We start from the raw sequence: 57,671 nt of genomic DNA, 5'->3' as shown, positions 1-57,671 counted from the left end.
CTTCGCCATCTGCGCAAAGCCGACCGAAAATATCAGCAGAATCAAGGTCGTAGCCGCATAGGTCAGCGCCGTAGCCATTCCGGCTCCAGCGCCTATCGAGACAGGGATGTAGGTCGACGCAACGACCAGCGGCGCCGCAGCGGCAGTCACCATGAGAACGATGTGCAAGAAGTTGATCGAGTTGCCGAATAGGCGCGTCGACGCGGCGCCGGCTGACGGGGCACCAGCTTCGGACTCGGATCCGCGGATTTTACCCATGTAAATTCGTCTCCTCGGACAGTCAGGCACGTCACTCGATGAGACGAGCACTGTTGGGGACCACACCGAATCTATGACGGGCGGCTCGCGACACTCACGGCCGTGGGCCATATCGAGTGCGCGATGTGTTCGCAGTTCCGATCGTCGGAGCGGTCAGGTCTTCAATTGCCAACCGCGTGGTCAGCGTGCTGGCAGGATGTGGCGTCATGGCAAGACTCGTCAGGGATTGCGCCGCCGCACGAGGACCGTTCGGGTGATCGGCCAGCGGCGCTGTCCTCGAGTTCGCCTCTGGCCTGTCGCGCGAGTCGCGTGGCAAGGCCTGCCAGGATCCAGTCCTCGAACGTCTCGGGTGAGTGCCCGATCAGTTCCTCGATCCGCTGAATCCGCTGGCGCAGAGTGTTGCGGTGGATGAACAGTGTCTCGGATGCACGGGCAACGGATCCGCCCTGGGCGAAGAACACCTCCAGAGTCTGTGCCAAGTCGGTGCGGTTCGCGAGGTCGTAGTCCACGACCGGCTCCAACAGACCCAGGTAAGACCGCAACGAACTCGACATCGCCAGTGCCGTTCCCGGCAACATCCGAAGGTGAGCCACTTCCTCGAACCTGACGACGCCGTTGGACTCAATAAGAGTGGCCCAGTGTGCAGAAGTCGCGGAATGCCGCAACGAGCGATGAACCTCTGGGAGAGTTCGTGCCAGCTCGCCCACCCCGACAGACACGATGACGCCTGGGCGAACCCGCACCTCAGCCAAACGGTGGGCGAGGACATCGCGGGCAGCCTGGTCAGGGGTCTCTGCCAGAAGTACGAACTGCCCGGCATCGCCCAGAATCTCAACGCGCCTACCGGGCTGGCGCACGGTCTCGGCGATGAGGTCTCGGACCCGGTCGGTCCCCGCGGCCTGGTCGGCGGTCGCAGTCGTCCGGACTCGCAGCACCGCCGTCGTGGTCGTACGCCGTTTCCAGCCCATGCCGAGCAGCATCGCCTCGGTGGTTTCCGGCGTTCCGGCCTCGAGCAGTTGATCCCGGAGGGGGCGCAGACCGGCAGCACCGATCAGAGAGAGTGCACCATAGGCGACCTGGGCTCCGATCGCCTCCAAGAGGATCACGTCCCGATCGGTGAACCGGCGAAAGCGGTAGACCGTGACCACCCCGATCGGAGCCGGTGCCCCGAGCGGGATCCGCAACCGAGACAGGTCCGAGCCGCGCAGCAGTGCCGTCAGCGCCGCCTTGTCCTGCTCGGCCACTGCCGATATTCCCGGATGAGTGGAAGATAGCCGCCTGCTGACGTACACGGCGTCGACCGTCCCTTTGGCGACGGTGCGGTCCGCCATCACCTCGAGCAGGCAAAGATCGGCGTCGAGATCGGCTGCGCACAGTTCGGCCATGATGCGCAGACATTGCGGTAACGAATCCCACGCGTTATGAGGAAGGTCGTGAAGAAACCGCGCCGCAGTCGACTGGACTTGCAGCTGAGTGAGGGTCTCGGCCTGGATCAGCCCGCTGGCCAGCAATGAGCCCACCTCGGTGGCCAGGCTGACGTCAGACGACCGGAATGCGGCCTCTGTCAGAGCGTAGAGCGAGAAGACACCGAGGACCTCTTCGCCCGGCGCGACGATCGGTACGGCAACCATCGACTTGAAAGCTGACTCTCGCAGTTCGGGGAAAGGCTTGGATCGAGGGTCCTGCGCAGGGTCGTTGTCCACGACGACCGGTTGGCGCATCAGCGCGGACCAACCGGTCAGCCCCTCACCGATTCGGAGCCGGATCTGCCCGATGTGACCTTGCTGCCATCCTTCGGTTGCCGCACGCAGAACCAGCCGTTCCTCGTCGCGGTCCCACAGGTACACGTAGGCTCCGGCGGCTTTGGTCGCCCGCGCTGTCAGTTCGACGGCGCGCTGTGCGAGTGCTAGTGCATCGCGGCCTTGGCTCATCAGAACGGCGAGTTCGGCGAGGGTCGCCGCGCGGCGCTCCGCAGCGGCCAATGCGTGCCGCAGCGCCTTGACGTCCTCTGCGAACGGCCTGTCTTGATGTGTCACATCGTCCCTTTCCGTCAGGGTCCCAGAGACTGGCCCACCAACCGACGTTATGGCCCGGAGAATCCGGTCACACGTGCTCGAGGTAACGCGCGATCTCCCAGTCCGTGACCGCTCCCATGAACTGCTGGAGCTCCCACTTGCGGGTTTCAACGAAGTGGTCGACAAAACCCGCGCCCAAGAGAGCCCGGACGGTGTTGCTGGCCGCGAGGGCCCGCGTTGCTTCGTCGAGTGTGTGGGGCAGCTTCGTCTCTGCAGTGACCTGCGCGTACCCGTTTCCCACGATCGGTGGCGGCGGAGTGAGTCCCTTCGCGATGCCGTGGAGTCCGGCCGCCAGGCTGGCTGCGATCACCAGGTGTGGGTTCGCGTCCGCCCCGGCGATCCGGTTCTCGATACGTGCCGATGCTCCAGCCCCGGGGATCGCTCGCAGCGCAACCGTGCGGTTGTCGAACCCCCACGTCGCACTGGAACCCGCCCAGGCCGTACCCGCAATCCGCTTGTAGGAGTTCACGGTCGGCAGATACAGAGCGGTCATCTCCTTGGCCAGGTCGATCACACCGGCCATGTAAGCGTTCCCGACCGCACTCAGACTGACCTCATCTTCAGCATTGGCGAACGCGACGGAGCCGTCAGCCGTCGTCACCAGGCTCTGATGCAAATGTCCCGAGGAGCCGTCCCAGTCCTGGTTGAGTTTCGCGATGAAGGACGCCGTGTACCCGTGCTGGGCGGCGATCTCCTTGACCGAGTGCTTGAGCAGCATCGCGCTGTCTGCGGCATGGAGTGCGTCGCAGTAACGCATGTTGATCTCGAACTGCCCGGGGCCGTGTTCGCTGTTACTGGCTTCGATGTAGATACCGTAGGCCGCCAACTGCTCCCGGATCTCACGCAGAACGTGTTCTGAGGCTGTATCGCGGAAGATGCTGTAGGTGTGATTGCCCCGACTGAATGGCTCGAGGTCTCGGAATCGGCGGGCAGCCAGCTCGTCGGCAGTGCCCTTGAGCAGATAGAACTCGAGTTCGTATCCGCACTGGGCGGTGAATCCGGCCTGCTCGGCCTGGGCCAGAACCCGGCGAAGGAGTTGGCGAGGCGACAACTCGAGGGGCGATCCATCAACGGAATGGATGTCACAGATAACCGATGCAGTCCCCGGCTCCCAGGGAACCAACTTGAGGGTCGACAGGTCGGGCACAAGTGTCACGTCCGGGTAACCGGACTGGTAGCCGGTGTACGTCAACCCCGAGATCGGCTCGTCCTGCAGGTCCCATCCGAAGAGGATGTTGCAGATGTTGGTGCCCTTGCTGGCGACGCTCTCGAGGAAGTAGGGAGCCGCGATCCGTTTTCCGCGCCAGAGCCCGTCGATGTCGACGGCACCTACTTTGAAAGTGGTGATGCCATGTTCCTCAACGAAGGCCCTAGGGTCCACATTGCTCAGGGTTTCAGAATCGTTCAGGAACACTGTTCTACCTCGTTTTCTGCTGGAGTTTCGTCGATGTTAGGTCCAACCCGGGCGGCCGGGGATGGACCAGGAGTACACGCTTGGCGCGTGCCCTGTGCCACACGCACGGCATGATGCAGATCACTCCCGGCGGGATGCCGCGAGGAGTTCGGCGATTGTGACGAGTTTCTGTCGCGGTCTCCGCGCCTTGCGGCCGGCCTTCCGTTCAGCCCGGTCGATACGCTGCCATCCCTCGCCGTCAACGAGGTCGGGCTTGCGTTCATGAAGCAAGGCCGCAAGTATGTCCTGGCCTCCGACAGGTGTGGGCAGTCGTCCGGCGGCGAAGTCGCTGAGGAGCGAACCGATCGTTTCTGCCGAGTCCACCTTGTTCGTGCCGATGACGCCAGTCGCCCCGCGCTTGATCCAACCGGTGCAATACACCCCCACCACGGGCTCGCCGGTCTCAGGGTCGTGTACGCTACCTGCGACGTTCGGGACGACCCCAGCTCGCTCGTCGAACGGAAGCCCGTCGACGCGACGCCCCCGGAAGCCGATCGCCCGGATGACCAGTCCCGTCTCGATTTCTTCATTCGTTCCGTCCGGACGCCGAAAAGTCACGGATCGGACGCGCTCGTCGCCGTTAATCGCGCATGGAGTCAACCCGTACCGGAACGTGATCGTCCGATCCTGTCCAGACGTCGCGGGTTGGAAGATCCTGCCGACAGTCCGCGCGACCAGGGGGCTACTGGCGACTGCATCGTTGACCTCGTCCTCATGGACGGCGAGCTGGACACCGTCGACGTGGCGCAGTCCGACCATCTCTCCTGTGGTGTAGGCGGCGGACTCCGGCCCTCGTCGCGCCGTGACGACAACTTCTTCGACCGCACTCGCCCGGAAGGCTTCGATGGCGTGATCGGCAGCATCCGTGCGGGCGAGGGAGCCAACCGGTCTGGCGAGCAGGCGAGCGACATCGACGGCGACGTTGCCGTTGCCGATCACCACCACGCGTTTGCTCTCGAGATCGTAGCGGTGGTCGACAGCATCGGGGTGGCCGTTGTACCAGGCGACGAACTCGCGTGCGGAGACGCAGCCGGGGAGGTCCTCGCCGGTGATTCCCAGCTTGCGGTCATCCGACGCGCCGACGGCCCAGATCACCGCGTGGTGATGCTCGAGCAGTTCACTCACGTTGATGTCACGCCCGACCTCCACATTCAGGTAGGCCTGCACATTCGGCCGGGAGAACAGTCCGTTGAACCGCTTCGTGATCTGCTTGGTGGCCGCGTGATCGGGCGCAACTCCGGAGCGAACGAGCCCGAAGGGCGTAGGGAGCCGGTCGAATATCGAAACCGTCACGCCGTTGATATCGCTGAGCTCGGTCGCGGCGTAGCATCCGGCAGGCCCGGTGCCCACCACCGCGACGGACAGCGACGGCCGTTCGGCGGGGAGGCTACGGGTCGGTGACTGAGGCGGAGAACACACCGCGTTCGGGTTCATGGCGAAGTAGTCCGAATTGATCTCGAGGAACTCGGAATGCTGGTCGGGCAGGTCCCATTCTGGGTAGATGGCGTTGACCGGACATTCGTCCATACAGGCCCCACAGTCGATACAGGTCGCTGGATCGATGTAGAGCTGCTCGGTCGTCTTGAAGTCCGGGTCGCCGGGCCGTGGGCGGATGCACTGCACCGGACAGACCGAGACACAAGATGCGTCATCGCAGCACCCTTGCGTGATGACGAATGTCATACCTACGTCACCTTCCTCGATCCGGCGACGGCGCCACGAAGTGCCAGCGCGAATTCGCGGGGTCGATTGATCGAAATCCAGGCGACGGTATCGCCGTCGTGCTCCAGGGTGTAGAAGGCTGCGGCCTCTTCCGGATCCTGGACGTGGGTGACCAGCGTCGCCTCGCGCACTGGTTTGCCCAGGACCTGGATACGACGACCGAATTGGCGACTCCAGAAGTAGGGACGCTCGGCGGAGGGGTTGACCAACGGTGTCAGGCCGCTCAGCCGCCGCGCGAGGTGCCGCCCCTGAAGTTGGGCAGAGGTCCAGTCTTCCCTGCGATATTCGGCACCGGTCCAGCGCGCGGCATCGCCGATCGCATGGAGCCCGGGAACGATGTCGCCGCCGTTGGTGAGTGCCGCTCCGCTCGCGTCGCACGCGACCCCGTCGCGGGTGTCGAGGTCCAGACCATCGAGCCAGGCGAGGGCGGGCCTGGTCCCCACCGCACAGACGACCAGGTCAGCCTCGGTGAGTGTGGGGCCGTCTGTCTCGATCACCCATCCGGTGGAGCGGCGGTGTATCTCGCCGACTCGGGTGCTCAGATGAAGTTGCACTCCGCCAGAGCGGATCCACTCGGCCGCCTCGTCTCCGAGGTGGCCTGCGAAGAACCGATCGAGGGGACGGTCGGCAAGATCGACGAGCGCCACGTCGGTGCCGCTCGCGGACAGGCTTGATGCCAGTTCGGTACCCACCGTTCCCGCACCGAGCACCACAGCCCGCCGACCGGGACGGGCATTTTCGCGTACCGCCCGCGCGTCCGCCGCGGTACGGAGCGACATGACACCATCGGGCTGGCCAGGGAGCCTGACCGGATCCGAACCAGTCGCAACGACCAGATGGTCGGCCATCAATTCGTCGATCTGACCGCTTGACTTTCGCACGGTAAGCGCCCTGTTCGCGGGATCGACGCGTTCCGCGACACCGCGGACGATATCGCATCCGCCTGTCCACCATGGCGCTTCGGGGCGTGCCTCCGAGGCGGTCAGGAACTCCTTCGACAATGGCGGCCTGTCGTAGGGCATGTCCGGATCACGCTCGACGACCACCACGCTGCCGTCGTAGCCGTCGGCACGCAACTGCCCAATGAAGGCTGCGGCCGCCACCGAGGCCCCCACCACCATGATCTGACGGGTGGTACTCATGATGCAGTGTCGCCTAGGATCGCGATGGCTCTCTCGGGGCAACCTGCCGCAGCCTGCCGGACACTATCGGGTATCTCGACGTAGCTGTCCCGATCCTCCGGTACGGAGGCGTACCCCTCGTCATCGAAGTCGAAGGTGTCCGGTGCGAACGCCAAGCAGCGAGCATGGCCCTGGCAACGATCGCTGTCAACTCTCACAACAGGCATGATCAGGCTCCGATCTCAAGCATGAGAGGCCCGACGCCGTGCCACGGTTGGTCCGGCTCGGCGAGGCTGAAGTCCTCGACAGCGGCAAGGAACTCCTCCAGCGCAATCACGACTTCCTGGCGACCGAGATTGGATCCCAGGCAGCGGTGAATGCCACCCCCGAAGGCGAGGTGGCGGTTGTCTTCGCGGTCGATCATGATGCGGTCCGGATCCTGATATGCCTCCGGGTCGCGGTTGCCGGCACCGAAGACCAGCACGACCCTTTCGCCAGCTTTGATCTGCTGTCCTGAGACGACAGCGTCCTTCATACAGGTGCGGGCCATCCCCTGAACCGGGGACAGCGTCCGCAAGAACTCCTCGACCGCCGCCGGGATGAGATCGGGATCCTCGCGCAAGCGGTCCTGTGCCTCATGGTCCTGAGCTAGATGCCAGAGGCTGGAACGTATCGCCCACGCAGTGGTATCCAGTCCAGCGAGAAAGAGTAGGTAGCAGTAGGAGAGCAGCTCGTCGTGGCTGAGCTTGCGGCCGTGAATCTCAGCCTCGAGCAGCACGTCGATAAGGTCGCCCTGCGACGGTTTGCCCTTGCGCGACTCAAGCAGTGCACCGAAGTAGTCCATGACCTCCGCCCCGGCCTTGTAGGCGCGCTCGGGGTTGTCTGTCCGCTCGTAGATGATGTCGTCGATCCATCGGTCGAACTTCGGCCAGTCCGCTTCTGGAAAGCCGGCAAGACGGCTGAAGACGATCGTGGGCATCGGCCTGGCGAACATGGCCGAGACATCCACGATTTCCCGCTTGGCGATTTCCTCGGCCAGCTCGCGCGCCGTGTCGTGCATGCCGTCGTCAAGCTTCGCTATCGACTTCGGTGTGAAGAACGGCAGAAGCAGACGCCGGTAGTCGGTGTGCTCGGGCGGGTCGATGTCAATCGGGATGAGCGGCATGTCGGTGCCGAACGCTGGCATCAGCATCGACGGCGATACCGCGAACGTGGAGGGGTCCTGTTCAGCAGCGAAGATGTCCTCGTTCTTCATGATGTACCAGAAGCCGCCATGCTTGTCACTGCGGCCCACTGGGCACTTCTTCCGCAGGTCGTCGTAAGTCTCGAAGATGTTGTCGAGAGAGGCGCCGTGGAAGTCGAAGTCCTTCGGATCGACCAGATTGTCCGACATCAATTCATCTCCTGCTTCGTGTTGTTCCGGTACTCAGCCGCGGTACTAACGAACGCCGCGAAGAGCGAACGCTGGAGCTGGTCTGTGGCAGCCATCTGCTCCGGGTGCCACTGGACGGCGAGCACGGGTGCGTCCTCGGCCTCGATGGCCTCGATAACCGCGCCACAGCGTGCCGCGACGCGCAGGCCGAGACCCAGGTCTTTGAGCGCTTGGTGGTGATAGCTGTTGACCCTGGCTACGGCCTGTCCAAGGACTCCCGCCAGTCGGGTGTCCGGGCTGATCTCGATCTTGTGTGCCGCCTCGTGCGAGGCGATGGTCTGCCAGTGGTCGGTGTCGTCCTCGATCTGCTGAATGAGGGAACCCCTGTGCACGACGTTGACCAGTTGCATGCCGCGGCAGATGGCGAGCACCGGGAGTTCACGGGCAACCGCGTCGTGATATAGAGCAACTTCGAACGTGTCACGGTCAGGCCGGATGCCGTAGACGCTGGAGTCCGGCTCCTCGCCATACAGCCGCGGATCCAGATCTCCCCCGCCGGACAGCACGAGCCCGTCGAACCGTGCCAGCAGATCTGGCGGGGGATCTGCAGTAACCGGGACAATCGCTGGCTGGCCGCCTGCAGCGTAGATGGCATCGGTGTAGGCCGTGGCAAGCTTGGTACAGTCCCGATCGCCAAATGGAGTGGAAAGTGTCTCGATAGGGGTCGAAACAGCGATCAGCGGTCGGGGCATCTCAGTACACCGTCCATCCACCGTCGACGAACAGGGTCGAGCCGGTTACCCAGCTCGCCTTGTCGCTAGCCAGGAATGAGACCGCGTCGGCCACGTCCTGCGGCTGCCCGACCCGCCCCAACGGGGTGCGCTCCAATAGCCAGGCAAGGACCTCGGGATTACCCAGCACCGGGCGGGTGAACGGGGTCTCGATGAAACCAGGCGCGACCGCATTCACACGTATACGGCTCGCGGCACACTCGACGGCCAGGGCCCGTGTCAACTGGTGAAGGGCGCCCTTCGATGCGTTGTAGTGAATCTGCGGATGGCCGCTGCTGGAAATGACGATGTGGGCCTCGACCGAGGTGATATTGACGATCGCCGACGTCGCCCGGGCCCCGCGCGCAGCGGCGCCCGCCTCCAGAAGTGGCGCCGCAGCCTGACTGACCAGGAATGGGCCGGTCGAGTTGACCGCGAACACCTCGTTCCACTCCTCGACGCTGAGTTCCCCGAAGTTCGTCCCTCGGACGATGCCCGCATTGTTGACGAGGATGTCCACGTGCCCGAACTCGCTTCGGAGACGGTCTGCAGCGGCCCGGACCGACTCGACGTCTGCGACGTCGACCTCCACCGCCACCGCGTTGGCGTGGTCATGAGCGAGCTGAGCGATCGAATCGCCTGCGATGTCGAGCAGCGCGACTTGCGCCCCCTCCTCCAGGAGCATCTCGGCAATGGCTTTGCCGTTTCCGGACCCCGCCCCGGTCACCGCGGCGACCCTGCCGATGTGCTGAGCCATGAAATCCTCCTCGTTACGGACGGTGCAGACTGGATGCCTCTGGATCACGAACCTAGGTACTCGACGTAGCTCTGGTCGTGGCCGTCATGCACACCATTGGCGGGACGGGAGGGCATCCCGTACGTTGTTGTCGAACGCTAGGGCCCGCCAGGTTCGTGAACTGCACCGCAGAAGGTGACAGCCGAACACTGGAAGCCGGCCCAAATGCAGCGAAGCCCGCGCCGACCTCCAGCCAGACCCGCGGCGGTGCAGGAGCAGGTCCAATGCGATGCCACCAGTGAACTCGGCGGGCAAATTTGATCGAGACGTTGTCAGGATCGGCGTCGGCACCCCGCCACTACACTTCTGCAAGTACCGATGAAATCGACCACCACACCGCACCTGCTCACGCACAAACTGCCTCGTAGGCCCATTCGGGCCGCGAAGGGCATTGTGGTGGGGCCATGCCATGAACATGGACCCACCACAATGCCACCAGGATTGCCCCACCAGGAGCATCTCTGGGCTCAACCAGCAGATGCATCCTCGTGATCGGCACGGTAACAGCGACTGGATGCCATACCCAGGACCGGTATCTGGCCCGGTCTCGTCGTGCTTTCCAGCCGCTCAACGGGCGAGGTAAGCACCCAGCGGGAACGGCCGGTATCGCAAGGGCGGGAGTTGATCGACGGTCACGAACCCGGGTGCCGCATTGATGACGTCAGGGATCCGGTTGACCAACTGAGTGCAGGTAGTGACCTGGGTGGGTACAGCCGGATTGACGACCCGAAGATCCGGCTCACCATGGATCTCCCAGTCATTAATGTCGCCCTGTCCTTCCTTGTAGACAGAACCGGTCATTTCCAGGGCGAACACCGGACCCTCCACGGTCCTGATGGTGTCGATGTCGGTGAAGCCAACGACGTGCCCGGTAGGGATCTTGATGTCCAGAGTGCTGGAATACATCTCGCTCTCCGCTACCGCTGCCCTGGTGGTGTTCTCGATCGAAGCCACGCGCAGGCCGCTACCAGCAACGAGAGCATCCAGGGTGTTGCGCCCGAACGTCGGGGGACGGTCGGCTCCGGCGGCGAACCGCGCGAACGTCTCGACCGATTCCCCGACGTGTTGGTCCCGCGCCACTTCCGGGCCGTAGTCATCGACGTTCCAACTGACTCGGCCCACGACTTCATCGACGCGATGGGCTGTACCCATCATGAGGGCCACCAGATTGACCCAGTACACGTCTTGCTGGCCCGTCCCGGTGATCGTCACACCGCGCTCCCTGGCCAACGCGTCCAGTTGAGCAGTCAATACCGGAGAAGTCCGCCAAGGGTACAGCGCCTCCTCAGCCAATGTGACGGCATTGACCCGGTTATCGGCACAGAGCCGAAGATGCTCGTACATTTCGGCCAAATAGCTACTCACAGTCACGACCGCAATGTCGGGAGCTCGGGCCCCAAGGACGGCGGCAGCGTCGCTCTCCACAAGGACATTCGTCTTGACACCGAGGCCCGCCACATCGCCGAGGTCGCGGCCCACCTTGCTCGGACTCTGGGAGATGGCTCCGACAATCTCGACTCCCTGCTCGAGCATGAGACGGGTGGCGATCGCCCCCATTCGACCAACACCGTAGATAATTGCCCTGATGTTCCTCATCGGTCACTGCCCTCCGGTGCGCGCTGGTTCGCCGTCATTTCGACAATGCGGTCGGGAGATTCCGAACCGCTTCTTCCACTGCAGGCCCGAGCACATCCAGTAGGACCGCGGGCTCGATTTCGACGCTGTAGACGACAAGCGTTGAGCCGTCGCTCACCTCGATCACGTCGACGGTGGACAGATGGCTCTGTACCGGGATGCCACCCCCGCTGATCGAGTACTGGAAACGCCGCCGCACTGAGTCGATGGTGATGATGTCCTCCACGACCGGAGTCCCATCCTGCAGAGTCAGGTGACGTCGCGGTCCCTCCGCCTGCGATGACTTGACCAGGGGGAACCAGGAGCTCACATTGCCAGCGTCAGCGATCAGATTCCACACTGCTTCGGCGGGGTGATCGAACTGGAGGTGGGAACGGAATGTAACCAAGGGAAGAACTCCTTAATGAGCTTGGCAGGGAGAACGGGATGCACCGCACACCCTGCTGGAAAACCGAGTTGAGAGCCGCTACTGGCCCGTGTATTTCTTGACGAACTCACCGATTTGCCCGACCGCCTCCTTCGCTTCGGGCAGGAAAGAGTTCATGACAGGCCAGATGTGGAACATGCCCTCGCCGATATGCAGGTCCACCGCCACACCGCTGGCCTCCGCACGCTGGGCGAGCTTGATTGCCTCGTCGTACAGACACTCCGCAGTCCCGATGAAGATCGACAGTGGCGGCAGGCCACTGAGATCCCCGAAGATCGGCGAAGCTTTGATGTCACGGGGATCCTGATCGCCCAACCAGAGCGACGCCATGGTCCCCAGCAGGTCACGCGAGATGATCGGATCGACATCGGCACGAGTCTCGTAGGACTTGCCCGAGAATGTCATGTCAACCCAGGGCGATATGGGCACACCGCCCGCCGGAAGCGGCTCGCCCTGATCTCGGAGCGCGACCAGCAAAGCAGTCGTCAAGCCGCCCCCGGCCGAATCACCAGACACCACGATGTCGCCGGGCCGAATCCCCTGGCCGACCAACCAGTGGTAAGCTGCGGTAAAGTCTTGCAGTGCCGCCGGGTGCGGGCACTCCGGGGCCCGCCGGTAGTCGACCACCAGGACCTGAGCGTCCGCGGCCCGGGACAGCGCCGCGCCGAAGCCCCGATAGGACGACGCCGATCCCAAGACGTAGCCACCGCCATGGGAGTAGAGAATCGTCCGCTTGTCGGATGTGCCCGGCATCCGGACTAGAATGCATGAAGCACCGTCGGCGTCGACTTCCTCGTAGACCCCATCTTCCGGCGCCGGCATAGACCCGGTCGCCCACGCATCGAAGCCCGCACGCAACTCATCGACAGTCAACTCCGTATCACCGACCGGAGTCAGAGATGCGACCAACCCTTCCCACAGCGCCTTTGCGTGCGCATTCTCTTTGCTCACCATATTCGACTCCTCTTCATAACCTCATTGCCATGGTTTGTTTTTCCACCAGGCCCCCATTGATCCCGGATCCGTAGCCAGACAACTCTCGGTCGCGACCGGCCGCGTTTAACGGTTGATCGGGCACAGATGGCCGACCGGACACTGCGAAGACCTCAGTTGTCGGCAAATTCGCTCACGCCGAAAGGTTTTCAGAGATCGAAATCGCTGATGCAGGGCAGATCTCCGCAGCGGCACGCACTGCCTCGAGATCTTCTGCCCGCGCGAGCACACCACGCACCGTCTTCGCCCGCGCACCTGCGAACTCGAAGTGGTCTGCCGCCACGGACAGACACAGACCCGAGCCGATGCAGCCGCGTGAGACCTCGACACGCCATCCTTGTTCACTCATCCCCGGCGGCTCCCCTCGTGGACAAGGCACTTGGCGCGCTCGGCCAGTGGACGCCAACGCTCTTCATGCCCTTCATTACATCCATGTCCGGGTTGGCCTGGACGACCTCCCGGAACGTCGGACTGCCGACGATTGCAGGCTTGAACGAGCGCAGGAATGTGTCCACCTCCGCGATGAGCTCCGGAGTGAGACCGAACTCGACGTAGCATTCATCGATGATCACGAACAGCGCGTCCCAGTACTCTTCGGTGATCCCCATGCCGCGGTGCACTGTCGCCATATCCGGGCCGTGATATGACCTCGGACCACCCCAGTACTCGCAGAGCCAGTCCACGAAGCCGCTGATCTCCTTTTGCACCACATCCTCGGTCAAGTGATCCCAGATGTGCCCGATCGTGTCGTCGAGCATCGCTCGCTTCACAACTACCTGCGCGAACGTCTCGAGAGCCTCGAGACCACCCAATCGGTCAAAAAGGCTGGCTTGTTCGGTCATGCTTCCTCCAAGGTGCTGAGATCCGGCCCACAACTCCTGCGGCCGTGCTGTGATACGCCTCACGAATATGCCGAATACCAAGCCCGACAAGGATGTGCGAGCCTTACATCGTCACCGTTATCGGTGTGCACGCGGCACAGACGCCAGCTGTAACCCCGAGGCAGCAGAACACGGCGATGGGCCGGATCGTGAGACTGCGCGTGTGCGGGCCGGCCGCGATCACGGCCTGCAGGTACGGTCGGCGTCCTCCGTCGTGACTACCGGCCTAAGACGCCTTTGGCGGGTGGACTGATTCCCGTTTCGATCCACGATGATCAACGCACTCGAACCGTAAACATCGTCGGACCCGGCCACTTTTCACTCGGTGCCAGAAGCGTCGCCAGGGTCGGCTCCTGGGTGAACCGCAGATTCCAGTAGCGGTCAGCGCAGATCAAGTAGGGGTCGGTAGCGAAATCCTCAGTGACAATATCGAATTGCGTCTCGACATTCGCGGCGAAATATCGCTGTGCGTACTGGGTGCAGTCACAATCAAATTCACGTGATGCGGTGATTACCGTGAGGGTAGAGGTTGCCACGGCGGGTACACGCCGCGTACGCCCACTTCCTCCGCTCAGCCTGGCAGTCCTTGCGCGAGTAGACCTTTCGCGACAGGTGCTGGCTGATCCAGGCCGACGGACCCGTCAGCAACGTTCAAGGCTCGCTCATCGCCTGCGGAGCCGCGGATGATCCCCGAGTGTCGCTGGCGGCGAACGGCATCCGTGTCGGCACTGCCGTCACGCGCAATATCGCACTGGGCCGGGCCGCAGCGCCACTGATCCAAAACCTGGCTGCCGGGGAAGAACTCGAACCCACCGCACTCCACACCTTCGTGGTTCTCACTCATGAGTGAGTGGCCATTTCGAAATATTTATTCGGACACTCTGACGCGTGCGTTGTCAATTCGCCCGCTGGGTTGGATGAGTATGGGCTTGCCCGACTCCTGCCACCCGCCAGTAGGTGATCGCGATCGCCCAGACGAGCACGAACAGGCCGACGATGACGAAGCCCATGTTGTCGAGGCTGATGTTCGAGATCCAGGTGGTCACCGGGTCGTCGAGGTCCCATTGGTGGTGGATCAGTCCGATGAGTTCGATGCTTCCGATCAGGAACGCTACCGCGATGGACAGACCCGTGATCGTGAAGTTGTAGTAGACCTTCCGAACCGGGTTCGAGAAGGCCCAGTGATAGGCGACGTTCATGAAGGTGCCGTCCAAGGTGTCGAACAGGCTCATGCCGGACGCGAACAGCAGTGGCAGACATATGACGGCGTACCAGGGTAGACCGGCCGCGGCACCTGATCCGGCCATTACCATGAGGGTGACCTCGGTCGCGGTGTCGAATCCGACGCCGAAGAGGAAGCCGACGACATACATCTGTCCTGGGCGGCGGATCGATCGGGTGAGCCGCCCGAGAATGCGGTTCATGAAGCCTCGGCTGTCGAGGTGCCGCTCGAGTTCGGATTCATCGAAATGTCCCGCCTGCATGGCGCGGAACACGCGCCAGATGCCGGCCAGCGAAACCAGATTCACCGCGGCGATGACATACAGGAAACCTCCCGAGGCCAGCGTCGAGGTGATCTCCAGCCGCTGGCGCGCCGAGGAACCATCGCTGGTCAGCGTCGTGGCGAACCTGATGCCCGAGGCTATGCCCGCGGCCAGCAGTATCACGATCGTGGAATGCCCGAGGGCGAACCAGAACCCGACCGAGACCGCCCGCTTGCCTTGTGCCATGAACTTGCGGGTGGTGTTATCGATAGCGGCGATGTGATCCGCGTCGAAGGCGTGCCGAGCTCCGAGAGTGTATGCGGTGATGCCCAGGCCGAGCCCGAAGACCTGGGTGCCGACCCGGAAGTGGTGCGGCGCAACGAGTATCGCCAGGATTCCGAATGCGATCAGATGCAAAGCTGTGATCAGGGCGATGAGACCGGCTGTACGCCAGGCGTTCTCGTGACGCCGCCGCCGGGTCTCAGGTGCCGCGGTCACGACATCGATCGTGGGAAGGATTGTTTCGGTCATGGGGTCAGCGCTCGATGAAGTCGTCGTCACGAAATTCCCCGGCCGGTCGGTGCCCGGCGAACTCGTCCTCGCGCCGACGTAACTCGACGCGCCGGATTTTGCCGGAAATGGTCTTCGGTAGCTCGAAGAATTCGAGGCGGCGCACGCGTAGGTACGGTGCGAGGTGCTCGCGGGCGTACAGCAGGATCGCTCGCGCGGTATCGGGGTCGGGTTCGTACCCGTCGACGAGGGCGATGTAGGCCTTGGGCACCGCGAGTCGGACGGGGTCGGGCGCCGGGACGACGGCGGCCTCGGCGACCGCGGGGTGCTCGATCAGCACCGACTCGAGTTCGAATGGGCTGACCTTGTAGTCCGAGGCTTTGAAGACGTCGTCGGTGCGGCCGATGTAGGTGATGTAGCCGGCATCGTCGCGGGCAGCGACATCACCGGTGTGGTAGACGCCATCTGCCATGGCGGCGGCGTTGCGGTCGGGGTCGCCCTGGTAGCCGGTCATCAGGCTCAGCGGAGCTGCCTGTAGGTCGATACAGATTTCGCCCTCGCCCGGGCCGTGAACGGTTGCTCCGTCCGGGTCGATGAGTACTACCGGCACTCCGGGCAGCGGGCGTCCCATGGACCCGGGCTTGACGGGTTGTCCCGGTGTGTTCGCGATGCCGGCGGTCATTTCGGTTTGCCCGAACCCATCGCGGATGGTCAGGCCCCAGCGCTGCTGGACCTGATTGATCACTTCGGGGTTGAGTGGTTCGCCGGCGGCGATCGCCTCGCGCAAGGCGCCCGGACCGGCGCCGAGGTCGGCGTTGATCAGCATTCGCCACACTGTGGGAGGTGCGCAGAAGGTGGTCACACTTTCGGTGCGGATCTGTTCGAGCAGTGCGCGGGCATCGAACCGGGTGTAGTTGTAGACGAACACCGTCGCTTCGGCCAGCCAGGGTGCGAAGAAGTTCGACCAGGCATGCTTCGCCCATCCGGGACTCGAGATGTTCAGGTGCACATCACCCGGTCGCAGTCCCAGCCAGTACATCGTCGAAAGATGTCCGACGGGGTAGGACAGGTGCGTGTGCTCGACGAGTTTCGGTCGGCTCGTGGTGCCGGAGGTGAAATAGAGCAGCAGCCGATCGGAACTCGAGTTTGCCGGATGGGGGGTCGCGATGCGGGCTGCCGTGGGTGAGATGTCGTACGCGGCAACATAGTCGAGCCAGCCCTGAGGTGTCGCGGCATTGCCCACTGCGAAGCGCAGGTAGCCGCCCGGGACACCGTCGAGCTTGGGCGCATCGGTGGCGTTGCAGATCACCGCCTTGGCCGAGCCTCGCTCGAGCCGGTCGATCAACTCTGCGGTTCCGACCGCTGTGGTGGTGGGCATCAGTACCGCACCGAGCCGGATGAGCGCGAGCATGCTCTCCCACAGCTCGACCTGGTTACCGAGCATGACCACGACGCTGTCGCCACGCCCGATTCCGTGCGCGGCCAGGTGGGCGGCGACCTGCTCGGAGCGAGTCACCATCTCATCGAAGGTGTGGCAGCTGCGGCCTCCGTCTTCTTCGACGATGACCAGCGCGGGCCGGTTGTTGCCGCGGGCGAACGAGTCGAACCAGTCGTGCGCGAAGTTGAACGTTGCCCCGACTTCGGGCCACGCGAACGTAGCCAGCGCCTCTTCGTACGACGTGCGCGTGGACTGCAGGTGGTCGCGCGCGGCCCGCAAGGCCGCTGTGGGGGCACTCATCGTGAGCTTTCTCCGAAAGGTCGAAATGGGTTGGTGTCATTGGTTTCTGCCGGGCCGAGAGGCTGAAGGGAATCTCGACCCGGCAGGTCTTCAGCAGCGCGTCCGCTCGCGCAGTTCGGATCAGACCGGTGAGGAAACTCGCGCGTCGCGCATCATCCCGGTGTGCTGGTGGCAGTTGATGTACTCGAAGATCTGGTGCTTGCTGTCGGACACGGAGACCTCGTGATAGAGCCGCAGCTTCTCGAGCCCGGTGACGACGCGGAAGAAGGTGACGAAGATCCGCAGGTGGGTCGGGTGCGATTCGGCCCATCGTTCGAGCAGGTCGAGCGAGCGCCAGTGCCCGATGTCGTAACTCTCGTCGAGTTCGTTGCCGTCCAGGTCGATGCTGCGGACGAAACGATTGCTGTAGCAACCGACGGACTCGCCGTTGTCACGCAGGAAGTCCATACCTGCTTGCAGAGTCGGCAGGATCTCCTCGAAGTACAGTGCGCGCTCGGTGGCCTCGGCTGCGCGCCAGTCCTGACCGGATCGGATCAGCGCGATGTTGTCGTGGCCACGGATGATCACGCGACCGCCCTGGGCCGGATCGCCCGAGACGACGGTCAGTTCGTCGGCGGGTTTGAGCCAGTCGGTTTGCGACAGGGGGGATGCGGTCGCGCATGGACCCCCAGTAGCCGTGTTCACTGATCTCGCCGCTGCTTTCCCGCATGATGCCGCCCACACCGGGAAAGTCTTCGGTGAATGCGTACAGCGTCTCGAGCTGCTCGGCCCTCGGGGCGAGGATTTCCCGGAAGTAGCCGAGGCCCTCGGTGAGGCGATCCTCGGATTCCCACCAGCCGGTGACCGCGTCCGAGCGCAGCCAGCGGCAGAACGCGGCCGCGTCGGCCCAGTAGGCGACCACCATGAGGTTGTGGTGGTCCTGGTTGTCGATGTGGTGGGTCAGGTCGTGCTGGATCGGGCCGTCCGGGCTCTCGAAACTGCCCACGATGTCACGCAGAGCCGCGAGTGCGGCAGGACGTTGCGACTGCTGGGCGTGTTGGACGCCGAGATAGGCCATGACGACCTGCTCCAGAGATTCGTCGGCGCGGGCCACGAACATCGGGAACGGTGGCTCGTAGTCGTCCGGGACGCGGCGGGACAGAGTGCGCGGGCACTGTAGGTGGGTATCGATGGCAGATTCCATAGGGTTCCTTCTCAGCGTGATCCGGGTTCAGGCGCGGGCCCGATCGATCGCGATCGGCTCGGTGTGCGCCTGGTGGTGGTTGCGATTCGGCGGGAGGGCGAGCACGTCCCGGGTCTGCCGGTCCACCGCCTCTCCGCTCAGCACGCCGTGGTCGGTCAGGACAGCCTCGAGCGCCGCGACCCAGTGCTGGTAGTAGGACCACGGTGTATCGTCGACGCTCTCCCACTGCTGAATGGACGCGATGAGCGCGGCCTGGAATCGGGACCAGTCGAACCCCAGGTGGTTGTGTGCCGTGACCGCCATCGCGAATGCCCGGATCTCCCAGGGGTGTTCGAATCCCAGCTGAGCGGGATCAGCCCCAGGCATGCCACAGACCAATTCCTCGACCTCACGACGGGCCCGAGCGAGGTCTGACGGGCTGGTATAGGGGGCTGGGAGCACGATCGAGCCGGTCATGACGCGACGCTCCCGACCGTCCCGACGCCGATCATCGAGTCGCGGGTGATCAGTCCGACGAGTTGCTCCTGCGACCAACCCTCGGTACCGGCCGGACGCTGCGGGAGCACCCAGTACCGCATTTCGCTGCTGGAGTCCCATACGCGGACCTCGACGGTCTCGGGCACGGTGAAGCCGAAGGCCTCGCGCAGAACCCTGCGCGGTTCCCGGGTGATGGCGGCGCGATATTGCGGGTCCTTGTACCAGTTCGGTGGGAGGCCGAGCACGGGCCACGGGTAGCAAGAGCACAGTGTGCACACGATGATGTTGTGCACGGTGTCGGTGTTCTCCACGACCACCATGTCCTCGCCCTGCAAACCGCTGATTCCCAGCTCTTTGCAGGCCGCGCTCGCATTTTCGACCAGGCGAGCCTTGAATTCCGGGTCGCTCCAGGCCTTGGCGACAACCTTTGCGCCGAGCTGCGGCCCGACTTCATGCTCGTAGATTTCCACCATGCGGTCGATGGCCTGGGTGGTCATGACGCCCTGCTCGATGAGCATGGACTCCAGGGCCTTGACTCTGGCGGCGATTTCTTCCTGGGTGCGGATTTTCGCGCTCACGCGGGGGCTCCTTCGGTGGTGGCGGTGGGGGTGACGAGCTCGATGTAGGGGTCCCAGACGTCGAAATAGACGGATTGGTTGGGTTCGGCGTAGTCCGCACCCCACAGTTCGGTGCTGGTGAAACGGACGGTGTAGACGTGTTCGGGGTTCTCGCCCAGGCCGTTGCCGGCCGTGTCGGGATAGATGAAAGTGCCGTGGGCCAGCACGATTTCCCCGACCGCGCCCCGGATGTACCGCGCGCGGCGGGTATGGCCCTTCGGGGCCGAGCGGTCAACGCGCACGATGTCCCCGACGCCGAAGCGGGCCGCCTTGCTGGACTCTCGTTCGGCGGTGGCGCCGGCCGGGACGACGGCCTCAACGAAGGCGAGCAGTTCGGGGTCGGTCTCGTGCTGCGGCAGCGGGGCCTCGGGGTTGGCCAGGTAGAACTCGGTGCGCCGGTCGAGTTCGGCCATGTCGAGTTTGCCCAGCTTCGCACCGTAGTGCTCGACCGTGTGGACCCAATGCTCGTAATACGGTGATCTGAGGTAGACGGCCGGGTCGATCAGTTCGATGCCGTGGCGGAATTCGTCGATACCGAAGAAGCCTGCCCGGAAGCACATGGCGAACATCGGGAATACCGCCTTCTCCCACTCGGCGCGGAAGACCGGCTCCTGGTCCGGGACGATGACCGGGCCGACACCATCGGTACCGGCGAGATCGAACACTCCGTTCATGCGGTGAGCTCCTTGTTGTAGTCGGGTGCGGTGAGCGTTCCGAGCGTCTGCTCGAAAACATGGGCGGCGCGCAATACCGCCGCGTCGTCGAACCTCTTGCCGATGACCATCAGCCCGACGGGCAGGCCCATGGTGAGGCCGGCCGGGATCGTGCAGGCAGGGTGGCCGGTGACATCGAAGGGCGATGTATTGGACAGCATCTCCAGGGCGCGGCCCAGGATCTCCTCGACCGGAGCGTCCGCAGGTGGGATCTTGCTGGCAGTGATCGGCAGTGTGGGCATCACCAGGACGTCGTAGGAGTCCAGCACGTTGTCGTACGCGGCAGCCAGAACGCCCTCCAGATTGCGCGCCTTGGCATAACCGGCGCCGAACCCCTCACGCAGAGCATAGGTTCCGCCGATGGCGACCAGCTTCACGGTTTCGGGGAACGCCGAGGGGTCGCGCCGCCACTGCCGCCCGTAGAACGCCATCTGCTGCGGATCGTAAGCGCCCTTCCAATTCAGGCCGTACGCGTTGCCGTGCACCATTTGCCAGGTCGCGCCCTCCACCGAGATGACGTCCCACAGCGCGGCACCGTGCTTGTGCCACGGGACGGAGACTTCCTCGGCGTGGTGTCCCGCAGCGGTCAGCTTCTCGATCGCTTGGCGCACAACGGAGTTCACGCCCGCATCCGAGTTGGACTGCTCGAACCCCTCGGAGACCACAGCAATCCGCAGACCGCGATCGACCTGCTCGAGTGCGGCGATGTAGTCCGTGCCGGCGATGCCGGCGGGCTGGCGAGGGTCCTTACCATCCGCGCCCGCGATCACCGTCAGCATCGCCGCGGCATCGGCGACGGTCGATGCGATCGGTCCGAGGTGATCCAGCGACTGTTCGATGGGAAACGCTCCCGTATACGGCACCAAGCCGAAGGTGGGCTTGAACCCGACGACGCCACAGAACGAGGCCGGGATTCGAATGGATCCCCCTTGGTCACCACCGATCGCGAAGTCGACAGAACCCGAGGCGACGAGGGCGGCGCTGCCGCTCGAGGATCCGCCCGTCGTGCGCTCGCGATCCCACGGATTCCGGACCGGACCCGTCTTGGAGGTGTGGGAGGCACCGGAAAAGCAGAGGTCTTCACAGACCGCCTTGCCCGCAATGGTCGCTCCCGCGTCCAGGAGGCGAGCCACAACTGTGGCATCCGCGCTGGGAACGAAGCCGCGGACGGTCTCCGAACCGTTCATCATCGGAATGCCGGCGACCGCGACATTGTCCTTGATCGCGACGCGGCGGCCCGAGAGCGGCCCGTCGACACCGGCGGACAGATCGGTGGTCACGTACCAAGCACCGAGCGGATTGTCCGACGGCTCGGACCACCGCCGCACGGGCGCTGTCGGAGCCGCGTCACGCGCATACAGCTCGTCGACCACCTTCCAGGAGCCGAGCAGTCCCGATGCCGCCGAGTGGTACGCGTCCAGGTCTTCCGCGGGAATGCCGAGCCGCAACTCGTCGGCGATGTCCTCGACGGCCCGCCGCGAGGGTTGCACCATGTCAATCCTCCAATATGTCATTCAGTGTTGGCGTATTGAAGGATGGACCGGTGGCGCGGATCACGTCAAGAGGTGAGCCGAAATCGACTCGGACGCGTAACGGTGCGCAATATCGGCGAAACACGGAGCGACACCTCATGGACGACCACTTCCAGAGCCCGCATGCGGCAAGCCAGCGTGTTAACATGTCAAGAATCGGTGACACATTCGGCGACGTGGAGGGCAGGGAATGAGCAGAAGCGCCGCCCAGTCGGCATTCGAAGCGCTCTCGGATCCCACCCGTCGGCGAATCCTGCATCTGCTGTCCGAGTGCGAGGAAACCACTGCCGGCGCCCTCGCCGATGCGATCGCCGAGGTCGGGCGCACCGCGGTCTCCAGTCATCTCCGGGTGTTGCGTAACGCGGATCTCGTCATCGAGCGGCGCGAAGGGCGATTCCGGTACTATTCGCTGCACCCGGACGGCCCGATGCAGGATGCGCTCGGTTTCCTCCAGTCGATCCTCGCTCAGGGGCTGGTTCGCAGTGACGCAGGCGAGCCGGATCGTGATCGCGTCACCGAGGTACCAACTCCGGGACGGGCGGACGAAGCCCCCCGTGATCGATCGCACCGCGCCTCGTAAACCTCACCACCCGCGACGTCGCGTAAATCCGTCGGAAGTACTACGCAATGCAGACTGTGGTTCTCATAGCAGGCGAGCACTACCCCATCCCCGCCGAGGAACTCTTCGCCTCCTTCGGTTGCGGCACCACCGGTGGCTGGCTACTGGGAGCCACCTGCGATGCCGTACGCCCGGGTGCCACGGTCTCCGCAAGCATCCCACTCGGATCCGACAGCGCCGATGTGGTGCTGCTCGGGCGAATCAGCAGCTGCGTGCCCGGCTCCAAGATCACCATCACCCACGACCAGCCGTGGCGAGGCCGTATCCATCTGCGCTTCACCAACGAACCAGGCGGTTCCCGGCTACGCGTCAGCGCAGAGCTGGACGACGCCGGATTGGCCTGGTGGATGGAGCAACGCGGCTGGAACACCACCGCGGTCGCGGACCCCGGGACTCACCGGGTCGGACTGCTGACCAGCAAGACCGGCCCGGGCGCCATCTTCGCCGTCACCTGCGAATACCTCGCTCGCCTGGCCGTCGAACAAATCAACGCCGACGGCGGAATCACCGGTTGTCGCGTCGAATTGGTCATCCACGACGATGCCACCGACAGTGGGCGCGCCGCGCTCGAAGCCCGGCGAATGGTCCAATCCGGCTGCCGCGCAATCATTGCCAGCGTCACGAGCGCCAGCTTCGAGGCCGTCCGACGCACGGTCGCCACGGCCGGTCTTCCGCTGATCCACCCCGTACTCAACGAAGGCGGGCGCGGCGAGCCCAACGTCTTCCGCTGGGGCGAGCGCCCATTCGCCCAGATGCGCGCCGCCGCACCATCGCTGACACGCGAAGGCACGGGACCGAATTGGTTCCACATCGGAAACGACTACTCCTGGTCGCACGGCGCGCACCGAGCAGCCACCCAGGTGATCGAGGAGGATGGCGGCAGCCTCCTGCGGTACGCCTTCACCCCGCTCGGCACAACCGACTTCGCACCACTCATCGACAAGATCCGGGCCAGCGACGCCAGCCGGGTCCTGTCCTCCCTGGTCGGCGCGGACGAGGTGTCCTTCGAACGCCAACTGTGGCAATCAGGACTGCGTGAACGTTGCTCGGTTCTGTCTCTCGTCCTGGAAGATTCCACCCGCGAACGCATAGGCGCACCGGCCGCCAACGGCATCTGGACCGCATTCGGCTACTTCAACACCCTCGATTCACAGTCCAACCACGACCTCACCCGCCGGTATCGAGATACCTACGGCCGCTGGGCACCGCCGATATCGTCGTTCTCCGAAGCCGTCTACGAAGCGATCCTCCTATACGCCTCGGCCGCACGTGCCGAGGACGACATCCTTCGCAGCCTCCGGCGAGTCACCGCAGACCTCCCACGCGGTCACGTATCAGTGAACGGTCCCCAAGTCATGCGTCAGCGAATCCACGTGGGCCAGGCAGCCGGAGACGGCTATCACCTCGCAGAGCAGTGATTGGCTCATCGACCGGACTTGCCGACAGACAGAGTCCTTCCGCTACGGCCCAGTGAATGAACCACCAAAGACGGTGAGACTCTCCAAATTCCCGAAAGTCGTGGCCGGATTCGAATATCTGCCATGACGGGGCGAGTGGGCCCGGCTTCGAGATTCGGGTGCAACTCAACCGATCCGGCCTTCGCGACCGGGTTCGGTGCTCAGATGAACCGAACAGAAGCACCTCGCCGCAGCTCGCGCGGCGACGCACCGAACCGGCTGCGGACCATCCGGCTGAAGCTCGCAGGATCGACAATGCCGCAGGCGGCCCCGATCTTGGCGACCGAGTCGCGCCGGTGAGCCGGGGAGGTGAGGAGCTCCACCGCCGTGCGCAGTCGCTGTTCGCGGATGAACGCTGCCACGGTCTGTGGTTCGGTATCGAAGAGTCGATGCAGGTAACTCGGAGAAATCCCGCAGGCAGCGGCGACCGCCCGGGGAGAAAGGTCCGGATCGGCCAGACGTTGCTGGATGTAGGCGCGCGCCATCACGCGGAACATGGATGCATCGATGGACGGCTCGTCGACGGCGATCAGGGGCCGGACGGTGGCCAGCAGCGAATCCTGGATCGCGCTCGCTTGACTCGGCCCCAGTGCCTCACGACCGGGCACTGCGAAGGAGCTGATCAGTCGTCGAGCGACGCGGCCGACACCGGTGCGGGCCGACCGTGGCCTGATGGTGCAGCCGCGGAGGGTGGCCTCCGGAAGATCCAGCCGGTTCTTCGGCAGCAGCGCGATCGTGTAGTCGAAGTTCTCGCGCGTGCGGAAGTCGAAGGGGCGGCTGCTGTCGTAGAAGGCGAAGCTGCCGGCGTGCAGCGCCGCGCTCCGACCGTCCTGCTCGACCACCGTGCTCCCGTGGGTGACGAAGACGATGTTGAGCTGTTCGGGATCGCCGCCTCGCCGGATGTCCTGCTCCCGGCGCTGGAATCGGTGTTCGGTGCCGGCGATGCGACGCACGTGGGTATCGGCGAACTCGACGGCCTGGATGCGCCCCTGCAGGTTGCGGCTCGCGGGCGTGACGAGCAGCGGCACGAAGTGATCACACACGCTCTCGTGCCAGTAGTCGTATCGCTCGTTGGCCGGGACGACACGCGTGTCAACGTCCATATAAAGAGTCAACCATGTGACCTCCGTCGCGGTGTTTCTTCGAGGTTGCCTTTCTTGTCATTGCGTCTACAGACATTGACGCATCGCGCCGGCTCCCTGACAGTCGGAAGCGTCAGTTCTCGATGGGAAAGGCCAGGAAGATCACTGAGGTTCAGGACCGGAGCGTGTTCAAGCCGGAGTACGTCCGGCTTTACGAGCAGCTGTGCTCGGCCATTCTCAACGGCCAACTGTCGCCGGGCTGCAGGCTGCCGTCGAGTCGACAGTTGGCCGAGGACCGGGGCGTATCGCGCAACACCGCCCTGGCCGCCTACGACCAGCTGATCGCTGAGGGATACGTCGAGACAAGGCAGGGATCGGGAACCTACGTCGCCCGGTCCATCCCGGACCACATCACCAGGCCCCGCAGGATCGCCCCCACCCTCTGGCCGACCCACGCCGAACTCTCCCGGCTCTCCGCACCCCCACCCCGAGCCGCCCCGGTCCCGACCGGCCTTTCGGAGAGGGGACGGCTCCTGACCAACCTGCCGCGGATGCCGATCGCCGAGCTGCCGGTCGAGGTCGCCGGGGGAACCGCCTTTCGGGTCCGATTGCCGGCCTTGGATGAGTTCCCCGTCGTCGGATGGACCGACATCCATGCCGCCGCTGCGCGGTACCCGACGGTCCGGATGATGCGCTACCACGATCCGCTGGGCGATCGCCGTTTGCGTGAGGAGATCGCCGCACATTTGGCCATCGGCCGAGGGATCGACTGTTCACCGGATCAGGTGATGGTCGTGAGCGGCTCCCAGCACGGCGTCGACTTGGCTGCACGCGTCCTGCTCGACCCGGGCGATGCGGTGTGGTTGGAGGACCCCGGCGACCTCGGCGCCCGTGCCGCTCTCGCAGCAGCCGGCGCCGAGATCATCCCCGTTCCGGTGGACGCCGACGGGATCGACGTGGCGAGCGGAGTGGCACGCAGGCCGAGCGCGCGGATGGCGTTCGTGACGCCGTCCCACCAGTTCCCGATGGGTGTCACCATGTCGCTGGAGCGTCGGCTGGCGCTGCACGAGTGGGCGGCGCGGACCGGAGCCTGGATCGTCGAGGACGATCAGGACTGCGAGTTCCGCTACGAGGGCCGCCCGTTGGCCGCGTTGAAGTCCGTCGACGAGAACCATCGCGTCATCTACGTGGGGACGTTCAGCAGGACGATGTTTCCCGGCCTACGGCTCGGCTACCTCGTGCTGCCGCCGGAGTTGATGAACGCGTTCGTCGCAGTGCGGCTCAGTACGGACGTCCACCGCAGCACTGTGGATCAGGTCGCCATGGCCGAGTTCATGGCGCGCAGGGGTTTCGCCCGTCACCTACGGCGATTGCGCAAGGTCCACGGCGAGCGGAGAGGACTCCTGCTCTCCGAGCTCGCACGGCTTCTCCCGGAGCTCACCGTCCTGCCCTCGCACGGCGGGCTTCATCTGGTGGCCCGGCTCCCGAATGACCATGACGACGTTGCGGCATCACACGCGGCTGCGGCACGCGGCATCCACGCCTGGGCACTGTCGACCCATGCGATCGAGAACCGGCAGGCTCCCGCGTTGCTGTTGGGCTACGCCGGCGTCAGACCGTCCCACATGGCCGGAGCAGTGGGCGTACTCGCGGAAGTTCTGCGGGGTCCGAAGAAGAGAGATGACTGAAGAAGGACAGACATGACTGAAACCGAATCTGCCCAGGATTCCCCCAAGTGGCGTGTGGAGGTGTCGAAGGCTTGCATCTCGTCAGGGATCTGTCTGAGGGTGGCGCCCGGCCACTTCGAATTCGTCGGCGTCCGCGCGCGTCCGACGGCCGGCCTGGTCCACGACGCCGAGCACGCCGAGCTCCTCACGGACGCCGCAGATGACTGCCCGGTCGGAGCGATCTCAGTGAAGGAGGAATAGGCCCGACAGCGAACGGCCCGGCAGCCCACAGCGTTTGCGGGCTGCCGGACCCAGCTAGCGAGGCAGCCCTCGAGGATCCGCCAGGTTATTGTCGCCCGTCGTTGACGGAGACGACCTCGCCCGGCCGGATCTCCGCCACGGCTCCGTCGAGGTACCCGACCTCGACGGAGCCAAGGATCAGATAGAGCGTCTGACCACTCTCGAACGTGTAGGAGAAGGTCTCGGCTTCGACCGCCCGAAGGCTACGACGAGTGGGCTCCCATCGGACCCCGACTGAACGAACCGAGATCCCCGCCGGCGACGTCGGTCATCAGGCTCACCCGGCTGCGCCGGCGCTCTTGGGAGCCGGCCAGTGGACCCCGACGCTCTCCATGCCCGCCATCACATCCATCTCGGGGTTGGCCTTCAGAACGTCCTTGAACGAGGGGCTCCCGACGACCACCGACTTGAACGAGCGGAGGAACTCGTCGATCTCCTTCGCCTCCCGCGCAGGGAGGTTGAACTCGGTATAGGCCGGCGTCACGATCTCGTCGAAGAGCGCATCCCAGTACTCCTCAGTGATGCCCATGCCACGGTGCGCTGTGGCCATATCCGGTCCGGTGTATGTATGCGGGCCACCCCAGTGCTCACCGAGGAACTCCACGAAGCCTGCGATCTCCTCCTGCACCTCGGCCTGCGTTTTGTGGTTCCAAATGTGGCCGATCGTCGGATTCAGCATGGCCCGCTGCACCAAGGTCCGTGCCAGGAACTTGACGGTGTCCAGGCCGCCCAGCCGGTAGTAGAGGCTCGTCTCGTCTGTCATCTGCCTACCTTCACTATCAAGAGTGGATGTGTGGTGATGACGCTATTGCCCCGCCCAGCGAGCCGTAAGTTCCACTTGGCGTGCGAGTGAAGGTGCCAGTCCGCAACGGACCACGATCAACCGCGTGCCCGCGTATCAGGTTTTAGAAGTCCAGGTCGACAGATACGTGTAGGAGTCGGACCGGAGCGCGGTATCGATGTTGCCATCGGTCCGGCCCGCCCTCTGAACCTGCCGTGCGCCTCCCCTGCGCGACAGGCTCTCCGCGGGTTATGCCATTGTGACAGTGACTGTTTCCGGTTCGCGCCAACGCCAGGGTGTTGCGATGTTGTAGCTGCAGAAGCGGTAGCGGGTGACTTTTACTTCCCCAGGGCCGGAACATCGCGGTTCGTCCGTCGCGGATCTGCCAGCCGGGCAGGAACCGAGGGTCTGGACTCAACCACGCACCCCGCCCCGCAGACAGTCGATCGGAATGCAGGCCCACAGCTTCAAAACCCAACCATCGGGCGGTGGTGACCTGTCGTGGATACTGGCAACGCAATACTCGTGGCTGCTGCTCTACACCACCGGAGCCGTCTGGTACGCCAGTGATCGAGATGACCCAGTAGCGAACAACCACAGGGAAGTCACCGTACGCCAATGGGTCCCAGCCGACGCCGTCAGACTACCCACCGCCGAAGAACTCGAACATTGGCGATCACGATCCACAGGGTAATGCCCCAGGAGATGCCACACGAACACCTCCCGAGACACGCCGGGCAAGCGGCAGCACCCAAAGAAACCACGTACGCCCAGCAACACGTCCGTGTACGGACTAATAGCATCAAAACGGCTCGGGTATCCCCACCAACCCGCCGCGAACCACCGCCCTATAACTGATAATCGGCCTGGATTATCAGTTGCCTCCGCCGAAACCCCAGGTCGTCCCCGTTCCCATGTTCGATGTGCCCCGCCGGGGGCGCTCCTGGGACCACCGTTCGCCGAGGTCAGGCAGTGGTTCCGGTTCGCAGACAGACCTACACGACCAAGAAACCGCAGGTCGCGTGTCGCAGGTTCGCGCCCTAGGGGGTTGCTGTCAGCTAGCACCCCAGCTCAGAGCGTCTTTTCAGAGGGTTCAGCGTGGGGGGTGCGATCGAGGTGAAGGCTAGAGGGAGGCGAGCCGGTCCGCGCAGGGTGACGTGTTCGCGATACTGCGGCTGTTCACAGACCAGGCGGGGGTCGCGGACGCGGCGTGCGAACCGGTTGAGGGCCACGGCCGCTTCGAGACGGGCCAGTGGGGCGCCGAGGCAGAAGTGTTGTCCTAAACCGAAGGCCAGATGCCGGTCGCCGCGGGCGGGATCGAATCGGTCGGGGTCGGTGAAGACGGCCGGGTCGCGGTTGGAGGCGGCGAGCAGCAGGACGACGAGATCGCCGGCGCCAATGTCGATGTCGGGCAAGGCGATCGCTTCACGCGTGATGCGTGGAACCAGCTGTACCGGTGGGTCGTAGCGCAGGCTCTCCTCGATCACCGAGGTGGCGAAGGCGGGAGCGGTGCGCAGGATGGCCAGGTGATGGCGGTGGCCGTAACTCAGCAGGGTGAGGGCGGTATTGGCGATGAGGTTGACGGTGGTTTCGTGCCCGGCGATGAGCAACAGGGCACAGGTGGCGATGAGCTCGTCGTGGGTCAAAGCATCGCCGGAATCAACGCCTGAGTGCGAGGCCATCCTCTTGCGAGCGCCGCCGCCACATCCTGGAGCGGAAACCTTTGGGCCACAAGGTGTTTCCGGCACATCCTTGTGAGCTGCGAGAAACTCGAGTGTCGTCCGGAAATCCTCCCCTATGTATGTGAGTGACATACGAATCGCAGGCTTCTTGAACAACGTCGTCAGCGAGATCTGCGGCTGCCAGGACGATACGCCGATACCGCCGATCACACTGCCCGATCTGACGAATCCCGATCCTTCGCTCGCACACCGAAAGCTCGCCTACTGCCGCCGCTCGGTTCGAGTTCCTGTTCCGATGTCACGGTCCGAGGAACAATCGTTCGCACGGCAATCGTTTCAGGTGCAGATGTTCCTCAAACGATTCCCGAACGAATTCTATTGTATACCAATGCTTTCGCATCCAGTCATCGATCAGATTTCGCGATGCCACTGCGGTTGCCACGTAGTCGAAGACCATGCCGTCCAGCCATATCCGCAGGTGTATGTCACTTCCGTGCGGAGCCCATGCCTCGAAATTCATGACCCAGAGTCACTACAGTCGGTATTGGGGTAGCCCTCTGACATATCGAGGGCGAAGACACCACTGGCGGCGGTCCCGCGATCAGCTACAGTCGATTTCATGTCAACCTTTCCGGACGAGGAACCGACACCTCTTTGTTGGCTCCTGCCCCCAACAAGTCACCTGGCACCACCGACGCCTCTTTCGCAAAGATGCCGATTCCGAGTGCGGGTAGTCAGCCCCGGCCCCATGGAGCAGGGCATCACGGTCACTACAGCGCGGCATCGAACCAGTCCTCGGAGATGAGGCGGCAGATTCGACCGCCTCCCGGTGGAGTCGTCAGTTACGCCGGTAACCGACCACACCGGATACTGTTGCGACCAAGAATCCCGCGAGAGCCAAGTAGCCCCATCCGCAAGTTCGGCGCCGCATCGACGAAGCCGCCCGACGCCAGGGACCTTTGAGAGCCAGAACAGTGATCACCAGGGCGCCGACGCCGACCAGAGCCCACCCAGCAGCCAGTGTGCGGCTTTTGGGAATCGCGATAGCAAATGCGCCGACAACGATCGAGACGATGACGAGAACCCATGCCAGCCAGCCGAAGTAGGCGGCCTGGATAGTCGAGGAACTGTGGGCGGTGGCCCTGTGAAGGTCGGCGAAGCTGAGCCGGGCTATACAGCCAGGTCGGCCCGACCAAGCTCAGGACCAGACCGATGCCCGACACGGTTGTCGCCGCCATCGCGTTAGTACCGCCGGTGCTAATGCGCGCCGATCGTGTTGTACTATCCACGTCTTCTCCAGTTCTGTCGCAACGTTATCGTTTTCATTTATCGTTAGCGAAGACGATGTGGCTACTTCGGTTATTCGCCCCCGGGCGAGTGTGTAGCTCACCTCGACACCTCCGTGGCGCCCCGCCGGTCCTCCGCCGATTTCTCAATCGACACCGGCCACCGTGGTCGCGGTCCTTTTTGTGCGCCGGATGGCCTGCCACTGACCGGCCGCTGGTTGTCTCGTCAGACTGCCGATGCCGACTCTGCGTGGCCAGCGACGGGCATCCCGTCGCCTGTCCCGGTGATCGGAGCGGCTTGCAGGTCTTTGAAGACGCCGAAGCTTGTGGGCTGTTCGGTCATGTAGGGGAAGTGGAAACCGCATTTGGGGCACCGCTCGCGAAGGACTGCCTGCTCCTGACCGAGGTCGTAGGGCTTGTCCTGCAGTTCGTTGCAGCATGGACAGATGCGTAGAAGGCGAGTGCCCACCAATTCGAAGTTGGTAATGACATCTTCCATGATGGCACCGTTGGAAGCCCACGCTTTGGCATGCCTGTGATATGTATCCATATGCCAGTCGTAAAGCGCATCCTTACTCGCCCAGAAACTGCACTCGTTGAACCAGCTGCGGTCATCCGGGTGTTCCCACCAGGTCAGATGGAGGAATCCCGGCAATTTCATCAAGTGATGCCGGGTATCGGCAAATACAACCTTGAACTTCTCGTAAGCATCGGGGCTCGAGAACCGGACGCGCTGCATGCTCAGATAGATTGCCACGATGCGGCTTCTTTCTCGTTCGAAAATCAGATACACATTTGTTTGAAGATACGCGGCTGCGATGTGGCTCATGCCGTCGCTATTGTGTTACTTGGGGCGATCGCCTTCTCATCGAATCTTTCATTGCGAGTGTTTTCAGTGTGCGCGCGATGCCCAACGGGTATCGGTCTATTCGTTTACTGTGCGCGAGGGTGTGAAGGCGTTCGACGTATGCCGACTTGGTGATGCCGAATTTTGTCATGATGTCTTCTTCGGGCCCTCCTCCGAAGTGGCTCCAGCGGATGAAGAATTCGACCATGAGGTCGTCGTCGATTTCGGCGACTGTCTTCTTCGACGGGTCTGTGGACCGCATGAACAGATCGAATAGCCGGGGTAGTGTCAGCACGGGGTGGCCGGGAGCGTCGGGGGTACTGGGGGTTGCAGGCATGGTTCTTCGCGTTATTCGTCCGTTCGTTTCTCTAATGTGTGGGTGCCGATGCTGCGAGACAGCGTCATCTGTGAGCACTGCAGGGATATTCTGCGTTCGAGGAGCCGACAACAGTCGGGACCACGCGGAGTGATCGCCCGGCCCCGACTCGCTCGTGTGTTGCCGGATCATTGGTGTGGAACAACTACCGTTTTGGTTTCGGTATAAGAGTCGAACACCGCGGCTCCGTGTTCGCGGCCCCAACCGGACTGCTTGTATCCACCGAACGGCAGAGCGGGATCGAGCACGTTATAGGAGTTGACCCACACACTTCCCGCACGGAGTTCCGCCGCGACCTTGTGCGCCAAGCTCAGATCCTGTGTCCAGATGCCAGCAGCCAAACCGTAGGACGTGTCGTTCGCCGCCTCGATAACCTCCTCGGTGGTCTCGAAGCGCTGCACCGTCAGCACGGGACCGAAGATCTCCTCGTCGACGACCTTCATGCCGGGCCGGGTATCGACCAGGATCGTCGGCTCGACGAAGTAGCCGGTGTCACCGTGGCGGCCGCCACCGGCCACAACGCGGGCGCCTTCTTCCTCGGCGGCTTTCAGATAGCCGAGCACGCGATCCAGTTGTTCGGAGGAGACAACGGGTCCGATGAGTGCATCGGGGTCGAGGCTGTCGCCGATCTTGATGTGGCGGGCGATCTTGGCGATGCCTGCCACGACCTGGTCGTAGACATCCGCGTGCACAAACAACCTGCTAGCGGCGGTGCATGCTTCGCCCTGGTTGAAGAAGATCGCGTTCGCTGCTCCGGGGATGGCGGCTTCGAGATCGGCGTCGGCGAAGATGATGTTCGGCGACTTTCCGCCCAGCTCTAGGGTCACCTTTTTCAGGTTGTCCGCTGAAGCGTGAACGATTAGTTTCCCGACCTCGGTGGAGCCGGTGAACGAGATCTTGTCGACACCAGGGTGCGCGACGAGGGCCGCACCCACGCTTTCGCCGGTGCCCTGCACGATGTTGACCACCCCGTCGGGGATGCCTGCTTCCTGAATGAGCTGGCCGAACAGCGCCGCGGTGAGCGGTGTCTGCTCGGCTGGCTTGAGCACAACGGTGTTGCCGGCCGCCAGAGCCGGCGCGAGTTTCCACGACACCAGCAACAGCGGGAAGTTCCAGGCGATGATCGCCCCGACGACACCGACGGGTTCGCGGCAGGTGTAGGCCAGGTACTTGCCTGGCGATGCCGGGGCGGTGACCGGGATCGATTCGCCGACCAGTTTGGTGGGCCATCCGGCGAAATAGCGGAACCACTCCACTACTAGCGGTACGTCGACCAGTCGGGCCATCGTCACTGACTTGCCGGTGTCGAGGGCTTCCAGCACGGCGAAGTCCTCCGCGTGCTGTTCGATGAGATCCGCGATTCGCCACAGGATCTTGCTTCGTTCACCGGGGGTCAGGTCTTTCCACGGCCCGGCGATAGCGCGCCGTGCCGCAGCGACGGCAAGATCCACATCTTCGGCTGTGCCGTCCGCGACCTGTGCGAGGACATCGGTGGTGCTCGGGTTGATGGTGGGGAAGGTCGCGCCGGATTCCGATGCGACATGAACTCCGCCGATCAGGTGGGTGACCGGGGCGTTCAAAAGGCGCTGCGCGCCTTGGGGGAGATGGAGACTCACTGTCATTGCGTTTCCTATTCGGAGAATCGGACGGCCTGCGGGGTGAGCGGTGGTCAGCTCGGCAGTTCGTCCTTGGTGATCACCCAGAACTTCTTCACGAACGGGCCTTTGGAAGTCCAGGTGACGTGCACGCCGGACGGCAGCGCGATCAGATCACCGGCGCGGAAGTCGAACTCCTCACCGGTCTCGTCGTTGCGTACGTGTACCTCGCCCTCGAGAAGAAGGATTGTCTCGTCCCCGAGTGTGCCGGTGTACGGGGTGACCAGTGTGCCGTCGGCTTCGCTACCAGCGATTCCCTTCCCGGAGCGCCACAACCCCGACAGCAGCGTGCCGTTGCTCCCCTCGGGCCGCAGAATAACCAACTCACCCTTGGTGAGATCGCCTTCCAGCGGCTCGGTGAAGTCGTAGGGGGTCCACTCGGCGGGGTTGTCGTTGACGTTGGCGATGATCAGGTCATCGCTCTTGGTGCCGGTTGGCTTGTCACTGTCCCAGATGAACCAGGCCTTCTTGAAGTACGGGCCCTTGATCTCCCAGCGCTGTTCCAGACCTTTGGGCTCGTAGATGATGGATCCGGGCCCGACCTCGTACTGCATCCCGGTGGAGGTCACAGTGATGGCAGCCGAGCCCTCCAGTACTACCGCCGACTCGTCGCCCAGCGGCGAGGACCACACCACGGTGCCCGAACCGTCGGTATTGGCGCCCGGTGCGCCGGCGTGATAGCGCCAGAATCCCGCCGACAGGTTTCCGCTGGTCCCCTCGGGGCGGAACAAGGCGATTTCGCCCTGCGCATCCGAGCGGCCCAGCGCCGGCTCGGTCCATTCGAACGGCACCCACTCGTTCTCGGCCGGGTTCGCCGAACCCTTGTAAACACGGTCCTCGGCAACATTGGTCATGCCGATCTCCTCTTTCCATCGTCCGCGGATTTCCGTGCGCCCGCCCCGGTAGTGACCCGGACCACTCTCGTAGGTTTGGCGTGACACAAGTCACGTTATGGCGTTGGCGTCCAATCTTTTTTGCCCTGAGCGACACCCACTTCCCATCTGGCGCCAGATCGCCGTTTCGAGGCGCGTGGTCATCTCATGCCTGCATATGCAGGCCCAACGCGACGTAGACTGTGTTCCATGTCACCCCTGGTTGAGAGCGGGGTCGTGGAGTCGGCGACGTCGTCTCGCCTGTGGAGCGATCTCATTCATCAGCGTTTTGTCCCGCTGCGCATTACCGCGCGCGCCTCCGGCGAATTGTCCGGCGTCGTCACCACCCGTCTGATCGGCCACCTGCAGGCCTCCTGCGTCAGTTCCGATCCGCAAGTGTTCGTCCGCTCCAATTCGCTGCTCCGCAGCGGGCGCGAGTTGTTGGCTGCCGGTGTCGTCGACAGAGGGCACGGATACCTCGAGCAGGACGGCCGAACGTGCGAGGTCTCAGATGGCGCGTTTGCCCTCTACGACACCTCGCGACCGTTCACCTGGACGTTCACCGACGAATGGCGGATGCGTGTCTATACGTGGCCGCGACTCGGTATCGGCACACACGACCCCGACTTGAGCCGGCTCACCGCCGTCGCGGTATCCGGTACCTCCGGCGTCGGCCGGTTCGTCGCCCCGATGTTCGACCACCTCTCGCACGACAGCCCAACTTTGCCCGATGCAGTATCCACCCGGTTGGTCGACGAATTGGCAGAGTTGACCGTGACAGCCGCTTTGGAGGCCGGTGGACAATCCCGCCGCGATGAGACCGACGCCGAGGCGTGTGCCGCCGACGCTGTCCTGCGTGAGGTGAAGGATTTCATCGAGGACAACTTGGCCGATCCCGACCTAACCCCTGCACGTGTCGCCCAGGCCTTCTTCATTTCCACCCGCACCCTGCACCGGACCTTCGCACGCCATAACCTCACTGTCAGCGCCTGGATCAAGCATCGCCGTCTCGAGCGCACGAAGCGAGCGCTGCGCATCACAAGTCTTGATCCGCTGCCGATCAGCGAAATCGCCCGCCGCGTCGGATTCACCAATCCCGCAGCATTCAGTCGAGAGTTCTCCCAAACGTATGGGGTGAGCCCTCGCCGGTACCGGGCAGTGCACACATAGGTCAGAGGCTTCTCGTCCCGGCGTCGACCCCTTCGGGGCAAGGGACCTCTGGGCAGCGCCGCAAGCTTTCCGAGCTCTACCGGCGGCATCGTCGAGGCGGCAGTCGCTTCGACCGGCATCTTCGACGGTCTCCGTCTTCATTGGCGGTGGACTGCTTCCGCGCTCCAACTGGCAATACCTGAAGCGCATCTCCCACGATTCCACTTCAGGCGAAGCGCGTCTTTGCATCCCGCGCCAGGTCCTTGACGCCGAGCGCCAGAACCTCCCAGGCGCCGGAAGCCGAGACGGCGCCGGACTTAGAACTCCTAACAAAGTGTGAGGTTGGTCAGTCGTCGCCAGCAGATGATGCTGCAGGCCAGGCTGAGGAAGGCTTCGTGGATGTCGTCGCGGATTTCCCAGCGGATGCGCAATCGTCGGAACCAGTGCAGCAGCGCGAAACTCTGTTCGACCACCCAGCGGTGCACACCGAGGCCGGAGCCGTGTTCGACGCCGCGGCGGGCGATGAACGGGGTGATTCCCTTGTCTCGCACCAGTTTGCGGTACTTGTCGTGGTCGTAGCCGCGGTCGGCTAGAGAGCGTCCGGGCGTCGGCGAGGACGCCCGCGCCGTCCCCGGACCGGTCCGATCGCCTCGATCAGGGGCATGAGCTGGGTGACGTCGTTGCGGTTGCCGCCGGTCAGCGACACCGCGAGCGGGATGCCGTGCGCTTCGGTGATCAGATGGTGTTTCGAGCCGGTCCGGGCACGGTCGACCGGGCTCGGACCGGTTTTGGGCCGCCTTTCCAGCGCCCGCACGTGGGAGCCGTCGATCACCGCCCTGGACCAGTCCAGCGCCCCGGCGGCGTTCAGTTCGGCCAACAGCGTTTCGTGCAACCGCTGCCAGACCCCGGCTTCGTTCCAGTCCCGCAGCCGCCGCCAACACGTCATCCCCGAGCCATAGCCCAGTTCTCGAGGCAGGAATTCCCAGGGGATGCCGGTGTAGAGCACGAACAGGATGCCGCACAACACCTTACGGTCATCGAGGCGTTTACGGCCGGGATGGTGTGTCTTGCGGGGGATCACAGGCAGCAGGGACGCGATGCGCTCCCACAACCCGTCGTCGATCTCCCAGGGCTTACGTTGTGCCGTCTCATACCTCCAGTCACAGATGGCACAACAGGAACACCAACCGATCTGGCATCATTCCCCCCACCAGCCCCACTTTGTTAGGAGTTCTTAGCGCAACAGTTGTATTCCGTTGTTTCATAATAGTTTTCGGCTGTGTCGTAGCTGTCGGGCGTAGGTCTGGTGGCGTCGCCGCCAGTGGCAGGCGGCGAGTGCGTGGGTGAGGGTGCGGGCGGGGTGCAGGACTATTGCCAGGCCCAAAGCCGCCGCGACGTTGGACCGCCTGCCCGGAGGACGACTGATCGTCGGCCTCGGCACGGTCTTATCCGAAGATCGAATTCCATGCGCTCGGAGTCGATTTCGATGAGAGCAACGCGTCGCGACCATCGCGACAACCACGGGACGCCAGAGACACGAAACCAGGCGAGACAGCGAATACGACGGCTGCGGACCATGATCGAACGACCGTCCAGCGTCGGCGGTGTGACGGTGCTGTCGATCGACCGTCCTGCCCGTGCGCACCTGCTCTCACCGCCCCCAGCCTTCCTGGGCGGACGCTACGTCGCGTGACGGAGCATCAATCCCGCTCCGGTAGGCCAACTCCAGGTACTTCTTCACTGCTTCGGCCCGGTTCCGGACATCGAGTTTGCGCAGGATGTTCTCGACATGCGACTTAGCGGTGGTCGGCGAGATCATCAGCCGATCAGCGACCACTCGGTTGGTCGCTCCTCCGGCCAGCAGGTCCAGGACCTCGAGTTCACGGCGGGTCAACGTCTTGTGGTCGTGTCGCCTGTTCGACGGCATCGCCGTGGTGGAGTGCTGCCTTGTCGCCGTGATGTTGAGCGGCGATCCGATGACGCGTAGCTGCGAGTCCCGTATTTCTGCGATCTGTTTTTCCGTCTCGTAGACGAGCCTGCGCAGCCTGCCTGCCTGTTCATCCGACCGCTGGATGAGAATGGACCGTTCCAGCGCATACCCATATCCCTCGGCGAACGCCCACAGTGTGTCCCGGTCCACCAGGTTGAGCGGCGCGTCGAACTGGATCGCGTAAATGATGGCTAGCACCTGGTCTTCAGGCATGATCGGCGCCGCCACATACGACTGGACACCGGTCATCTTTCGGAGTTCCTGCCCCGGGTTCACATCGTTCATCGCATCGTTGACCAGCGTCGGCCTGCGGCGCCGCACCATCTCTCGTTCGACGGTCATATCGGTGATCCGCATCGGATGTCCGTCCGGTCCGACGAGACGTTTCTCCACCTTGTCGAACCAGTTCGAATCGCGCTCGGACCACGCGCTCGCGGGGACGATGAGCCCGTCGAACACTTCGACGATCACCGCAGCCCGGAATCCGCACGATCGGCACGCGATCTCCGGTCCCCGGCGTACCGCCTCGCCGATCGACCGGATCGTGTGTAGCTGGGCCAGCCCCTGCTGAATCTTGGCGACCGCATCGAACGGCTGGCGGCGCATCAACTCCCTCAGGTCGTCCTTGAAGCGGCCCAGCTCGATCGCCAGAATTCCTGCCGCGGCTGCGGGCTCGCAGCCCTGCCCGATCCACCCGCCGAGCGCCGACACCATGTCGTCGGCCTCTCGCAGCATGCCGTCCACAACAGGTGACGGTTCGGCGATGCCGGCGCAATCCCCGACGACTTCGCCGAACCGGGCTCGGAGCTCATCGAGGCGCGCCCGGTGTTCGCTCGGGTTCTGTGACTGCACGTGGATCTCCGTTGTTCCTCGGCGTGGCTTGCGGCCCGGCATGCGCTGGGAACCGTTCCGCCAACTTAGGCAGTTTCCACCGATCGGCGGATGAAAATCGGCCGGTAAGCGGATGTGATGTGATGTGGGACACGGGAACACTTGGGCGCATGGAGAGCAACGAGACAGCGTTCGTGGGAGTCGACGTCGGTGGCACGCACACCGACGCCATGGTGCGATCGGGCGACCGATTTGCGCGCGGCAAGGCATTCACCAGCTATGACGACTTTGCCCGCGGAGTCGTGGAAGCCATCGAGGTTGCCGGGCAGGACCTGGGCATCGAACTACCTGAGCTGCTCTCTCGCACTAAACTGGTCGTCAACGGCACCACCGTGGTTACCAACGCCATCACCGAGATGCGGGGAGCGGTGGTCGGTGTGATCTTCACGGCCGGATTCAAGGACACGCTGCGGATCGGCGGCGGCCCGCGAATCTCCGATGTCGACGACCACGTGCAGGTGAATATGCCGACGATCGTGGACCGCCGGAATTTGCGTGAGGTGCAGGGGCGCATCGACTATGCGGGCCGCGAAGTGGTACCGCTGGACGTCGGCGGTGTCGTGGCCGCCGCGACCGAACTCGTCGAGGAGCGCGGCGTCACCGCCATCGCCGTCTGCTTCATGAACAGCTATGCCGCCCCCGCCCATGAGCTCGCCGCCGAAGCCGCCATCGCGGCGAAGTACCCCGATCTGTTCATCACTCCGTCGCACCGCGTCGGTTCCAAGCGTGGCGAGAGCGCCCGCTGGACAACTGCGGTGCTCAACTGCTTCGTCCACGAGCATGCCGGGGTCTTCCTCGAGTCGCTGTCGGGGCAGCTCGAGAAGTCAGGGTTGCGCGGCAAGCTGGCGTTCTTCCAAGGACTCGGCGGCGCTATCGATATCGAATGGGCCAAGAAGTTTCCGCTCGCGCTCATGGGTGCCGGCCCGGCGGGCGGCGCGATCGGCGCACAGCGCCTGGCCAAGGAACTCGGCGAACCCCGCATCCTCCTGGGTGACATGGGGGGCACGAGCTTCGAGACCGGTGTCCTGCACGACGGCAGCGTCCACATAGAGACAGGTGCGCGGTTCGGGCGCTTCGCCACCAGCCTCAACCTGGTCGACGTCACGTCGGTCGGTGCGGGTGGCGGCAGCATCGCCTCGGTGAGCGATCGCGGTGTGCCACAGGTGGGCCCGCACTCGGCCGGGTCCACACCAGGCCCCGCCGTCTACGGGAAGGGCGGCACCGAGCCGACGGTCACCGACGCGGTGGTCGTCATGGGGATGCTCGATCCCGGCAATTACCTGGGCGGCCGGGTCCAGCTGCGGCCCGACCTCGCCGAGACCGCGATCGAGCAGCAGTTCGGGCGGCACTTCGGCTGGACAGCCGAGGACGCGGCGGCCGCCATCTACGACCTCGTGGTGGTGAACATGGCCAATGCCGTCCGCGAGGTCAGTGTGGAGAAGGGCTACGACCCGCGCGAGTTCCTGTTCGTCTCCTACGGCGGCACGCTGCCGCTGTTCGCTGCGGAGATCGCGAAATCGCTCGACATCACCCGGGTTCTGATACCGGCCGACAGCAGCGTGTTCAGCGCACAGGGCCTGCTCAACGCCGAGCACAAGGTGCGCGTCGAGCGCACCGTCGACTGGATCCTCGCCGACCCCAGCGGCCGCGCGCACGTCAACGCCGTTACCGAAGAGCTGGTCGAGAACGCCTTGGCGACCATGGGCACCCAGGGTTTCGACCGGGAATCGGTGACCATCGAACGCACTGCCGACATGCGGTTCGCCGGTCAGGTCAGCGGCCTGCCGATGTCGCTGCCCGACCGCCCGATGGAGGAGGCGGACATCCCCGCGCTCGCCGACGACTTCCTGGCCAAGTACCGCGAGACATTCGGCGCCGGTACCGAGTGGAAGGGCGTGCCGCCAATGCTCGCCGAGATCAGCGTGACCGCGATCGCCCGCGTCGACCGGCCCGACGGCCCTGCCGTCGGTGAGGGCGAGACCGTGGCTGCGCAGCCCACCCCCGAAGGCACCCGCGCGGTCCGCCTGCCGGGTGCCTCGGGCCGCACCGAGACCCCCATCTACCGCGACGACCGGTTCGGAGCCGGTGCGGCCATCAGTGGCCCCGCGATCATCCAAGCAGTCGACACCACGATCTACGTTCCGAGCGGATTCTCCGCGAATCGCGACGCCGCGCAGCACATCTGGCTTTCCAAGGAGACGAAGTGAGCACCCCGACAACCACCCGCACCGACTACGACCCCGTCGTCGTCGAGATCCACCGCAAGGCACTGCTCAACATCACCAATGAAATGGCCATCACGCTGATGCGGACGTCCGGTTCGCCGGTCGTTTACGAGGCCAAGGACTTCTCGACCTGCCTGCTGGACGCGGAGGGCAGCCATCTGAGTTTCTCCTCGTATGCGATCTTCCATACCGGTTCGTCGCTTGTCGGCACCAAAGCGCTGGTGGAAGCTCTCGGCGACCAGAAGGTCAACCCGGGTGATGGCTGGCTGATGAACGATCCGCACTCCGCGGGTGCCATGCACCAGGCCGACATCGCGATCGTGACGCCGGTGTTCGGTGCAGGCGAGCATCTGGGCTGGGCGTTCTCGAACATGCACGTCATGGACATCGGCGGTGTCGGCGTCTCCGGCTACGCGCCGGGTGCCCGCAACACCTTCGAGGAATGCCTGCGTTTCCCGCCGACCAAGGTGATCACCAACGGCGCGATCGACCCCGAGTGGGAGCAGTTCATCGCCGCGAACGTGCGTATCCCCGGGCTGGTGCTCAACGACATTCGAAGCATGATCGCGTCTAATGCGGTGTGCCAGCGCAAGTTCGAGGAGGTTGTCGACAAGTACGGCGTCGACGAGCACCGTCGGTACTGCGAGATCAATAAGGATCTTACCGAGCAGGTATTCCGGTCGCGGATCGCGAAGCTGCCCGACGGGGTGTACCGGGTCGAGGACTGGGTGGAGTTCGATGCCTTCGAAGAGAGTGCGCTGCTGCCGATGTCGGCCGAGATGACGATCGCCGGCACCGAGATGTCATTCGCTCTCGAGGGCTGTGCTCAGGTCGACGGATTCATGAACGGGACCAAAGGCGCGGTGATCGGACAGATCATGTCGACGATCATGATCTCGCTCTGTTATGGAGACCTGCCGTTCAACGCCGGCATGTGGCGTCCGTTGACCTTCGATCTGGGTGAGCCCGGCACCATCGTCAACTCGCTGCCTCCGGCGGGGGTCTCCAACAGCCACACCGAGGTGGGGTCGCGGCTGTGCAAGATGGCCAAGCACTTGCTCAACCAGGCGCTGTCACTCTCGGATGATCCAGAGCTGCGCGGACGGGTGGCGGCGCAGTCGCTGGATGCATTCCAGGCCGCGGGCCTGAGCGGGATCAGCCAGCTGGGCGCACCGACCGTTGTGTTCTTCCTCGACTCCGGCATCGGTTGCGGTGGCCCCGCCCAGACGATCGGTGACGGTCAGGATTGCTATGGCATGACGATCAGCCCCGGCTCGGGCATCCAGAACATCGAGACACACGAAGCGCAACAGCCGATTCTGTTTCTCTGGCGGCGGCTCACCGAGAATGCGGGCGGCCCCGGCCGGTACCGCGGCGGGCAATCGCTCGACCAGGCGTACACCATGTACGCGGGCGGTGACGAACTCGTCGGTTCGGCCACCAACCCGTGCACCTATGTGCCGCCGCGCGGAGCGGGCGGCGGCTTCCCCGGCGGTACCAACACCTATTTCCCGATCTACAACACCAATCTCGAACAGGTACGCACCGCGGGGAAACTGCCCCTGCCGGAGACCCTGACCGGTGACGAATTGGCGGTGCCGACCAAGACGGTCCATCTGCGCATGACCGAGGGCGACGTGTTCCGGATGATCAGCGGCGCCGGCGGCGGCGTGGGAGACCCACTGCTACGTCCCGCCCAGGAGGTGGTCGCCGACGTCACAGATGGCTTCGTCAGCGCGGCACACGCACGCGCCGCATACGGTGTCGTCCTCACGTCGGATGGGGACACCCCCGGCTTCGACGAGGACGCGACTGCCCGCGCCCGCGAGCAGCTGCGCATCGACCGGATCGGCAGCGCCCCCACCGCAGCTCTCGCCGAGCCCGCGTCGCCGGGTGTGTCCGTGGTCCGCGACGGCGGATCGTTCATCTGCGGATACTGTTCTCACTCGCTCGCAACAGCCGACGGTGACTGGCGCGCCGGCGCGGTGTCGACCGAATCCGTCGCCTCCGAGTGGATGACGAACCTGGACATGTACACCCGGATGCGCCCGAGTGGGCCGCAGGTATTCGTGATCGAACGATTCTGCCCGCACTGTGCGGGGGTGCTCGATGTCGACGTCCGAACGGAAGACACCGATCTGCCCCGTCCGGTAGAGCTTGCCGAGGCCGGAGAGCGCTGACGTGACGACACCTCCCATGACTGTTCGCTCGTTCTGGGACGGACGGGTCGCGGCGTCCGGTGCGGACCCGTTCGTGTCGTTCGGCACCACCACCTGGCGATATCGCGAGTTCGACGAGTGGGTGAACGAACTTGCGAACGGGCTGTCCGGCGCAGGAGTGCGCGCCGGCGATCGGGTCACTCTGCTGCTGCCGAACGGCATCGATTTGCTGCGTACCGAACTCGCCGCGGCCAAGCTGGGCGCGGTCGTGATCCCGATCATCCCGGGCAGTGCGCTGGCCGATATCGCTCACGTGTTGCAGAACTCGCGGCCACGTTTCCTGATCAGCGACAAGCCGTCGTGGGAGGTCATCACAGGCGACCCGGACTTGGTCACAGAGCTCGACGCGTGTTTCGTCCACGGTTCAGGCTCCCCCGGCAGCGGTGCCCGCAGCCACCGCGAGCTCGAGTCCGGCGATCGATCGGCTCCTGCTCTCCCACCCACACGGCCGATGGATCCGGCGGCGATCATGTACACCTCGGGCAGCACTTCCAAGCCCAAAGGTGTCATACAGCCGCAGGCGGGCGTCGCGACCGCAGGTCACGCCATAGCCGGACGGCTGTCCGCGACATCGCAGGATCACTGGCTGTGCGCGATGCCACTGTTCCACACCGCGGGCACTCATATGATCGTCGCGGCGGTCATCGCGAGTGGCGGTCGAATGACGGTGATGAGCCGCTTCGATCCTGTCGAGTTCTGGCGGATCGCACGGGCCGGGCGGACGACGGTAGCGATGATGGTTCCGACCATGCTCGCCATGCTCGCCGCCCAGCCACCCGCGCCCAGCGACCACGACCACGATTTCCGGATCTTTGTGACACATGTGCGCCCGGCCGGATTCCAGGAGAGGTTCGGGGTGGACATGGCCACCGTGTGGGCGATGACAGAGACCAGCGGACTCGGCACCTTGACCGAGGCCGGCTACCACGGCCACGCGGAGCAGCTCGTCGGCTGGCCGTACCCGGACGATGCCCGTATCCAAGTGGTCAATTCGGAAGGACACGCACTACCACCGGGCACCACCGGCGAGCTCTGCTTTGCGCACCCGCACGCGATGCTCGGGTACGACAACGATCCGGAGAACACGGCATCGACGCTTGTCGACGGGTGGGTGCGCTCCGGCGACCTGGCCCGGATCGATGCGGACGGTCGCGTCTTCTTCGAAGGTCGCCTCAAGAACGTGATCAAACGGTCGGGCGAGAACATCGCTGCCGAGGAGGTCGAGTTCGCGCTCACCGCGCACCCCTCGATCGTCGACTGCGTGGTCAGCTCGGTGCCCGACCCGATCCGAATCGAGGAAGTCCATGCGACGGTCTCCGTGGACTCTGGCTCCGAGATAACTCCCGAGCGGATCACCGAATGGGCGGCATCGCGGCTCGCCCGCTGGAAGATACCCCGCTACATCCAGATCGCCGTCGAACCTCTGCCCAGGATGGCCAACGGGAAGATCGACCGCACCGCGGTCAAGGCCGGCATCGACACCTCGAGCTGCTGGGACGCACGCCGAACGTGATGGGCACGGACTCGTACACACAAGCTCTTTTACGCATAAGGAAGTAGTCGAATGGCGGCACAACTGACCATGACCGACCGCGCGCGCGACCTGCGCGCGCAGGTCCGAACATTCATCGACGAGGAGGTCATCCCGCTCGAACCGATCCTCGGCTCGCACTGGCTCGGCCGGGCAACACCGGAGAGCACGCAGGCCATGGAGGGTCTGCGCGAGTCGGCACGACGCCAAGGCATCTTCGCATTGGGGCATCCGACCGAACTCGGTGGCGGCGGCCTCACATTCGGCGAGTACGCCTACATCAACGAAGTGATCGGCCGGTCACTGCACGGCATCCACGCGCTGGGCACACTGACGCTGCAGGACACGATCATGTTCAACAAGTACGCCAGCCAGGAACAGCGTGAGCGGTGGCTCGAGCCGCTCGCCCGCGGCGAGATCCTGATGTCGGTCGGTCTCACCGAGCCCGAGGTTGCAGGTTCTGATCCCACCCTGATCGAAAGCACCGCGCGTCTCGAGAACGGTGAGTGGGTAATCAACGCGCACAAGTGGTTCACCAGTCTCGCCCGGCACGCCGCGTTCACCACGGTGTGGGTGAAGACCGACCCTGACGGCCCGAGACACAAGCAGTTCTCGGCGATCATCGTGCCCACCGATGCCCCGGGATACGAAGTGGTACGGGTGATCCCGACACTCACCGGCACCGGCGGCGAGCACGCCGAAATCCGGTTGACCGAAGTGCGAGTTCCCGAGTCGGCACTGCTCGGCGAGCGCGGCGAGGGCTTCAAACTGGCACAGACCCGCCTGGCACCGGGCCGGATCTTCCACTGCATGCGGTGGCTGGGGCAGAGCCAGCGCGCGTTCGAGTTGATGTGCGACTACGCCAAGACCCGGTACGCGCACGGCTCGTACCTGTCGGAGAAGGGCGAGATCCAGCGGTATATCGCCGAATCAGCGGCCGAGATCCAGGCATCCAGGCTGATGACGCTCGCAGCGGCCCAGGCCATCGACGAAGGAAAACCGGCCCGGGCCGAGATCTCGATGATCAAGTTCTTCGGAGCACGGACCCTGCACAACGTGATCGACCGCGCCTTGCAGGTGCACGGTTCGCTCGGTCTCACGAGCGACACCCCGCTCGAGTTCATGTATCGGGAGGCGCGCTACGCCCGAATCTACGACGGTCCCGACGAGGTGCACCGCATGGTTGTCGCGCGCGAGCTCCTCCGGGATCCGTATGCGAGTGCACCGTGGTCATGACCGATACCGCAGGCAGCCACGACCTACTGCCAGGACTGTCACGGGCAGCGCTGACCGAGTGTGTCGCGAACCAACTGAACATCGACGATTTCCGCCTCGAATCGGTGCGCGTCGCCGGACAGGGGATGTCGGACGACACCCTGCTGGTCGACGGACACGACGGCGAGGGCAACGTGCACAACGCCGTCGTGCGACGCTACAAGCCGAACGGTCTAATGCGCGAATTCTCCGACCCGGCAAGGCAATTCGCGACATTGACCGCACTGGCGGACACGCCTGTCCCCGCTCCGCGCCCGCTGTGGTTCGACCCGGACGACACCTTGCTGGGCGGAGCGAGCATCGGCATGGAACGGGTGGAGGGGTTCACTCCGGTCCCGTGGTCGCCGTCCGGCCAGGAGTTCCTGCGCAAGGCGGGCGAAGGCCCGTTGGGACGCCACTTCTCCCGACTTCTCGCGCAGATCCACGCCGTCAACCTACCGTCGACAACCTCGGCCACGTCCGACAGCCGACGCTATGGCCGGCGCCCGGCGACCCTGTTGATCGACAAGCTACAAGCGGTCCTCGACACCAGCCGCTCGGGCCCCGAGCCCGTGCTGTCCGATGCGCTGGGCTGGTTGCGCGCCAACGCGCCCGAGACCGACGAATTGGTCCTGGTGCACGGCGACTACCGGACCGGCAACCTGATGTTCTCCGACGATCGGATCGCCGGTGTCCTGGACTGGGAGTTCGCCCAGCCCGGCGACCCGATGCAGGACGTCGCCTGGGTGCTTGCGGCGTCGAACCGGGTCGGTTCGGATCTGGCCTGCTACATGGTTGCGCCGGAGCAGTTCGTGGCCGACTACGAGGAGTTCTCAGGACGATCGGTGTCCTGGCCGGCCGTCCGATTCTGGCAGGTCTACTACCAGGTGTTCAACGCGATGTGCTGGGTCAATGCGTCACATCTGGTGCAGGCCGGCCTGTCGACCGACCTGCGGATGCTCCGCTGGAGTTACACGCTGCCCACCATGCGGCAGCTCGTGTCGGACGCACTCGAGGAGGCGAAATGATAGGCCCGGCACAAGCTTTGACGCTGGTCCGTGAGCAGCTCCGCACCGAGGTGCTGCCCCGGATCGACGAAACCGACGACTACGCGCGGTCGGTGCTGATCGCCGCGCTCGGTGTGCTCGGGGTCCTCCAGTCCAACACCGTCGAGGACACCGGCTGGCAAGACTCGAGCGCTACCCGGATGCGGTCGGACATTGCGAGCTGGGCGGCGCAGCAGGACCTCGCGGCCATTGTCGGGCCGGCGCTGGCCGACCTGGATGGCCGGCTCGCGGGCGCGAGTGGTCCGCGCCAGCGGCGCGACGCCGCACTGACGACGCTGGAGCTGCTGGTCAACGCGTACTGGGCCGACCCGCGGTCGACGGCACTTGCTCATGTGCGGGAGATGTGCGTGTCGACGCTGGCTGCCGACATGAAGGCACAGCGCGACACCGTGGCGGGCATGTCATGACAGGGCCACTCAGCGGGACGCGCGTCGTCGAGCTTTCCGGGATCGGGCCGGGTCCGTTCGGCGGCATGCTGCTCGCCGATCTCGGCGCCGACGTGATCTCGGTGGAACGCCCAGCCGGCGGGGCACTCAACGACTCGTACGGGGTACTCAGTCGCGGACGGCGATCATTGATGCTGGACTTGAAAAGGCCCGACGGTCTCGTAACGATCCGCCGCCTCATCGACGATGCAGACGTCCTGATCGACCCGTTTCGGCCCGGTGTCACCGAGCGTCTCGGGGTGGGCCCCGACGAATGCCTGTCACGCAATCCGAAGCTCGTGTACGCGCGGATGACCGGGTGGGGCCAGAACGGGCGATATGCCCCGCGGGCCGGACACGACATCAACTATCTCGCGCGCAGTGGCGTGCTCAGCATGATGGGCGATGCCGACTCGCCCCCGCCGGTGCCGTTGAATCTAGTGGCCGACTTCGGAGGCGGTGGCATGTTGCTCGGGTTCGGAATCCTCGCGGCGCTGCTGGAGAGCTCGAAGTCGGGCCGAGGCCAGGTTGTGGACGTCGCCATGGTCGACGGAGTGATGCAGCTCGCGGCGTCATTGTTCGAACTCGACGCCAACGGCATATGGAATGCGGGACGCTCGTCGAACTTCCTGCAGGGTGCGGCACCGTGGTATCGCGCCTACCGGACCGCCGACGACAGGTACGTGACCGTCGGAGCCTTGGAGCCGGAATTCTATGCACTGCTGCTGACAACGATCGGGGTCGACCCCTCGGCTCACGACCAGTGGGACCGCGACGACTGGCCGTCGTTCAGTGACGAACTCACGACACTGTTCGCCTCGGAAACCCTCGCACATTGGGATGCCCTCCTGGGCGATACCGACGCATGCTTCGCGCCGGTTGTCGACTTCCACGAGCTCATCGACGACGACCATCACCGGTCGCGCAACGCACTGCTCACCGACCGTCAGGTGATTCAACCGGCCCCGGCTCCCCGGTTCAGCCGCACCCCGTCGGTCGCCGGGCATCCGCCCGTGCAGCGTGGCGAGCACACTGCGGAGATCCTCGCGGAACTCGCGGATCCGGAGTGCGTCTGGCCCGGCAAGCAACCCATCCGTAATCGGTTGGCAGAGAGCAGGTTTCAGCGACACGAAGGTTGATTGATCCTTGAAGTTGGACGGGCTGTGTTCGACCGTTTCTACAAGCGAGTGGAGAGCATCGTGTTGGATACCGTGGAGACCGCAACCGCATACGTGATCGCCGAGTTGGAGTCCAAAGGCACCGCCACCCACGAGGACTTCGATGTCGCTGCAATCGTCGCCGCCTCACACGTCATCAGCGAGAGCTGGGACTTCCGATCGATCGACCGCACCATGTTCTGGCGCATAGCCGCCGGCAATCTCAAATTCTAGACGGCAGCCCCGACAACGAACACGAACCTCCCCCTGCGCTGAGCATTGTTGATAAAGAAGTCCAGACGATCGGTGTGCTTGCGAACCAGACGTACTGCCGCAACTACTACTGACTCGTCCGACCGCACATCCAGTGCGACAAGGACAACGTTCACTCCATCAGCAACCAGCTCACTCACAGCCTGCTGGCCGGGCCGGTCGGCGTCGTCGGTGGTCGGTGCGTTCCATCCATGCGACCAGGTACTGAGAGTTCAGATTCGGAGTGCTTTATCAGCAATTACACGCGATATACGGGTCGGTTCCTTGAGAAAGCGGAACCGCTGATGTTCGCCTAAATGAATCAGCAATAGGTAACCAGACTAGGAAGTGATATGAGTAGACGTGTCGTTGTCGCGGGTGTGGGAATGATCCCCTTCACTCCGCCGAGCCGGACTGAGACCTACGTCGTGATGGGGACCAGGGCGGCGCATGCCGCGTTGTCCGACGCCGGGGTCGAGTACCCCGATATCCAGCAGGCATACGCCGGGTATGTCTATGGCGACTCGACCTGTGGTCAGGCCGTTGTCTACGGCCTCGGACAGACCGGCATTCCGGTCATTAACGTCAACAACAACTGTTCGACGGGTTCCTCGGCGCTGTTCCTCGCGCGCCAGGCCGTGGAATCGGGTGCGGTGGATGTGGCTCTCGCGGTCGGGTTCGAACAGATGCAGCGCGGTGCGCTGGCCATGGGTTACACCGACCGGCCCACGCCGTTCGATCGGTTCAACGACGTGATGGACCAAATCCAGGAGCGAGACGAATCGCCGTTCGCCGCACAGATGTTCGGCGGGGCAGGGCGGCAATACGCGGAGAAGTACGGGACCGCGCCGGAGACCTTCGCCAAGATATCGGTGAAGTCGCGCCGACACGCGGCGAACAACCCGTTTGCGGTGTTCCGTGATCCGGTCACCGTCGAGGAAGTGCTCGCCTCCCCACACATCTACGGTCCCCTGACCCGCTTGCAGTGTTGCCCGCCCACGTGCGGCGCGGCCGCAGCGGTGCTCGTCAGTGAGGAGTTCGCCAAGGCAAACGGCGTCGATGCGTCGGTGGTTATCAAGGCGCAGGCCATGGTCACCGATTTCGCCTCGACGTTCACTGAGCAGGACATGACCAAGATCGTCGGCTACGACATGTCCAAGGCTGCCGCGCAGCAGGTGTACGAGGCGTCGGGAGTGTCGCCCGACGATATTCGTGTGGTGGAGTTGCACGACTGCTTCACCGCCAATGAGCTGCTGACCTACGAGGCCATCGGTCTCACTCCGGAGGGGACGGCCGAGAAGTTCATCCAGGACGGCGACAACACCTATGGCGGAAAGGTTGTCACCAATCCGTCCGGCGGTCTGCTGTCCAAGGGACATCCGCTCGGTGCGACGGGTCTGGCGCAGTGTGCGGAGTTGGTGTGGCAGTTGCGCAGTCAGGCCGAGGCCCGCCAGGTCGAAGGGGACTTGAAGGTCGCGTTGCAGCACAATATCGGGCTCGGCGGCGCGGCCGTGGTCACCCTGTACGAGAAGGTGAGCTGAGCATGGCCGTGGATCCTGCCCTCGTCGGAAAAGAGCTTCCCCCGACGACACTGACCGTGGACGCCGGTCGGCTGCGCTTCTTCGCCAAGGCCATCGGCGAGACGAACCCGATCTACACCGACCTCGATGCCGCCAAGGCCGCCGGATACACCGATCTGCCCGCGCCGCCGACATTCCTGTTCTCCATCGAGCTCGAGAACTCCGATCCCTTCGGATTCCTCACCGAGGCGGGGGTGGACCTGCGCTTCGTGCTGCACGGCGAACAGTCGTTCACCTACCACTCGGACGCCTACCCGGGGGATGTGCTCACCGCCACACCGCGTGTCACCGATGTGTACAGCAAGAAGGGCGGGGCGCTGGAATTCATCGTGAAGGAAACCGCGATCACCCGCGTCGACGGTACCGCCGTCGCCGACTTGAAGTCCGTGATCGTCGTGCGCAATCCGGGAGCAGGACAATGACCACCATCGAAGCAGCACATGTCGGAACAGAACTGCCGCCCTTGCGGATTCGCCCGATCTCGCGGACCGATCTGGCCCTGTTCGCCGGCGCTTCGGGCGACCACAACCCGATGCATATCGATATCGACGTGGCCCGCTCGGCCGGGCTCGACGATGTCTTCGCACACGGCATGTTGTCCATGGCCTACCTGGGCCGACTGCTCACCGATTGGGTCCCGCAGCACCGGCTTCGGTCCTACCGGGTCCGGTTCGCCTCGATCACGCCGGTGCTCGGACAACCCACCGCCACCGGGAAGGTCGTAGCCATCGACGAGGTGGACGGCGAATGCCGCGCCACCCTGGAGCTGGTCGTCGCCCTGGCCGACGGCACCGTCACGCTAACCGGCGACGCCGTCGTCGCACTCTGAAAGGCATCGCCACTATGGGAACTCTTGATGGCAAGGTAGCGATCGTCTCCGGCTCGGGCCGCGGCATCGGCCGTGAGATCGCGCTGAAGCTCGCCTCGAATGGCGCGTCGGTCGTGGTCAACGACCTCGACGCGGCACCCGCGAAAGAAACCGTTGCCGCAATCGAGGCCGCGGGCGGCAAGGCCGTCGAGTGCGCGGGCAGCGTCACCGAGGAAGGCTTCGCCGACCGCTTCGTGCAGACCGCCGTCGATTCCTTCGGCGGGCTCGACATCATCATCAACAATGCTGGCTACACCTGGGATTCGGTCATCCAGAAGATGACCGACGAGCAGTGGGATGCCATTCTCGATGTGCACCTCAAGGCCCCGTTCCGAATCCTGCGCGCCGCCCAGCCGGTCATCGCCGCACAGGTGAAGCAGGCCAAGGAAGCAGGCGAGCCGATTCCGTGCCGCAAGGTCGTGAACATCTCCTCGATGGCCGGTACCGGAGGCAATGCGGGACAAGCCAATTACTCCGCCGCCAAGGCCGGTATCACCGGCCTAACCAAGACCATGGCCAAAGAGTGGGGCCGCTACAACGTCACGGTCAACACCGTCGCGTTCGGGTTCATCAAGACCCGTCTCACCGAAGCCTCGGCCGACGGCAACAGCACCATCGACATCGAGGGCCGCAAGCTCAAGGTTGGTGTGAACCCCGACCTGCTTGCGACCATGGAACAGATGATCCCGCTCGGCCGCGCGGGCACCCCGACCGAAGCCGCCGGCGCGGTCTACCTTTTCTGCACCCCCGAATCCGATTACATCAGCGCGCAGACCCTCATCTGCGGCGGCGGCTTCACCATCTGAGGAACCGACACGTGGCCACCCCTGTGTACCGATCCAGCTGGGCCGACGACGAGGTCCTCGCACTGAAGGATATGGCGACGAAGTTCCTCGAAGCCGAATTGCTTCCTCACCAGGACCGTTTCGCCGATCAGAAGCACGTTGATCGCGAATTCTGGCACAAGGCGGGCGAACTCGGGCTGCTGTGCGCATCAATCCCAGAGGAGTACGGCGGAGGAGGCGGCACCTTCGCCCACGACTTCGCGGTGTTCGGCGCACAATACGCGGCAACATGGTGCACAGCGGGCTGGTCGCGCACTACATCCTCACCTACGGCAGCGTGGAGCAGAAGCGGCGCTGGCTGCCTGGCATGGCCAGCGGTGCGATCGTCGGGGCCATCGCAATGACAGAACCGGGTGCCGGATCCGATCTGAAAGCGTTGCGCACCACAGCCGTTCGCGACGGTGACAACTATGTCGTCAACGGGGCGAAACCCTCATCTCCAATGGCAAGCACTGTCATGCAACATGCCACCTCGTCTAGAGTCGTGCGGATGACATGGACACCGCTGTCTCAGCGGAGTGGTGCACGTGAGCCTGACGGTCCGTTCGAGGGCGTGCCCGAACACTTGCGCGGAGTACTCCAGCGCTGGGCCGAGGACACTGCAATGAGGTTCGGCGACTCCACTCTTCAAGAGATCGTGCTTCGTGTCCGAATTCCCGCGGCTGTTGTCGGAAAGAAGATCGGCGCGTTTGAAGTCACGCTGGAGGCATTTGGCGCTGGCGAGATGATGGCCTTGGACTTCGTCGACGCTCTGTTGCACCACAGCGCAAGGCTTGAGCCGGATGCTTGGGTCACCGATGACCAACTGTCTGCACTTCGGGTGATCCTCATGGACGGCGGATCGATCTGGACCGCTTCGCCTGAAGGAGACCGGCTCGTACTGGTCGTCGACGAACACGTTGAGACGGTTTACAAAGAGGCAGTCTCGGTACAAGACGAGGCGGCCGGCGAGTTGAAGGAGGCATGGGCAAATGCCTACGGACGCAACGGGGATGCCTCCGACGCCTGGGATCATGCGATCAAGGCAGTCGAGGATGTTCTGATTCCTGTCGTGGTGCCGAACAAGGCCATTGCAAGCCTCGGAGACGTTATTGGGCAGCTCGGATCGCAGCAATCGTCGGCGGCGTGGAAGATGATGCTGCCGGGCCGCGACCAAACGCACGACGTTGAAGCGCTGGTCGGGATGCTTCGATGGCTGTGGCCCAACCACGATCGCCACGGCGGCAAAGGTCCACGGCGGACACCCTCCATACAGGAAGCCCGTATGGTCGTGACGTGTGCGGCCATGATCGTGCAATGGCATCGGCAAGGATGGATTGTCGCGAAGCGATGAGCCGCTGCTGGTACGCAATGGGTACGCAGTAGCACTACCAACTACCGTCAATCAGTTACCGCAATCAACAGCGGCCGGCCATGGCCGCGAGCGGGTTGAAGTTCAGGGCGGATTTTTCGAAGACCAGGTTGCCTTCGGTATCGCCGCGCACGGCGTGCACGAGAGCGAAATCGGCGACGATTCCGTGTTCGAGAACGTATGGGCGGCTATCGAATTCGCGAATCTCTTTGGCAGGAGACGTCACCGCGACCGCGCCGTCGGTGGTGTATTTCCAGGGCAGCCCGCCGTCGCCGACGGGGGTGCCGACTCCGGCGGGAGTGTAGAACGCCGGGATACCGGTACCGCCGGCCCGCAGACGCTCGGCGAGGGTGCCTTGGGGAATCAGTTCCACTTCCAATTCGCCGCACAGGTACTGGCGGGCGAATTCGCGGTTTTCACCGACGTAGGAGGCGGTGACTCGGGTAACTCGCTTGCTGGCGAGCAAGATTCCCAAGCCGTAGTCGTCGACGCCGCAGTTGTTGGAGAAGATTTCCAGGTCGGTGATAGCCGCGGCGGCCACCGCGGCGATTCAGGGCGTCGGGGATCCCGCACAGCCCGAAGCCCCCGACGGCCAGACTGGCGCCGGATCGGATGTCCGACACCGCCTCTGCGGTCGTGGCGACCAGCTTGCCGCTCATCTCGACACTCCTGAAGATTGACGCACATCGCTTGTGTCCACGCTGTTTTCGGTGTGGTTGATGCGGGCCAGGAGTTGGTCTACGCCCACCTGATCGCCGTCGGCGGTGAACAACTCCACGACGCCGTCGGCGGGGGCGGTGAGGGTGTGTTCCATCTTCATCGCCTCCACGACCACCAACGGAGTGCCGGCGCTCACCGGGGTGCCATAGGCCACATGGATCGCGATGACCGATCCAGGCATGGGACTGCGGATGTCGGCAGTGTGCTCAGCATCCTGCCCCTCACGCAGGGCAACATCGGCGGCGTGCCGCAGTGCCTGCATCGTCCCGGCCAGCCAGATCCAGATCGTGCCGTCGGCCTCGGCAGCCGTGTACGGCATCCGCCGACCATCCAGGATCACTGCTGCCCGGGTGGTGTCGACGTGCAGTGAGCGAGCGGTCCCGCCGCCGATGCGGACGGTGGCCTTCTTCGGAGTCCCGGTGATCGCGATCTCGACCGGGTCACCCTCGGGGATGCTCCACCGGCTGCGTACCGGGGCATCTGGCCCGATGCGCCAGCCCGCGTGGGTATCCCACGGATCATCTCCGCTCGCGCGGTGCGTGATCCAGCGATGGACCGCGGCGGCGATGAGCGTCTCGTCGCTGGGGGCGGGGGCGTGGTAGTCCTGGGCCCGGGCGTCCAGCAGAGCGGTGTCCAGGCGGCCGGCCACGACGTCCTGGTCTGTGAGCAGGTACCGCACGAAGTCGATGTTGGTGCCGACACCGGCGATGCGGGTGTCCGCGAGCGCCGAATCGAGCCGCTGGAGGGCACCGGCCCGGTCCGCGGCATAAGCGATGACTTTGGACAACATCGGGTCGTAGTCGCTGCCGACCACGGTCCCGGCAGCGAGCGAGGAGTCGACCCGGACCCCGGGGCCGATGGGTTCGTCCAGGCTCAACACACGGCCACCGGTGGGCAGGAAGCCCCGGGCGGGGTCTTCGGCATAGACGCGGGCTTCGATCGCGTGCCCGGTCAGGGTGACTTCGTCCTGCGTGAAGTCCAGGGGTTGCCCTGCGGCGATACGCACCTGCCATTCGACCAGGTCGATTCCGGTGACGAGTTCGGTGACGGGGTGTTCGACCTGGAGCCGGGTGTTCATCTCCATGAAGAAGAACTCTCCGGGACGGTCCGCGGAGACGATGAACTCCACGGTGCCCGCGCCGCGGTAGTCGACGCTGCGGGCCGTGTCGCAGGCCGCGGCGCCGATTTTCGCGCGTGTGGCGGGGTCCAGTAGCGGCGAGGGAGCCTCCTCGACGACCTTCTGGTGCCGCCGCTGCAGACTGCATTCGCGCTCGCCCAGGTGCACGACAGTGCCGTGGGCGTCGGCGAGGATCTGGACTTCGATGTGGCGGGGACGGGTGACGAATCGTTCCAGGAACAGTGTGTCGTCGCCGAACGCGGCGGCGGCTTCGCGGCGGGCGCTGATCAACGCGTCGGGAAGGGTGGCGGGCTCGGTCACCAGCCGCATCCCTTTGCCCCCGCCGCCCGCGGAGGGTTTGACCAGTACGGGGTAGCCGATATCGGTGGCTGCGGCCACGAGGTCCTCATCGGTGAGGCCGGGCCGGGCGATGCCGGGCACCACGGGAACTCCGGACTCGGTGACGGTGGTCTTGGCGGTGATCTTGTCGCCCATCACCTCGATCGCCCGGGCCGAGGGACCGATGAACACGATGCCCGCGTCCTGGCAGGCCGCGGCGAATGCGGTGTTCTCGGACAAGAATCCGTACCCGGGATGGATCGCATCCGCGCCGGTGCGGCGCGCCGCGGCGATGACGGTGTCGATGTCCAGGTAGCTCTCCCGCGCCGGTGCCGGGCCGAGTCGGACGGCGGTATCGGCGTATCGCACGTGCAATGCCTCGGCGTCGGCGTCGCTGTATACCGCGACCGAGCGAATACCCAAGCGCCGCAAGGTCTTCATCACCCGGACCGCGATCTCGCCACGGTTGGCCACCAGTACGGTGCGAATTGTCGTTGTCGTCATGGGTTCACATCCGGAAAACGCCGTAGGACACCTCGTCCAGAGGTGCGTGCATGCAGGCCGACAGGGCCAGTCCGACAACGGTTCTGGTGTCGGCCGGGTCGATCACCCCGTCGTCCCAGAGCCGGGCGGTCGAGTAATACGGGTTGCCTTGCCGTTCGTACTGCTCGCGGATCGGGGCCTTGAACGCCTCCTGATCTTCGGTTGTCCACGATTCGCCGGTGGCGTCGAGTTGGTCGCCGCGCACCGTCGCCAGCACCGAGGCCGCTTGCTCACCGCCCATCACCGAGATCCGCGCATTGGGCCACATCCACAAAAAGCGCGGTGAATACGCGCGTCCGCACATCGAATAGTTGCCCGCGCCGTACGCGCCGCCGATCACCACGGTCAGCTTCGGCACACGCGCGCACGCCACGGCGGTGACCATCTTCGCGCCGTGCTTGGCGATGCCACCGGCCTCGTAGTCGCGCCCGACCATGAATCCGGTGATGTTCTGCAGGAACAGCAGCGGGATACGGCGTTTGTCGCACAGTTCGATGAAATGTGCTCCCTTGAGCGCGGATTCGCCGAACAGGACACCGTTGTTGGCCACGATCCCGACTGGGTGGCCATGGATGTGGGCGAACGCAGTCAGCAGTGTGGTGCCGTACTCGGCTTTGAATTCGGTGAATTCACCGGCGTCGGCGAGGGTGCGCACGACCTCGCGTACGTCGTAGGGGATGCGCGGGTCGGTCGGCACGATCTCGTACAGCTCACGCTGATCGGCGATCGGGTCCCGGCTCGGGTGCCGTTCCCATTGCGCGGTAGGGCGGGGCCCGAAGGTGGCGACGATCGCTCGCACCTTGTCCAGCGCGTCGGGGTCGTCGGCGGCCAGATGGTCGGTGACGCCGGAGGTCTTGGAGTGCAGGTCGCCGCCGCCGAGTTCCTCGGCGGTGACCACTTCCCCGGTGGCGGCCTTCACCAGCGGGGGGCCACCGAGGAAGATGGTGCCCTGGTTACGGACGATGATCGCCTCGTCGCTCATCGCCGGCACGTACGCGCCGCCCGCGGTGCACGATCCGAGCACAGCGGCGATCTGCGGGATGCCGCGGGCGCTCATCGTGGCCTGGTTGTAGAAGATACGCCCGAAGTGGTCGCGGTCGGGGAACACCTCGTCCTGGCGAGGCAGGAACGCGCCGCCCGAATCGACCAGGTACAGACACGGCAGGTGGTTCTGCAGCGCGATTTCCTGGGCCCGCAGGTGTTTTTTGACGGTGGTCGGATAGTAGGTGCCGCCTTTGACGGTGGCGTCGTTGGCGACGATCACGCATTCGCGGCCCGAGACCCGGCCGATTCCGGCGATGACTCCGGCTCCCGGGCATTGGTCCTGGTACATGCCGCTAGCAGCCAGCGGCGCGATCTCGAGGAAGGCGCTGCCCGGGTCGAGCAGGCGCTCGACCCGGTCTCGCGGCAGCAGTTTGCCGCGTTCGAGGTGGCGGCGGCGAGCGGTGTCACTGCCGCCGCGGGCGGCCTGGTCGAGACGGGCATGCAGCTCTTCGACGAGTTTCTCGTGCCGGGCCCGGTTCTCGGCGGGATCGCTCACGGCGTTTTTCCTTGTGTCGTCGCCGGTGGCGACGGCGCGGTGTCCGCCTGGACCGGATCGGGAATGGCTTGGGAGAGCATCTGTTCGGTGCCGGAGTCCGGGCGCGGGATGACGTGCACCGCGAGCACGTCTCCGGTCCCCGCCGCCGCGGCGGTGCCGGCCTGGACCGCGGCCTGGACTGCGCCGACGTCACCGCGCACCATGACGGTCACATAACCGTTGCGCAG

The 57,671-nt window shown here is 64.4% G+C and carries 50 protein-coding genes and 5 pseudogenes (2 of these 55 cut by a window edge); 19 read left to right on the top strand and 36 right to left on the bottom strand.

The features are described from left to right. The 14 genes from ON40_RS42085 to ON40_RS42025 form a co-directional block, all read right to left on the bottom strand. On the bottom strand, positions 1-258 hold the start of the coding sequence (locus ON40_RS42085) for an APC family permease (RefSeq protein ID WP_083896349.1). 1,290 nt of this gene lie to the left of the window's left edge; the window shows 258 of its 1,548 coding nt (coding positions 1-258); it begins with the start codon at positions 256-258; its stop codon lies beyond the left edge, outside the window. 161 nt (positions 259-419) lie between these two features. Then, the gene (locus ON40_RS42080) at positions 420-2,189 is read right to left on the bottom strand and encodes a helix-turn-helix domain-containing protein (protein ID WP_245568239.1); all 1,770 of its coding nucleotides are present in this window, start codon (positions 2,187-2,189) and stop codon (positions 420-422) included. Between the two features lie 172 nt (positions 2,190-2,361). Then, positions 2,362-3,747 carry a glutamine synthetase family protein gene (locus tag ON40_RS42075; RefSeq protein WP_218008967.1) on the bottom strand — a complete coding sequence of 462 codons (1,386 nt, stop codon included), beginning with the start codon at positions 3,745-3,747 and terminating at the stop codon, positions 2,362-2,364. A 120-nt stretch (positions 3,748-3,867) separates the two neighbouring features. Beyond that, complete coding sequence (locus ON40_RS42070) at positions 3,868-5,469, bottom strand: FAD-dependent oxidoreductase (RefSeq protein ID WP_040831262.1); 1,602 nt, start codon at positions 5,467-5,469, stop codon at positions 3,868-3,870. Between the two features lie 2 nt (positions 5,470-5,471). After that, positions 5,472-6,650: an NAD(P)/FAD-dependent oxidoreductase gene (locus ON40_RS42065; RefSeq protein WP_040831260.1), complete on the bottom strand. Its 1,179-nt coding sequence runs from the start codon at positions 6,648-6,650 to the stop codon at positions 5,472-5,474. Next, positions 6,647-6,856, bottom strand: coding sequence for a ferredoxin (locus ON40_RS42060; protein WP_040831258.1), 210 nt, complete (start codon positions 6,854-6,856; stop codon positions 6,647-6,649). The genes ON40_RS42065 and ON40_RS42060 overlap by 4 nt, the downstream gene beginning before the upstream one ends. A 2-nt stretch (positions 6,857-6,858) precedes the next feature. Continuing rightward, positions 6,859-8,022 (bottom strand): cytochrome P450, encoded by a 1,164-nt coding sequence (locus ON40_RS42055; protein WP_040831257.1) that lies wholly within the window; start codon positions 8,020-8,022, stop codon positions 6,859-6,861. Continuing rightward, a complete protein-coding gene (locus ON40_RS42050; protein ID WP_040831255.1) occupies positions 8,022-8,753 on the bottom strand; it encodes a gamma-glutamyl-gamma-aminobutyrate hydrolase family protein in 732 nt (243 codons plus the stop codon). Before ON40_RS42050 ends, ON40_RS42055 begins: the two co-directional genes overlap by 1 nt. 1 nt (position 8,754) lies before the next feature. Next, positions 8,755-9,528, bottom strand: coding sequence for an SDR family NAD(P)-dependent oxidoreductase (locus tag ON40_RS42045; protein WP_040831324.1), 774 nt, complete (start codon positions 9,526-9,528; stop codon positions 8,755-8,757). 606 nt (positions 9,529-10,134) lie between these two features. Continuing rightward, entirely contained in the window at positions 10,135-11,124 is a 990-nt protein-coding gene (locus ON40_RS42040) for an NAD(P)H-dependent amine dehydrogenase family protein (RefSeq protein WP_245568232.1), read from the bottom strand. 73 nt (positions 11,125-11,197) lie between these two features. After that, on the bottom strand, positions 11,198-11,590 hold the full coding sequence (locus tag ON40_RS42035) for an SRPBCC family protein (RefSeq protein WP_040831251.1): 393 nt from the start codon (positions 11,588-11,590) through the stop codon (positions 11,198-11,200). Between the two features lie 78 nt (positions 11,591-11,668). Then, positions 11,669-12,583, bottom strand: a complete 915-nt coding sequence (locus ON40_RS42030; RefSeq protein WP_051194442.1) for an alpha/beta hydrolase — start codon at positions 12,581-12,583, stop codon at positions 11,669-11,671. A gap of 172 nt (positions 12,584-12,755) precedes the next feature. Then, positions 12,756-12,971, bottom strand: a complete 216-nt coding sequence (locus tag ON40_RS56430; protein ID WP_083896348.1) for a ferredoxin — start codon at positions 12,969-12,971, stop codon at positions 12,756-12,758. Beyond that, positions 12,964-13,464, bottom strand: coding sequence for a group I truncated hemoglobin (locus tag ON40_RS42025; RefSeq protein WP_040831322.1), 501 nt, complete (start codon positions 13,462-13,464; stop codon positions 12,964-12,966). The genes ON40_RS56430 and ON40_RS42025 overlap by 8 nt, the downstream gene beginning before the upstream one ends. 733 nt (positions 13,465-14,197) lie before the next feature. Here ON40_RS42025 and ON40_RS52845 point away from each other — a divergent pair. Then, positions 14,198-14,353: a hypothetical protein gene (locus ON40_RS52845; protein ID WP_157186779.1), complete on the top strand. Its 156-nt coding sequence runs from the start codon at positions 14,198-14,200 to the stop codon at positions 14,351-14,353. Between the two features lie 46 nt (positions 14,354-14,399). On the opposite strand, the gene nicT is transcribed toward ON40_RS52845, so the two are convergent. From nicT to ON40_RS41985, 8 genes and pseudogenes are all read right to left on the bottom strand, one after another. Then, entirely contained in the window at positions 14,400-15,485 is a 1,086-nt protein-coding gene (gene nicT / locus ON40_RS42015) for a Nickel transporter NicT (RefSeq protein WP_245568231.1), read from the bottom strand. Positions 15,486-15,522: 37 nt separating this feature from the next. Further along, the gene (locus tag ON40_RS42010; RefSeq protein ID WP_040831249.1) at positions 15,523-17,235 is read right to left on the bottom strand and encodes an AMP-binding protein; all 1,713 of its coding nucleotides are present in this window, start codon (positions 17,233-17,235) and stop codon (positions 15,523-15,525) included. Positions 17,236-17,355: 120 nt separating this feature from the next. Beyond that, positions 17,356-17,919: a phenylacetaldoxime dehydratase family protein gene (locus ON40_RS55660; protein WP_281033116.1), complete on the bottom strand. Its 564-nt coding sequence runs from the start codon at positions 17,917-17,919 to the stop codon at positions 17,356-17,358. A 22-nt stretch (positions 17,920-17,941) separates the two neighbouring features. Further along, a pseudogene (locus ON40_RS55655) lies at positions 17,942-18,292 on the bottom strand (phenylacetaldoxime dehydratase family protein); the annotation flags it as partial. Between the two features lie 153 nt (positions 18,293-18,445). Then, entirely contained in the window at positions 18,446-18,784 is a 339-nt protein-coding gene (locus ON40_RS42000) for a nitrile hydratase accessory protein (protein ID WP_245568230.1), read from the bottom strand. An 86-nt stretch (positions 18,785-18,870) separates the two neighbouring features. After that, complete coding sequence (gene nthA, locus ON40_RS41995) at positions 18,871-19,473, bottom strand: nitrile hydratase subunit alpha (RefSeq protein WP_040831246.1); 603 nt, start codon at positions 19,471-19,473, stop codon at positions 18,871-18,873. Next, positions 19,470-20,186: a nitrile hydratase subunit beta gene (nthB, locus tag ON40_RS41990; RefSeq protein ID WP_040831244.1), complete on the bottom strand. Its 717-nt coding sequence runs from the start codon at positions 20,184-20,186 to the stop codon at positions 19,470-19,472. Before nthB ends, nthA begins: the two co-directional genes overlap by 4 nt. Then, positions 20,183-21,718 carry an amidase gene (locus tag ON40_RS41985; protein WP_040831243.1) on the bottom strand — a complete coding sequence of 512 codons (1,536 nt, stop codon included), beginning with the start codon at positions 21,716-21,718 and terminating at the stop codon, positions 20,183-20,185. Before ON40_RS41985 ends, nthB begins: the two co-directional genes overlap by 4 nt. Positions 21,719-21,947: 229 nt before the next feature. Between ON40_RS41985 and ON40_RS41980 the strand changes: the two genes are divergently transcribed. Together ON40_RS41980 and ON40_RS41975 are read left to right on the top strand one after the other, a co-directional pair. Continuing rightward, positions 21,948-22,337 carry an ArsR/SmtB family transcription factor gene (locus ON40_RS41980; RefSeq protein WP_051194440.1) on the top strand — a complete coding sequence of 130 codons (390 nt, stop codon included), beginning with the start codon at positions 21,948-21,950 and terminating at the stop codon, positions 22,335-22,337. 47 nt (positions 22,338-22,384) lie between these two features. Then, positions 22,385-23,794 (top strand): substrate-binding protein, encoded by a 1,410-nt coding sequence (locus ON40_RS41975; RefSeq protein ID WP_040831242.1) that lies wholly within the window; start codon positions 22,385-22,387, stop codon positions 23,792-23,794. Positions 23,795-23,994: 200 nt separating this feature from the next. Here ON40_RS41975 and ON40_RS41970 read toward each other — a convergent pair whose 3' ends face one another. Further along, the gene (locus ON40_RS41970; protein ID WP_040831241.1) at positions 23,995-24,936 is read right to left on the bottom strand and encodes a helix-turn-helix domain-containing protein; all 942 of its coding nucleotides are present in this window, start codon (positions 24,934-24,936) and stop codon (positions 23,995-23,997) included. 164 nt (positions 24,937-25,100) lie between these two features. Here ON40_RS41970 and pdxR point away from each other — a divergent pair, with 164 nt between their 5' ends. Then, positions 25,101-26,603, top strand: a complete 1,503-nt coding sequence (gene pdxR, locus ON40_RS41965; RefSeq protein ID WP_245568229.1) for a MocR-like pyridoxine biosynthesis transcription factor PdxR — start codon at positions 25,101-25,103, stop codon at positions 26,601-26,603. Positions 26,604-26,615: 12 nt separating this feature from the next. Further along, positions 26,616-26,843 carry a ferredoxin gene (locus tag ON40_RS50870; RefSeq protein WP_083896347.1) on the top strand — a complete coding sequence of 76 codons (228 nt, stop codon included), beginning with the start codon at positions 26,616-26,618 and terminating at the stop codon, positions 26,841-26,843. Between the two features lie 316 nt (positions 26,844-27,159). On the opposite strand, the gene ON40_RS41960 is transcribed toward ON40_RS50870, so the two are convergent. From ON40_RS41960 to ON40_RS41930, 6 genes are all read right to left on the bottom strand, one after another. Next, complete coding sequence (locus ON40_RS41960) at positions 27,160-27,645, bottom strand: group I truncated hemoglobin (protein WP_040831238.1); 486 nt, start codon at positions 27,643-27,645, stop codon at positions 27,160-27,162. Between the two features lie 1,076 nt (positions 27,646-28,721). After that, a complete protein-coding gene (locus ON40_RS41955; RefSeq protein ID WP_083896346.1) occupies positions 28,722-29,555 on the bottom strand; it encodes a cytochrome P450 in 834 nt (277 codons plus the stop codon). 1,302 nt (positions 29,556-30,857) lie between these two features. Then, complete coding sequence (locus ON40_RS41945; protein WP_245568228.1) at positions 30,858-31,460, bottom strand: antibiotic biosynthesis monooxygenase family protein; 603 nt, start codon at positions 31,458-31,460, stop codon at positions 30,858-30,860. 7 nt (positions 31,461-31,467) lie between these two features. After that, a complete protein-coding gene (locus ON40_RS41940; protein ID WP_157186778.1) occupies positions 31,468-31,815 on the bottom strand; it encodes a hypothetical protein in 348 nt (115 codons plus the stop codon). A gap of 167 nt (positions 31,816-31,982) precedes the next feature. After that, positions 31,983-33,476 (bottom strand): aldehyde dehydrogenase family protein, encoded by a 1,494-nt coding sequence (locus ON40_RS41935; RefSeq protein WP_040831235.1) that lies wholly within the window; start codon positions 33,474-33,476, stop codon positions 31,983-31,985. A 47-nt stretch (positions 33,477-33,523) separates the two neighbouring features. Continuing rightward, positions 33,524-34,363 (bottom strand): cupin domain-containing protein, encoded by an 840-nt coding sequence (locus ON40_RS41930; protein ID WP_040831234.1) that lies wholly within the window; start codon positions 34,361-34,363, stop codon positions 33,524-33,526. 255 nt (positions 34,364-34,618) lie between these two features. Between ON40_RS41930 and ON40_RS41925 the strand changes: the two genes are divergently transcribed. Continuing rightward, entirely contained in the window at positions 34,619-35,551 is a 933-nt protein-coding gene (locus tag ON40_RS41925) for a helix-turn-helix domain-containing protein (RefSeq protein WP_169542006.1), read from the top strand. A 305-nt stretch (positions 35,552-35,856) separates the two neighbouring features. Here ON40_RS41925 and ON40_RS41920 read toward each other — a convergent pair. Together ON40_RS41920 and ON40_RS55650 are read right to left on the bottom strand one after the other, a co-directional pair. Further along, positions 35,857-36,653 (bottom strand): IS5 family transposase gene (locus ON40_RS41920; RefSeq protein ID WP_085997886.1). Its coding sequence is split into 2 segments (ribosomal slippage): positions 35,857-36,122 and positions 36,122-36,653, totalling 798 coding nucleotides; the frame shifts between segments, so codons are not numbered across the junction. A gap of 528 nt (positions 36,654-37,181) precedes the next feature. Continuing rightward, a complete protein-coding gene (locus tag ON40_RS55650) occupies positions 37,182-38,513 on the bottom strand; it encodes a helix-turn-helix transcriptional regulator (protein WP_169542005.1) in 1,332 nt (443 codons plus the stop codon). A gap of 8 nt (positions 38,514-38,521) precedes the next feature. Here ON40_RS55650 and ON40_RS41910 point away from each other — a divergent pair, with 8 nt between their 5' ends. Genes ON40_RS41910 through ON40_RS41875 form a run of 8 tightly spaced genes read left to right on the top strand, consistent with a single transcriptional unit; the run spans position 38,522 to position 48,523 of the window. Beyond that, positions 38,522-40,618: a hydantoinase/oxoprolinase family protein gene (locus ON40_RS41910; RefSeq protein ID WP_169542004.1), complete on the top strand. Its 2,097-nt coding sequence runs from the start codon at positions 38,522-38,524 to the stop codon at positions 40,616-40,618. Next, positions 40,615-42,816: a hydantoinase B/oxoprolinase family protein gene (locus tag ON40_RS41905; RefSeq protein WP_040831231.1), complete on the top strand. Its 2,202-nt coding sequence runs from the start codon at positions 40,615-40,617 to the stop codon at positions 42,814-42,816. The genes ON40_RS41910 and ON40_RS41905 overlap by 4 nt, the downstream gene beginning before the upstream one ends. Positions 42,817-42,832: 16 nt before the next feature. Next, the gene (locus ON40_RS41900; protein WP_040831230.1) at positions 42,833-44,368 is read left to right on the top strand and encodes a class I adenylate-forming enzyme family protein; all 1,536 of its coding nucleotides are present in this window, start codon (positions 42,833-42,835) and stop codon (positions 44,366-44,368) included. A 51-nt stretch (positions 44,369-44,419) separates the two neighbouring features. Then, a complete protein-coding gene (locus tag ON40_RS41895) occupies positions 44,420-45,622 on the top strand; it encodes an acyl-CoA dehydrogenase family protein (protein WP_245568227.1) in 1,203 nt (400 codons plus the stop codon). After that, positions 45,619-46,668, top strand: coding sequence for a phosphotransferase family protein (locus ON40_RS48955; RefSeq protein ID WP_051194437.1), 1,050 nt, complete (start codon positions 45,619-45,621; stop codon positions 46,666-46,668). The genes ON40_RS41895 and ON40_RS48955 overlap by 4 nt, the downstream gene beginning before the upstream one ends. Continuing rightward, complete coding sequence (locus ON40_RS41885; RefSeq protein WP_157186776.1) at positions 46,665-47,114, top strand: hypothetical protein; 450 nt, start codon at positions 46,665-46,667, stop codon at positions 47,112-47,114. The genes ON40_RS48955 and ON40_RS41885 overlap by 4 nt, the downstream gene beginning before the upstream one ends. After that, the gene (locus ON40_RS41880) at positions 47,111-48,271 is read left to right on the top strand and encodes a CaiB/BaiF CoA transferase family protein (protein ID WP_051194436.1); all 1,161 of its coding nucleotides are present in this window, start codon (positions 47,111-47,113) and stop codon (positions 48,269-48,271) included. Before ON40_RS41885 ends, ON40_RS41880 begins: the two co-directional genes overlap by 4 nt. 60 nt (positions 48,272-48,331) lie before the next feature. Beyond that, positions 48,332-48,523 carry a hypothetical protein gene (locus ON40_RS41875; protein WP_040831314.1) on the top strand — a complete coding sequence of 64 codons (192 nt, stop codon included), beginning with the start codon at positions 48,332-48,334 and terminating at the stop codon, positions 48,521-48,523. On the opposite strand, the pseudogene ON40_RS56425 reads toward ON40_RS41875, so the two are convergent. Continuing rightward, positions 48,520-48,741 (bottom strand): annotated as a pseudogene (locus ON40_RS56425) (SDR family NAD(P)-dependent oxidoreductase); the annotation flags it as partial. The gene ON40_RS41875 and the pseudogene ON40_RS56425 sit on opposite strands and share 4 nt — an antisense overlap. 153 nt (positions 48,742-48,894) lie before the next feature. Here ON40_RS56425 and ON40_RS41865 point away from each other — a divergent pair. The 5 genes and pseudogenes from ON40_RS41865 to ON40_RS55260 form a co-directional block, all read left to right on the top strand. Then, entirely contained in the window at positions 48,895-50,082 is a 1,188-nt protein-coding gene (locus tag ON40_RS41865; RefSeq protein ID WP_040831226.1) for a lipid-transfer protein, read from the top strand. Positions 50,083-50,084: 2 nt separating this feature from the next. Beyond that, positions 50,085-50,543, top strand: coding sequence for a MaoC family dehydratase N-terminal domain-containing protein (locus ON40_RS41860; protein WP_040831225.1), 459 nt, complete (start codon positions 50,085-50,087; stop codon positions 50,541-50,543). Next, positions 50,540-50,950, top strand: coding sequence for a MaoC/PaaZ C-terminal domain-containing protein (locus ON40_RS41855; RefSeq protein WP_040831224.1), 411 nt, complete (start codon positions 50,540-50,542; stop codon positions 50,948-50,950). Before ON40_RS41860 ends, ON40_RS41855 begins: the two co-directional genes overlap by 4 nt. Positions 50,951-50,964: 14 nt before the next feature. Beyond that, the gene (locus ON40_RS41850; RefSeq protein ID WP_040831223.1) at positions 50,965-51,795 is read left to right on the top strand and encodes an SDR family NAD(P)-dependent oxidoreductase; all 831 of its coding nucleotides are present in this window, start codon (positions 50,965-50,967) and stop codon (positions 51,793-51,795) included. Positions 51,796-51,866: 71 nt separating this feature from the next. After that, positions 51,867-52,264: pseudogene (locus tag ON40_RS55260) on the top strand (acyl-CoA dehydrogenase family protein); the annotation flags it as partial. Positions 52,265-53,237: 973 nt separating this feature from the next. Here the strand turns inward: ON40_RS55260 and ON40_RS41840 are convergent. From ON40_RS41840 to ON40_RS41825, 4 genes and pseudogenes are all read right to left on the bottom strand, one after another. Continuing rightward, positions 53,238-53,844: pseudogene (locus ON40_RS41840) on the bottom strand (CoA transferase subunit A); the annotation flags it as partial. Then, positions 53,841-55,865: an acetyl/propionyl/methylcrotonyl-CoA carboxylase subunit alpha gene (locus tag ON40_RS41835; protein ID WP_040831222.1), complete on the bottom strand. Its 2,025-nt coding sequence runs from the start codon at positions 55,863-55,865 to the stop codon at positions 53,841-53,843. The pseudogene ON40_RS41840 and the gene ON40_RS41835, both read right to left, overlap by 4 nt. A gap of 4 nt (positions 55,866-55,869) precedes the next feature. After that, entirely contained in the window at positions 55,870-57,444 is a 1,575-nt protein-coding gene (locus tag ON40_RS41830) for a carboxyl transferase domain-containing protein (protein WP_040831221.1), read from the bottom strand. Positions 57,445-57,542: 98 nt separating this feature from the next. After that, positions 57,543-57,671: pseudogene (locus tag ON40_RS41825) on the bottom strand (BMC domain-containing protein); its annotated part runs 111 nt beyond the window's last position; the annotation flags it as partial.

The organism is Nocardia jiangxiensis NBRC 101359 (genome assembly GCF_000308615.1).
Lineage (GTDB): Bacteria > Actinomycetota > Actinomycetes > Mycobacteriales > Mycobacteriaceae > Nocardia > Nocardia jiangxiensis.
The sequence above is the reverse complement of the archived record's forward strand: the minus strand, read 5'-3'. Positions and strand labels throughout refer to the sequence as shown.

Excerpts from the sequence above, each read along its gene's own strand:
- ON40_RS42025 (WP_040831322.1), bottom strand. The coding sequence starts at position 13,464 with ATGACCGAACAAGCCAGCCTTTTTGACCGATTGGGTGGTCTCGAGGCT.
- ON40_RS42070 (WP_040831262.1), bottom strand. The coding sequence starts at position 5,469 with ATGACATTCGTCATCACGCAAGGGTGCTGCGATGACGCATCTTGTGTC.
- ON40_RS41935 (WP_040831235.1), bottom strand. The coding sequence starts at position 33,476 with ATGACAGTGAGTCTCCATCTCCCCCAAGGCGCGCAGCGCCTTTTGAAC.
- ON40_RS41835 (WP_040831222.1), bottom strand. The coding sequence starts at position 55,865 with ATGACGACAACGACAATTCGCACCGTACTGGTGGCCAACCGTGGCGAG.
- ON40_RS41860 (WP_040831225.1), top strand. The coding sequence starts at position 50,085 with ATGGCCGTGGATCCTGCCCTCGTCGGAAAAGAGCTTCCCCCGACGACA.
- ON40_RS42030 (WP_051194442.1), bottom strand. The coding sequence starts at position 12,583 with ATGGTGAGCAAAGAGAATGCGCACGCAAAGGCGCTGTGGGAAGGGTTG.
- ON40_RS41930 (WP_040831234.1), bottom strand. The coding sequence starts at position 34,363 with ATGACCAATGTTGCCGAGGACCGTGTTTACAAGGGTTCGGCGAACCCG.
- ON40_RS41945 (WP_245568228.1), bottom strand. The coding sequence starts at position 31,460 with ATGAGCCACATCGCAGCCGCGTATCTTCAAACAAATGTGTATCTGATT.
- ON40_RS41960 (WP_040831238.1), bottom strand. The coding sequence starts at position 27,645 with ATGACAGACGAGACGAGCCTCTACTACCGGCTGGGCGGCCTGGACACC.
- ON40_RS41975 (WP_040831242.1), top strand. The coding sequence starts at position 22,385 with ATGCAGACTGTGGTTCTCATAGCAGGCGAGCACTACCCCATCCCCGCC.
- ON40_RS42010 (WP_040831249.1), bottom strand. The coding sequence starts at position 17,235 with ATGAGTGCCCCCACAGCGGCCTTGCGGGCCGCGCGCGACCACCTGCAG.
- ON40_RS42000 (WP_245568230.1), bottom strand. The coding sequence starts at position 18,784 with ATGCCTGGGGCTGATCCCGCTCAGCTGGGATTCGAACACCCCTGGGAG.
- ON40_RS41985 (WP_040831243.1), bottom strand. The coding sequence starts at position 21,718 with ATGGTGCAACCCTCGCGGCGGGCCGTCGAGGACATCGCCGACGAGTTG.
- ON40_RS42055 (WP_040831257.1), bottom strand. The coding sequence starts at position 8,022 with ATGTCGGACAATCTGGTCGATCCGAAGGACTTCGACTTCCACGGCGCC.
- ON40_RS41910 (WP_169542004.1), top strand. The coding sequence starts at position 38,522 with ATGGAGAGCAACGAGACAGCGTTCGTGGGAGTCGACGTCGGTGGCACG.
- ON40_RS41880 (WP_051194436.1), top strand. The coding sequence starts at position 47,111 with ATGACAGGGCCACTCAGCGGGACGCGCGTCGTCGAGCTTTCCGGGATC.
- ON40_RS42045 (WP_040831324.1), bottom strand. The coding sequence starts at position 9,528 with ATGGCTCAGCACATCGGCAGGGTCGCCGCGGTGACCGGGGCGGGGTCC.
- ON40_RS42080 (WP_245568239.1), bottom strand. The coding sequence starts at position 2,189 with ATGAGCCAAGGCCGCGATGCACTAGCACTCGCACAGCGCGCCGTCGAA.
- ON40_RS41940 (WP_157186778.1), bottom strand. The coding sequence starts at position 31,815 with ATGCCTGCAACCCCCAGTACCCCCGACGCTCCCGGCCACCCCGTGCTG.
- nthB (WP_040831244.1), bottom strand. The coding sequence starts at position 20,186 with ATGAACGGAGTGTTCGATCTCGCCGGTACCGATGGTGTCGGCCCGGTC.
- ON40_RS42040 (WP_245568232.1), bottom strand. The coding sequence starts at position 11,124 with ATGGGGGCGATCGCCACCCGTCTCATGCTCGAGCAGGGAGTCGAGATT.
- ON40_RS42065 (WP_040831260.1), bottom strand. The coding sequence starts at position 6,650 with ATGAGTACCACCCGTCAGATCATGGTGGTGGGGGCCTCGGTGGCGGCC.
- ON40_RS41970 (WP_040831241.1), bottom strand. The coding sequence starts at position 24,936 with ATGGACGTTGACACGCGTGTCGTCCCGGCCAACGAGCGATACGACTAC.
- ON40_RS56430 (WP_083896348.1), bottom strand. The coding sequence starts at position 12,971 with ATGAGTGAACAAGGATGGCGTGTCGAGGTCTCACGCGGCTGCATCGGC.
- ON40_RS41850 (WP_040831223.1), top strand. The coding sequence starts at position 50,965 with ATGGGAACTCTTGATGGCAAGGTAGCGATCGTCTCCGGCTCGGGCCGC.
- ON40_RS41895 (WP_245568227.1), top strand. The coding sequence starts at position 44,420 with ATGGCGGCACAACTGACCATGACCGACCGCGCGCGCGACCTGCGCGCG.
- ON40_RS41855 (WP_040831224.1), top strand. The coding sequence starts at position 50,540 with ATGACCACCATCGAAGCAGCACATGTCGGAACAGAACTGCCGCCCTTG.
- ON40_RS41885 (WP_157186776.1), top strand. The coding sequence starts at position 46,665 with ATGATAGGCCCGGCACAAGCTTTGACGCTGGTCCGTGAGCAGCTCCGC.
- ON40_RS42050 (WP_040831255.1), bottom strand. The coding sequence starts at position 8,753 with ATGCCCCGACCGCTGATCGCTGTTTCGACCCCTATCGAGACACTTTCC.
- ON40_RS41865 (WP_040831226.1), top strand. The coding sequence starts at position 48,895 with ATGAGTAGACGTGTCGTTGTCGCGGGTGTGGGAATGATCCCCTTCACT.
- ON40_RS41980 (WP_051194440.1), top strand. The coding sequence starts at position 21,948 with ATGAGCAGAAGCGCCGCCCAGTCGGCATTCGAAGCGCTCTCGGATCCC.
- ON40_RS50870 (WP_083896347.1), top strand. The coding sequence starts at position 26,616 with ATGACTGAAACCGAATCTGCCCAGGATTCCCCCAAGTGGCGTGTGGAG.
- ON40_RS41900 (WP_040831230.1), top strand. The coding sequence starts at position 42,833 with ATGACTGTTCGCTCGTTCTGGGACGGACGGGTCGCGGCGTCCGGTGCG.
- ON40_RS42060 (WP_040831258.1), bottom strand. The coding sequence starts at position 6,856 with ATGCCTGTTGTGAGAGTTGACAGCGATCGTTGCCAGGGCCATGCTCGC.
- ON40_RS48955 (WP_051194437.1), top strand. The coding sequence starts at position 45,619 with ATGACCGATACCGCAGGCAGCCACGACCTACTGCCAGGACTGTCACGG.